The sequence below is a fragment of the Helicobacter mastomyrinus genome (genome assembly GCF_039555295.1).
Taxonomy (GTDB): domain Bacteria; phylum Campylobacterota; class Campylobacteria; order Campylobacterales; family Helicobacteraceae; genus Helicobacter_C; species Helicobacter_C mastomyrinus.
Genome location: NZ_CP145316.1, coordinates 918,859 through 975,119, shown reverse-complemented (window position 1 = coordinate 975,119; position 56,261 = coordinate 918,859). Strand labels below are relative to the sequence as shown.

Here is a 56,261-nt window from a genome sequence, read left to right as displayed (position 1 = left end):
AGTATAATGCCTTGATTGATGAGCGCGATAATGAGCTTGCTCCTATTGAGCACAAGATTAAGGAGACAAATAGCAAGATAGATACGGTTTATAAGAAAGGGCAGAATCTCCTTAAAGAATTGGAGGATATAGCCATAACACTTGGCACATCAAACGATGAGGTGATTAATAGTTTTGTAAAATTAGTCAAGCAAAAGCGGCAAGTTGATAAAGATGATAAAGACAAAAAATGCCAGAATACTTATATCCCAAAGCTTGAGCAAAACAAATGTTCAGCAGGAAGTTCGAATCCAACACAAACGTGTAAAAACCTTGAAAGTGAATTTTATAAATGCCTAGAGGATTTTAACAAGAAAAGAACGCAGGTATATCAAGATTATTTCAAGGCAAAAGATAATTTCATAGCAAAGTATAGCCGCTAGATATGCTTGAGGAGTAAGCAATGGGAGGGATTTTAAAGGGTTTGATTATAGTATGAGTGTTTTAGTCAGTTTAGGCTGTGTGGATGTGCCTTTTCTGCAAGGGTTTTTTGAAACTCCACAGGAGAGGGCAGCTAGGATACAAAAAGATTATGATGAAGCCTTTGCCCAGTATGCATCCATAGCAGAAATGAGCTAAAGGCTGTAGCAGATGCTAAGAGAAAAATGGAGGAGACAAGAAAGGCTTATGAAAGTGCTAAGAGCATATATGACGAAGCTGAAAGGAAAATATTAAGTGAAGGGAACAGGATACGTTCTAATGCTCTTGAAGAATTTCATAATACTTTCAATAGGGCATTGGAGAAATTAAGCTTAAAGGAAATCACTATTTATGAATTTGAGAATATCAGGGATAGAGCATTTTATAGACAGAATCAAATACTTACGGAGAGCTACCATGATGACGCTGGAGAGGTAGGGAACCTAGAATCGAGTGATAAAGGGAGAAAACTCAATCAAACTTCACGTGCTTATAAAGAGGCTCAAAAGAATTATGAGGAAGAAGTGATTGGAGCAGCGATAGCAGATGTCAAGGCAGCACAAGAAGCAAAACAAAATCTTAAAAGAACAGATTATGATATAGATATCAAAGAAGCGCAAGAAACCTATAAGCTGGAGATAATAAAGGCAATGCAGAGCAAAATTCAGGCAAAAAGTAGTTTGTAGCTTTTATGTAAAACCCTTACACTAGATACCAAAAGAAATGCTAAGCATTAATGAGTTTAAAGATGAAACTATTGATACAATAATGGGTGAGATTGCTACTAAAGTTTTGTGTGAGCGCAAATCGCAGAGCTGCATTCAAATGTGATAAAAAAAGGCTAAAGATTGTCCCTACCCCCGCTTCAAAGATATGCCTCTCGCTCCTCTGCAAAAAAAGAATAGGGGGGAATAAAAATATTAGTTTGTTTTTTATATCTTAAAGAGGAAAATCCCGTTGATAACACAGGCATCACACCGCCTTTAGATTTAGCGAAAACTTGGATAAAAGTTGGAACTTTAAAGTTGTCCTACACAGGACAAAGCTTGGTGAGCGTCTCATTAAGAGAATGCTTGATTTTGCTATATCTAACAATATATTTAATCTCTATCTTACTACTTTTTCAAAACACACAGCATTAATCAACCTACTAGGGCAATATGGGTTTAAGCAGTGGGGCAATAAAGGTGATGAACTCGTCCTGATAAAAAACATTGCAACAACTTTAAAAGAGATGCAACAGAATATATGTCTTGATTTCTCCTCAATAAATACTAAAAATGTCAGTAAATATATTTTAGGTATTTACCGCAGTATCATACAGGAATATTTTCGGATTCAATGCTTAAAACAGAGGATTTTAATATACTAAAAGATTTATCAGAATCCAATAGTATTCATAAAGTTTATCTCACAAGTATGAGAAAAATTGAAAATCTCAAAAAGGTGGTTTGATTGTTATCTACCGCAATAAAGATGAGAAAGCTTCCCCAATGCTAATTATTCCTTTGTTGCTAGTTCATTATGCGCAGTAGGAGAGTATAAGGATATGAATAATTTTAGTGAGGAGGAGTTTATCAAATATTGTAAGCCCCACAATATTTTTGCTGAAGTGCAATTAAAAACAATATTATCAAAATAAATAATTCCCAAAAATCATCAAAATGACTTATTGAAATATTCCCATCAATTAGGCAATATTCCACATCTCTTATGTTTGCAATTTTTTCTTCCATATAAATACCCCATTAAATTTTTGATTTGCACAAAACTTTAAGCAATATCCTCATAATTCATCACAACAACCCCCTGTTCCCTTGTTTGTTTCAACATTAAGAGAATACCCACTTCTTTGCTCTCTATGATTCTAAATCCCTTATATAACTCTCTCACTAAGGTGCAATCATTGTAGCGTAGGATAAATTTGCCCAAATGTTTTTAAGCAAAGCACATAGTTTCTTATGCTCCTTTATACTAAAGGTTCTTTGCATTTTATAGTAGTTTCCTGTCCCTACATAAGGCGGGTCGAGGTAAAAAAGAGAATCGGGGCTATCATATTGCCAGTGAGTTAAACAAACGCAGAAGCAACCTTATTGGTAAGCCCATAGTCTTGCAGGGTGAGGATAAGGCATAAGATGAGTTTTTAAAAGAGCTTGTCAATAATCGCAATTTTAGAAAGTTTCTCTATGAGTGTAGCTCTGCCATTGCTTATGGCTTTGCGAGTTTTATTATCAATTATAGACAAGAAAATAGCAGAATCTACCCTCAATTTGAGTTTATCTCACCTCGCTATTTTGAATGCGATAATGCCTTTATGCCCTATGTTTCTCAAGGTGGGAATAAGATATATCTTAAAGATAATGAGGAGCTAATGCGACTTTTTCTTAATAGCGCACTCTTTTGGATAGATTCTACTATTGATAGGGGATAAGATGGCTTCTAAAGCAATGCTTGAATTTGACTTTTCACTTCCGCCAAGTGAGGCTATTGCTTTTTTGCAGAGCAAAAATCCTGAAGTGGTTAATGAGAATTACTGAAGGGTTGTGGATTGGGATTGTGAGGAGGAAGCCACTATGGATTATTAAATCTGCTTAAATTTAATGTTTGAAATCAAAGTAAAACCGCCCACTTTGATTTCACACGAGGGATTACATTATGATAGGCAAGATGGTTATAAAATTAGCTATCTTGCCAATTTACGCTAATAATTTCTAACGTCTCTTTTTTATAAACAATCTTTAACGTATAGGTTTTTACATAAAATGTTCCTTTAGGATATTCATACTCATTCTCTAATATTTCTTTAGCTTGTCTTTTGATACCTCCGCATATACCTGCAAGAGGTTTTAAAAATCGCTCTTTATGTGTATTATAGAGCTGACTAACAATCAACTTACAATCTTTGGAAAAGTTAAAATGCTTAAATAAGTCATCAGGTGAATCAATCTTAGCCATTCACATCATCTTGTGTAGCAGGGATAACATCTTGTAAAAAGACTGATTCTAATGGCATTATCTTTCCTTGCTCTATGGAGTGCCATAGCTCATCGTGTGTCTCTTGAGAGATTTGTGAAGCACTCTTATCAAGTAAGTCTATAATGACCTTATCTAATATGCTTATCTCTTGCGGACTAAAGGCGTCTAAATTTGGCTCTTGCAAACATAAAAAAGATTGTTGTGTGTAGCCATATTTAGATGTTTCAAATGTTTGAATAATCCCTTCTTTTTGCATAGATTTTAAAATTGAATTAATATTTGTAGGCATAGGACCCTGAGGCATTTTTCTATACTCTAAATTTGTAAGTTGCTTAAAGTATTTATGCATAAACTCTCTATCGGCAAACCATAGAATTTTCACAAGCTTCACTTTGCCAAGATTTTTAGGAGAGTTATTGCATTGAAAATAATTAATGATATATGCAATGGTTGCCTCTGTCTTATTCAACTTTGCCACCTTAGTATAATTTGAATGTTTGTATTATATTAAGTTTTAATAATATAAAGATTAAATCGACTTTTTTTGTAAATATACTCTTTAGTAGAATCTCTACACCAACACCCCGCTTATGCTTAACTCCTTTGTATGATAAGTGATATTCCTAGAATTATCCATAAGCCAATCTTTGCTTTTAGAGTGGAATTTATCAATGATGATTTTTCTATTCACACTTGATTCTAAACTTGAGTAAGAAAGTGGCACTCTTTGCTTTATTTTTGCTACAAGCCCATTGAAATGCTCCAAATATTCCACAAAGACTCTCGCCTCAAAGCTTACTCTCTCCTCATTGCCCCCAAGCTTTAAATAGTAGTTTGTGCGTATGCTCTCTACCTTTGTAATGCCAAGATTGAGCTCATAATCAATGCTTTCAATATAAAGATAAACTTATCTATTTTAATAAGCTTTTCATTCTCTTTTGGGCTTATGCTTTGCAAAGGAGAGCTTTGAAATGCCCTTTGTTTCTTAAGATTTTCCTTGTGTTTTAACTCATTTGCTTGAGAGGCTAAAAGATTGCGTATATTTATCATTGGGCTATCCTCTCTCAATCCGCATAGGAATAACTATAAGCATTTATCGCTTCTGCTACTTCATTTGCACTTGCAGTGGTATTGATATAAATAGTCTTATTGTCATTGATAGCTCTATTTTGTGTGTTATTGTAGAAGTTTTGTGCATTTTGGGTTTGGGTGTGAATGGTCTTTTCTACCACACCATTTGTATCAAGACTAGCAGGAGTATCATCTGAATCTGTAATGCCTAAAAAATCAGTTACTGCCCTTGCACCGCTTAAGATTTTATCAATACCTTTGCCTATAAAGTCAAATATATCCATAAACCACTCTGTTATAGGAGAGGTTGCCTCTTTTATCCACTCCCATACCGCAATGAGTTTAGGTGCTATACTCTCCCAATTTTCGCACACGGACGCAATAGCTAATCCTATCCCCACTATTAATGCCCCTATGCCTGTGCTAAGTAACGCTCCTTTGACACTCCACATAGAGACTTTAAAGAGTTTAGAAAATGCACTTGTAGCTATCCCCCACGCTTTTGTGGCAAGAGATGCTCCACCCATAGCAAGGGTATAGGCTTTTGTAGCTATGGTGGAGGCAACTAATCTTATTTTATGTATTGCCAATGCTTTATTAAGTCCAAATATCAATTGAAAAGGATAAAAGAATAATGTCTTTAATGCACCCCAAGAAGCTACAACAATCCCTATTGCTTTACCAAGAGTCATACAAGCTGGAATCATCAATGTAATTCCTGATATAAGTGGGCTTTTCTCTAAAAAAATAGCAATAGAGCTAGATATATCTGCTATAATTTTTAATCCACTAGCCAATGGTGGCAAAAACACGCTTCCTATTGCATTAGCTATTCTCCCAAAGCTATTTTCCATAAGCACCATAGCATTCGCAGTCGTGTTGCTTACTTCATCAAATTCCTTTTGCATAGAGCCTAAATAATTATCTTTATTGGCTACAAGCCCTAGAATCTTATCAAACTCGTCCATATTAGCGGTGATTTGTGCGATTTTAGGTCCTGCTTCTTCTCCAAACATATCTTTCAAAATACCTTTTTTCACTTTGCTCCACACCCTCAATGCTTTTAGCACGCTCCTTATACTTTCTAATGGGTTATTCCCCACCATCTCTTTTAACTCTTCCCCGCTTAAGCCTATCCTGCCTAATGCACTTTTAAATCGTGCCGTGCCTCCATCGGCATTGCCTAACACGCTTAGCATTTTATTGATAGCCGTTCCTGCTTGATCGGCTGGAATCTTCATATTAGCAAATGCTCCTGCAAGTCCTGCTGTTTGCTCCGCACTTAAGCCAATAGTCTTTGCCATACCGCCTATTCTCCCTAGTATTGCTACAACCTCTCTAGGACTTCCTGCACTCTTTGTCCCTATGTAGTTAATAGCATCGCCTAACTCTTTTACAGAATCAATGCCTATGCTCATCTTTTTCATTAATCCTGCGATGGTATCTCCTGCCTCTGCTGTCCCCATATCAAAGGCAGTGCTCATCTTTGCTACTACATCAGTAAAAGGGACAAGGATATTTTTATCTAATCCTAGCTGTCCACCACTAGCTACGATTGCGCTTAGGTCTTTGGCAGCTAGAGGGATAGTTTTGGTTAATCCCCAATCTCTTTTTCAAAGCTTTTAAGCTCATTTTTACTCTCAAACTCTACAACCTTTTTTTACATCAGACATAGAGCTTTCAAACTCCATTGCCACAGATATGGGTTTGCTTACCAATCCTTTAAATGAAGCATAAAGCCCAAGTAATTGATACCGCATAGAATCAATCTTGGCATTTGCCTCTTGCAAGTCTAAATCAAGTTTTACCTTCATTGCCTCTTTTAACTTTTTTTGTATATCATCAAAGGCTTTTGTGGGTAGTTTAGGTCATTGCAATGCCTTGCCGATATTAAGCTCATTTTTGAGCTTATCATTAAGCTTTTTGATAGGCTCTTCTAGGCTTTTACTCAAAGATTGGGTTGTATCTTTAGTTATTTTATCAATAGCCTTGCTTAATTGGCTCAATTCAGGGATAAGCTTTAAAGAAATTTGCGTTTGCATAGATGTCCTTGATTAAAAGATAAATTTGTAATATAATGAATTATAGAGCTTATAGCACACCTAAATACAAGGAATCTCATAAAATGCTAGAAGAAAAATAAGTGAAAGAGTATTTCAATTCCTTGCTATCTTTGGGCTATTTATACATATGCTTTGGATAGTATTTGCTACGATATATGCTTTTTTTACCAATGATATAGATATGATGGGCTATGCTCTTCTCTCTGCTTTTATATTTTTTATTGCATTGCTTGTATTATTTCTTGCCTCTATGTATATTTATTGTTTTGTAATGCTTGTACATACACCGCTATCACTTATTGTAATGCTTATTGCAGAGTATGTAAGAGAGTTCTCAAACGTTATAATGCGTTTGAGAGATAAAAGAAAATATTAATGAGTGGGGACAGATTGGGGACAAAAGAAACCTTAATCCCTATATGAGGGAACTATAAACAATATTTATCGAATCCCTTCCTCTCTGCCACGATTTGCCTTTTCATCTTTTCTATCACAATGGCTTTTACCACGCATTTATCTTAACTTTTCTCTACGTATGCTTGACAAACACTTGGTGTTAGGTATTATAATTGCAATTTTAAAGTTTCCCAAACAAGGAGTTGTTATGTTATTAAAAGATAATCTCACTCAAGCTACAAGCGGTGCGGAGATAGACGCGCTAGGCTATGCTGTGGCGCATAAAGATGATACCTTTAAGCCCTTTAGCTTCAAACGTCATACTATGGGCGAATATGATATTTTCATAGAGATTCTCTATGCTGGAATCTGCCATAGCGATATACATTCCGCACGAAGTGAATGGAGGAAGGGCATTTACCCTATGGTGCCCGGACACGAAATAGCCGGAAAGGTCGTGGCTGTGGGGAGCAAGGTGAGTAAGTTCAAAGTCGGTGATTATGCGGGCGTGGGCTGTATGGTCAATTCTTGCGGGGAATGTGCGGCATGTAAGAAATCCCAAGAGCAGTTTTGTGAGAACGGCAAAGTGGTTTTCACATATGATTGCCTTGATTGCTTTCATAATAACGCCCCCACTTATGGAGGCTATTCCAATAATATCGTGGTGAATGAAAAATTTGCTATTTGCGTCCCAAAAGATGCGTCATTAGAGAAAGTCGCTCCCTTGCTGTGTGCGGGGATTACGACATATTCACCTATTAAATTTAGCAATGTCAAAGGCGGCGATAAGGTCGCAGTAGCTGGGTTTGGCGGACTTGGTGTAATGGCTTTAAAATACGCATTGCAAATGGGTGCGGAGGTGAGCGTATTTGCCCGTAATAAAAATAAGGAAAAAGAAGCCTTAGCACTTGGTGCAAAAGCCCTATACACGACTGATAGGCTAAAAGATGTAAAGGAGAGATTTGATTTTATCATCTCTACTATTCCTACTGCTTATAATGTGAATGATTATGTGGATTTGCTTGCCTTTGGGGGTGAAATGGCGATTGTCGGGTTGCCTCCTGCGGAGCTAAAAACGCATATTGATGTAGCACGTCTTGTATTTTCTGCGGGTAAAAAGGTCTATGGCTCACTCATTGGGGGCATTAAAGAGACGCAAGAAATGCTAGATTTCTCACTCAGACATAGAATCTACCCCGAAACAGAGGTTATTAGCGTTAATGATATTAATGAGGCTTATACAAACCTCACCACAGGCAAGGCAAAATTCCGCTATGTGATTGATATGAGTAGTTTGAAAGCTTAGGAGCAATGCATGAAATATCTGCACCTATGTCATGTTGAACACCTGCAAGGTGCGAAACCTCAACAAGAGATGGGATTCTTGTATCAACCCCCGCTACCTGCAACGACATCTTTATAAGCTGATAATTTGTTTTGCCAGAATCTATAAATATTATCAATATGGGCTTTTTCTATGGATTTGATGAAATCTTCCATAAAATCAAAGGCGATTTGGTTGTTTTGATACACGGGGAGGGAGATTCTTTCATTAGATAATTTATCGGTAGCATTTGCCGAATATTCTATAAATTTAATTTGTAATCTATTAATAGCTACTACGAAAAACAATCTTATATTCCTACTTATATTTTTTTCCTTAAATACTAAAGCTTTCACTCTTGTTCCTATATGAAAGTTTTGATTGTGTGTTGTCGCATAAAAAACACCCCTGTCAGCAAGTGCGATAGTATTTCTATAATTAAAAAGGCATCTATGCTCTAATCTTTTAATATATTTTGCTACTCCATTGTTTGTATTTTGATGGCTAATTAAAGGAATATCTCCACTTTCCATATTTCCTATAATCACATCTCTACCTGTAAAAATCTCAAACAGCTCACCGAGCTGAAATTCCCACCATTTGATGTTTGCAAAATTTTCACGCTCAAGCAGCGGAGAGGATTCTACCCCCCCCCCCCCCCCGAATTGCAGAATCTTCAAGCGTTGCGAAGATTCGCAAAGCTTCTTTTTCTTTTTCTGTAAGCCTTGTATCTTTTAGTCTAGCTACTAAAAGATACGCCTCGAGTTCTTGGATATACTTTTCCATAAAATCAAAGGCGATAGTATAGTTTTTGTCCTCGTTGTCATTGCGAGATTCTGCGGTAGCAGAATCGTGGCAATCCATTTTATTGATTTCTATGGATCGCTTCGTCCTGTCGTCCTCGCAATGACGAGCGGGATTATATACAGGGAGGGAGATTGTCAAATCTTGTATTTTTCTCCAACTTGCCATATTAGAATATTGAAATTTAAAGCGTAGAAATTTCATTGCAGAAATGATAAACAAAGCGATTTTTTCATTTAAATTTCCAGCTATAAATTCAAGGCAAAATACCCTAGCGTGAGTAACCATTTTATAATCAAAATTTCTATAATACACATTTCCAAACATATCGCAAGTTATGGTATTTTTAGGAAAAATTCTAGCTTCTAGATCTGTTTTGCCTATGATACCCATATTTTGTTCGCCTGAACTTACCACATAAAAACCCCTATCGTTTAAATGCGTTTTTTGTATGTCAAAATCGCCATTATAAGAGATAAACAAATCCCCGATTCGAAATTCCTTCCATTCGCCCCCATTTTGCTTGAATGTTTTTTCAAGCTCTGCCAAACGGGGGCTTAGTGAAAATTTGGCTCTTTCTCCTTATTGGTATTTTTCAGCACATTGCTTACTTCCCACGCTAAATATTCGCTCACGCATTTTTTAAAATCCGCTAATGTGGGCTTAGTATCGATTATTTTATGCTGGTCAAAATTCCAATCCGCTCCGCTTTTATCAATATAATCTTCTACATAGATTTCATCTAAATTCCACTTAGCTTGTAGTCTTGCTTTGTAGCCATTTTTATAAATTTCTATGATGTCTTGGTAACGCCATTTTGCGTGGTCTTTGTCTTGTAATTTTCGCTTTGTGCGTTTATAGCCGTCATTTCTAAAATCAATAAATTTTACCACTTGATTAAAATCGTGCGGGATTCCCGCTTCAAAGATATAAATACTTGTTTGCACACTTGCCATAGGTTCAAACAAATCCACAGGCATTTTAATACTCGCTTTTAAAGTGTGCTTTTCTAAAATTTTAGGATTACTCACAAAGCCTTTGCCACTTCCTGCACTATCTTGGATAATAATCGCTCCTAGTCCGCCTTTTTGCATATTATTAAGCCCAAATTTGATAAAAGGCGTACCATTTTCGCTATAAGTAAAGGGAGGATTAAGCAAGATTCTATCTGCGTTAAAATCGCTATAAAGGCTGGGCGGAGTATCAAAGGTATTTGCCTTTTCTATTCTACTTGAGCCATCGCCGCGTAAAATCATATTCGTGGTGGCTAGGACGAACATTTCTGCATTAAGCTCCACGCCTAAGAGCTGATTCTTTTTAATATGTGTGATTTTTGCTTCTGTTTTGCTCGTGTCTTTGCCTGAAATTTTTTCCGCATCTTCTATCATTAGCTCCATAGCCGAGATGAGAAATCCTGCCGAGCCTGTGGCTAGATCCATTACCCTAGAATCTTGATTGATTTTTAGAATCTGGCTCATCATTTTGGTTACATAAGGAGGAGTAAGGACGATTCCCAATTCTTTGCCATCACCTAAAGCATATTTTAAAAACTCGCTATACATTTGTCCCATTATATCTAAATGCCCTTTAAGTCCGTCAATGTCGCTATAAATGTATTCATAAAGATAGGTAAATTTGCTTTGTGATAGAGCTTGGTTCTTTGAGTAATTCGGCGACTTCTTTATGATTTTCTTTTTGTGCTTCGTCTCTGTCGGCGTCTTTTGAAATTTCTTTGAAAGATTCTAGCATTAGCTGCAATTTTCTTTCATCCTTAACCTTTGTCTTTAAAAAATCTTCAATCTGCCTTAAAATATCAAGCCATCTCTGTCGTTGCTGGTTTTTGGTTTGCCTTTTAAATCATCGATTTCCAAGCCCCTATTATCTCCTATACTCTGCATAGTAAGGAGCATACCTGAGGCATAAAGCACTCTTTGATGGGCGGTAATGTTGCGATTGTGCATGAGTTTATTAAGCTTTTTGGAATGCCTTTCAAGTTTAAATTGACCTCTAATAAGAATGTTATGCTTGTCTTCTTCGCTTAAAATCGCTTTTTCATGCATAAAAACTCTCAAAGCTCTTTTTGTTTTCTAAAAAATCTAAATTTTGACTTACAATCTCTTTAAAAGCTAAAGAAGAAGCACCAAAAACATAAGCAACTTTAAAACTAACATTTTCTTCATTGTCTCCTGCTATACCTATAACAATGACTTCTTTGTATTTATTGTTTTTTATCACGCCCATTGCATAATGTAAAGCCCCATTAAAAGCACAACTTGAGATAGCATTATCATCAAATTTAAGCTCATTTTCTTTTCTGCTTTCTAATCTCTTAAGCCCAAGTTTGCTTTCAATTAAAATAGGAATTTGATAGCTTTCTATGGCAAAGTCTGGGATTCCTTTTCCGCTTTTATCCTTTGTCTTAGAAAAGCCCTCAAGTGCATTTTTGAGATACTCACTGCCTGATTTTTCAAAAAAATCTTTATTTTTCTTAAGCCCAAGATTCTTAAAAGTCCCTTTGACATAATCATCTACATCGGCTTCGTTTTTCCACTGCATATTTATCCTTTGTCTTAATCCTAGCCGTGATATTTTATTACGTGTCTTTTAATAGGGCAAACCTACACCAGCTTTGCAATCATAATGCACCGTACCATTTAGGGCGTATTCGCTTATGTTTTTGAAACTGAAATCGCCTTTATCATTGGTGTTTTTGACCTCATCGCCTGTTTTTTGGAATTTTAATTTATCCTTTGTGTCTTAACCTCTCTATCATCACAGGGATTTTTCTCAATTCGCTTGTATGTAAGAAAAGCTTAATATCAGGATAATTCCTCCCGCTGCCTCCACTTTTGCTAGGGTATTTGCGTAAAGCCTGTTCTATTTCGCTATTGATGGCATCTGTTTTTATAAAAATATTGGATATGATGGTGTGCTAGCTCTTGTTTGACTTGGTCGTCTATGGTTTCTTCTATGCTTGGCATACTGCCCTCCCTATAAATTATAATATTATATTGTCATATATTCAAAAAGCGACACATTTAGCCATATAAAGCTACTTTGCTGCTTTTTATGTGAAGTTCTATATTACTCCCGCAGGGCAAGTTGTGTGAAAATTTCTCCTCGCTCTTTATATGAGCTAAATTGGTCTAAACTTGCAGCAGCAGGAGAGAGCAAAACTATATCTTTAGCATTTTTTGTGCGTTTATTCTTAATAGATTCCATTGCTTTATATATATTCCCACAAGGTGTAATGGGAATCTTGTATTCCTTTGCAAATGTAACTAATCGCGCCTCATTTGTCCCAATGCTAAAAATCTCAATATCCTTCCCCTGCATAAATTCAAAAAGTGGCGTGAGATTTGCCCCCTTATCATCACCTCCAAGGATTAGCATAATATGCGTATGTGTGTAACGAGCGATAGCCTGAATAGTCGCATCGACATTTGTCCCCTTGCTATCATCTACCCACAGACGTTTATATTTATCATAAAATTCTGCGATTCTGTGTTTGCCAATGCTAAAGCGATTTAAAAGCGCGATGTTATCTGCCTTAAAGGCATATTTAGCGATACTTAGAGCAATAAGCGCATCGAGCAAAAACGGCTCTTTAAAGACAATATCTTGCAGGGCAATGCCACATTTTTGGCTTAAATCCACGCTCCCCTCATAATCTATCAAAGTTCCGCTAAAATCCTGCACAAAGCGATGGTTTTTAAGCGCAGTGGGGATAATGGCAACACTCTTTGAATCCATACGCGTTAAAGGGCTTAGCTTATCATCAATATAAGCCTCAAAGCTCCCATGCCAGCTGATGTGATCTTCCCTCACGGGCAAGAGGGCGTAGATATGTGGGGTGGCTTTGTGTGTGTAATGCAAAGTAAAGGAGCTTGTCTCTAGCACCCATACTTTGGGTTTTTGCTCATAAAGAGTTGCCAAAGGTGTGCCGATATTCCCTCCGCTTTGTGCGCCAAAAGATTCTAAAAGTAATGTGCTCATCTCTGTGGTTGTGGTTTTGCCATTAGTCCCGCTTATCCATATCATATAGGGCATTTGTATGCTTGCTTGTGAATCCGCCTTTAAAAGCATATCAAAATAATCATATTCGCTAATGGGGTGCTTTGCCTTATGGATAAGAGGGTGGCTGGGCGGAATGCCCGGACTTAGAATCTCCATATCGCTTTGAAGTGGCTCAAAATGCGATGAGGGCAGCAAAACATTGCCTTTATCATCATTTTTTATAGAATTAAACTTATCATCATAAATATGGAGCTTATGCCCCTTTTGGTTGAGAAATGCTACAAGAGGCGTGGTCGTAATGCCATAGCCAAAGATACTTATACGCATTTAGCCTCCTTATGCAATGCTAAATTAACGGATCTTGATACTTAAAAGCGCGATGAGATTTGCCAAAATTGCAATGATCCAAAACCGCACGATAATTTTATTTTCTGCCCAGCCGCGCACTTCAAAATGATGGTGAATAGGTGCCATCGCAAAGATACGCTTTTGTCTGTATTTGTAGCTCCCTACTTGTAAAATCACGGAGAGGGCTTCGATGACAAAAATAATGCCAATGAGTAAGAGTAGAATCTCATTATTAGAAACGATTGCCATAAAGGCTATAAATGCTCCAAGAGCGAGGCTTCCGCTATCTCCCATAAAGACTTGTGCGGGGTGGCAGTTATACCACAAAAAGCCAAAGAGTGCGCCGATGAGTGCCACAGAGAGAATGACTAATTCCCCGCTATCTACGACTTTAGGCCATAACAAATAGCCGGAGAATCCAGCGTGTCCGGCTACATATACAAAAACAGAGAGCGAACAAAGCGCGCAAATACTAGGCACTGTGGCTAATCCATCAAGCCCATCGGTGATATTTACTGCATTACTCGTAGCCAAAAATACGAGAATCCAAAAGCCCAAAGCGATAAAGGGAATATCCATTATCCTTAATGCACTCATATCAAAGATAGGATACTTCATAAAGGGAATGTAGAGATTGGTATTATGCCCTATATATAAAAGCGCGGCAGTAATGATAAGTGAAGCAACAAAAAGCAGAAAAAACTTCATTTTCGCGCTCATTCCGGCATTATTTTTGCGTGAGATTTTCATATAATCATCTCTTGCACCAATAAGGCTAAAACTCACAATGCAAAATAGCCCCAAAATCACATAGGGGTTAAAGAGATTCGCACAGAGCAAAGAGGCTACAACCATACTAGCGATAAAGACGATTCCGCCCATTGTCGGGGTATTTTTCTTGCCCTCGTGTGCAGCTACATAAGTAGAGATGGGCTGATTAGCCTTTTTTGCCTTCGCCCATTTGATAAAATAAGGCATAAGCACGATACTAAATCCAAAAGCTAAGAAAAATGCCACCCCCGCACGGAACGTAATATAAAAAAAGATATTAATACCAAAGTGTTGATAGAGCCAATAAAGCATAGCAATCCTTTATCCTATAAGCTTTAAGCATAAAGCTAGGGATTTTAAAGTGAGTTTAATGAAAGGTTTTTGATTTTAGCTACAATTGGTTAATGCTAAATCTTTCTGTAAAGGAATGCTTATGAAAACAATTCTTGTGATTACTGATGGCATAGGATATAGCCAGCAAACCCAATATAATGCCTTCCATCACGCTAAAAAACCAACCTATGATTATCTTTTTAAAAATGTGCCTTATAGTATGATTGATACCTTTGGCTTGAGTGTGGGGTTACCTCAAGGGCAAATGGGCAATTCGGAAGTGGGACATATGTGTATTGGCTCAGGGCGAGTGTTATACCAAGACCTAGTGAGAATCTCCCGCGCCATTGATGATAAGCAAATCCAAGATAATCCCGCTTTTCTTCATGCCACAGAGCATCAAAATATTGTGCATTTATGTGGATTGCTAAGCGATGGTGGGGTGCATTCGCATATATCACATTTTAAGGCACTTATACAGATTCTATCTGCACAGCATAAAAAAGTATATCTTCATCTTATCACCGATGGGCGCGATGTCCTTCCACAAAGCGCAATAACATTTATCGATGAGATACAGGGACTTTGCAGTGAATCTGTGCGGATAGCGACTCTTTGTGGGCGATTCTATGCGATGGATAGAGATAAGCGATGGGAGAGGGTGCAAAAGGCGTATGAAAGTATGGTAATGGGGACTAATCCCACATCGCTCTCCCCGCAAGAATATGTGCACTCTATGTATGAGGAGGGTATTTTTGATGAATTTATCACTCCTGCGAGTTTTGAGGGCTTTAGCGGTATGAATGATAATGAGGGCTTTATCTTTATTAACTTCCGTTCTGATAGGGCGAGGGAGATTGTCGATGCGCTAGGGAATCCACATTTTACAGGGTTTGAACGTTCAAAAGTAGTGAATCTCCGCATTGCTACAATGACAGAATATGATGCTACTTTCACCTATCCTATACTTTTCCCTAAACAAAAGGTGCAAAACACCCTTGCAGAAGTTATTTCTATACATCATTTGAGGCAGCTTCACACCGCAGAGACAGAGAAATACGCTCACGTAACATTCTTTCTTAATGGCGGACGTGAGGCGGAGTTTGCAGGGGAACATCGTGTGCTAATCCCCTCTCCTAATGTCAAAACCTATGATACAATGCCTGAAATGAGCGCACCACAGGTATGTGATGAAGTGTTAAAGGGCATAGAGGAGAGCTATGATTTTATCGTAGTGAATTTTGCTAATGGCGATATGGTGGGGCATACGGGTAATTTTGAAGCGGCGATAAAGGCGGTAGAGGCGGTAGATACGGCATTGGGGAAAATTATAGAATCTGCTAAGGCTCATCATTATGGGCTTTTTATCACAAGCGATCACGGGAATTGTGAGGAGATGAGAGATGAGGAGGGAAATATCCTCACAAATCACACGGTTGGGCAGGTATGGTGCTTTTGTCTTGCTGATGGTGTGAGTAAGCTTAATAATGGTGGGCTAAACAATATCGCTCCTAGTGTGCTCAAAGTGATGGGATTACCAATCCCGCAAGAAATGGATAAACCCCTCTTTTAAAGGCGAAATAATGGGCGTTGAGATTCTCATCCTTATTGGTTGTGTAAGCGGCGTGGCGGCTGGGTTTTTTGGCATAGGAGGGGGCGTTATCATCGTGCCTTGCCTCCTTTTGCTCGGTATGGAAATGGAATATGCCATTGGTATATCCATTATGCAGATGGTGTTTTCCTCTACCTTTGGCTCTATCATTAATATTTATCAAAAAAAGCTTGATATAAATCACGGGGTGTTTGTGGGTTTAGGGGGGCTTATGGGTGCGGCTTTTAGCGGGATAATCGTTGATAGCCTTTCATCTAGGACACTGCTTTTGCTCTTTTTGTTGCTTTCTTGCGTGAGTTTTTATAAATATGCCTTTGATGTCAAAACAACGGCTAATCCCACACCGCCTATCACTAATCCCTTTAAGCAAAAATGCCTAATGATTGGAGCAGGATTCCTAACCGGTATTTTTGCAATAAGCCTAGGAGTGGGCGGAGGACTGATACTTGCGCCGATTTTGGCATATTATTTAGGATTTGATTCTAAAAAAGTCGTGCCTATTTCGCTTTTTTTCATTATTTTTGCCTCTATTTCAGGCAGCATATCTCTTGCCTCACATAATCTCATTGATTTTCACGCGGGTTTAACCATTGGCATATCTTCAATGCTTGGCGTTTGGCTTGGAATCTATCTCATTAGCAAAGTAACTCTAAGCAACCATCGCTACGCACTCATTGGGATATACGCCCTTTCTGTCATCCTAACAATGTGGAAAGTAATGCAATCTTTTGGACTTGGGTACTAATCTTTGATAAACTTATACAATATGATAGCTTAAGAGCTGTTCGCTGCTGTAAAAAGTTGAAAAAATATCAATAATTAATAATGGTTATTAATTTGTTTTTAAGTTTTCTCGTATTATAATGCTACTCATCAAAATGATGCTAACTAACAAAATCATTTTTGATTTGATTTGGTTGGGTTGGGTGGGTTAGCAAAGCATCTTTTCCTTCCTTATTTGTTGTTTGATTGCACAAATAGGCTATCCTTTAGGGGTAGTCTATGGACGCAACTTCATTTTCCCTTAGGAGTTATCTTATGAATTTTGAAAGTATCCTTAAACATATGAATGAACACCACAATAGTGAGCTTATGGCTCTGTGTAAAAAATATGGCAAAGTCGATGCGCTTATCAATGGTGAAGTGCAAAATGCCACGCTTACAGGTGTAGATTTTGAGGGCTTGGATATTGTGTATAACAATAATGTTTCTTTACGTGTGGAATTTCCGCAAAAAGCCGATATGAGCACGATTAAAGACGCTATCATCTCGCTATGCCAAGGCGCGAAGGCACCCGATAATAAAGCCATAGCCGATGAGGTAGCCGCATTTAAAAAAGAGTTTGGTTCTATCATTATCGCAAGCATCGATAAAAATGGCTATGCTATTGCTTCTTATGCGCCATTAATGCAAGTAGACAACAAGCTTTATATCTATATCAGCGAGGTTGCCGAGCATTTTCAAAGTATTTCTACTAATCCCGATAAAATCGAGATACTTTTCTTAGAAGATGAAAGCAAGGCAAAATCTGTAATTTTACGTAAACGTTTGAGATATAAAGCTAATGCACGTTTTATCGAGCGTGATAGTGAGGAGTTTAATACAGCACTTAATAGTCTAGAATGTGCGATGGATGGAGCAGGTGGCATTAAGACTATTCGTCAAATGCAGGATTTTCATTTGATTGAATTGCAAGTGGGTTTAGGGCGATATGTCAAAGGATTCGGTCAAGCTTATGATATTTTGCCAAATGGTGAAATTAAGCACGTAGGTGGAAGTAGCGGTGGTAATCCTCACAGTACACCACATAAGTCTCATTAAGATTTATCATAGCTACGCTACTGCACTTCGTGCCGCAAAGGCACAATAGAATCTAAACCTTAGAAACTCACTTGATGCAATCCCGCAAGGGCAAAATTAAGCAAAGCGCAATTTTAAGTGCGTCCTTTAGGCGCACACGAGAGGCTTTGCCTTAAGTGTGCAAGACCCTTGCGGTGATTTATCGCAGTAGCAAGGGCATAAGAGCAATAAATACTTTTTGCATTACCCCAAGAAAGCTATAATGTGCCTCATATCTACTCTCATCACACAAAGGCTCATCGTGTCTCTTTATGATAAACTCTCTCCTGCAACGCAATCCCTCACACGAGGCAAACATTTGCTAGGCTTTTCTGGCGGGGTGGATTCTGTGGCATTATTTTTTATACTCCTTAGGCTTAATGTCGTCTTTGATATGGCTATCGTGCATTATCACACACGCAAAGAAGCCGATGATGAGGTGGCTTATGCGAAAGATTTAGCTCAAAAATACAATAAACGCTGTTTTATCGCCCACGCACCACATTTTCATTCACATTTTGAGGCAAATGCTCGTAGCTTCCGCTTTGGCTTTTTTGGTGAGATTATCGCCACTCATCATTATCAATCGCTCATTCTCGCCCATCAGCTGAATGACCGCCTTGAGTGGTTTATGATGCAGCTTGTGCGAGGAGTAGGGCTTAGTAACCTGCTAGGTTTTGAGGATAGTCGCTCTTATCCTATTATCCGTCCTTTAGAATCTATTCCAAAAAATGAGATTTATCAATTTTGTAAAGATGAGGGGTTGGCATACTTTGAAGATAGCAGCAATAATGATATGAGATTTAAGCGCAATTACTTTAGGTATACATTTTGTAATGAGCTTGTAAATAACTTTAGCGAGGGTATTGCGCGAAGTCTTATGTATCTGCAAAAAGATAAGCAAACCTTGCTTGCTGCTCTCACACCCCAAGCATTGTATTTAGAATCTCTAAGTCAAGCCCTACCTTTAGAATCTAAGCAGCAATGCGCTATCTTTGCTTATAACATTATAGAGACACATCTGCTTTTACTCGCCTGTGATAAGATAGCTAAACGTTGCGGCTATGTGCTAAGTGCTAAGCAAAGAAATGAGATTCTAAAAAGTAATTTTCGCTGCAAGATTCATCATCTCATCATTGTAAAAAATGACTTTGCTCTTTTTATCGCACTTGATATTTTAAATATCTATCATTTAGTAACACAAAATCCAATGACAAAAAGATTCAAAACATTATGTGCTAAATATCACATACCACCAAAGCTTAGAAGGCTCTTATGGGGTGAATTTTGTATGTCAAAAAATTTCCACAAAAACAATGATATGAAAATAAAACAAGAAATTCAAGAAGATTATAAGGCATTTGATTTGAAGATAAGGCACTTTTTTAGCTTTTAAAAAAAATTTGTTATTTTTTGATTAACTTTTTAAGGTAGCTATAACTTCAAAGGGATTAGAATCAAGATTGCATTACAAAATAAGACAAAGGAGACTGCATGCAGACAAACACGCTCGAGTATGATTACTCAATTGCTAAGTTATTTGTTTTTTCTGCAATGGCATTTGGTTTCGTGGGATTACTCATTGGTGTAATCATCGCATTTCAAATGGCATTTCCAGACTTAAACTATCTAGCTTCGGAATATGGGACTTTTGGAAGACTTCGACCTCTTCATACTAACGGAATCATCTATGGTTTCACGCTTAGTGGGATTTGGGCTTCGTGGTATTATTTAGGACAAAGAGTGCTTAAAATTACCTACAAAGAACATACTTTCTTACGTGGGGTAGGTTTAGCGCATTTTTGGATTTACATTGTGTTAATGGTACTTGCGGTAATTTCGCTTTTTGCCGGTTTAACACAATCAAAAGAATATTCCGAGCTGATTTGGCCATTGGATATTATCGTGGTTGTTGTATGGGTTTTATGGGGTGTGAGCCTATTTGGTAGTATGGGTGTAAGACGTGAGCAGACTATCTATATCTCATTATGGTATTTCATCGCTACATTTGTTGGTATTTCTGCGCTTTATATCTTTAATAACCTTTCGGTTCCAACTTATTTTGTCGCAGGTGTAGGAAGCATTTTGCATTCAATTTCATTCTATGCTGGCACAAATGATGCAATGGTGCAATGGTGGTGGGGGCATAATGCCGTTGCATTCGTTTTTACTTCAGGTATTATTGGGTTAATCTATTACTTCCTTCCTAAAGAATCTGGACAACCTATTTTTTCATATAAACTTACACTATTCTCATTCTGGGGGCTTATGTTTATTTATATTTGGGCAGGTGGTCATCACTTGATCTACTCAACTACACCTGATTGGATTCAGACATTGGGTTCAGTATTCTCTGTCATTTTGATTTTACCCTCTTGGGGTACAGCTATTAATATGCTTCTCACTATGCGCGGACAATGGCATCAAATCAAAGAATCTCCTATGATTAAGTTTATGATTCTAGCTTCAACTTGGTATATGCTCACTACACTTGAAGGACCCATTCAATCTATTCGTTCAGTCAATGGATTGGCACACTTTACAGATTGGATCATTGGGCACGTACATGATGCAGCTCTTGGTTGGGTAGGATTTATGGTGATTGCTGCGTGCTTCCATATGGTACCTCGTATATTCAAACGTGAGCTTTACTCTAAAAAACTTATGGATGTTCAATTTTGGATTATGACAACAGGGATTATCCTCTACTTCTCAAGTATGTGGATTGCAGGTATTACACAGGGTATGATGTGGAGAGATGTTGATTCAAATGGAAGTCTTGTATATAGCTTTATCCATACTGTTACCGCACTTTTCCCATATTATCTTATTCGTGCGATTGGTGGTTTGATGTATTTAATAGGGTTTATTATATTCCTTTACAATATCCTTATGACAATTTCATCAGGCAGGGTGCTTGAAAAAGAACCACAAAATGCTACACCGATGGCAGCCTAAAGGAGGAATGAGCAATGTTTAGTTTTTTAGAAAAAAATCCATTCTTTTTTACGGTTGCATTCTTGTTGGTGTTTTCTATCGCAGGACTTGTAGAAGTAATTCCGGGCTTTGCCAAAAAAGCTCAACCTATTGAGGGCCTAAAGCCCTATTCTCTACTTGAGACAGCAGGACGTCAGGTCTATATTGCCGAGGGTTGCTATAACTGCCATTCACAGCTTATCCGCCCATTTAAGGCAGAAACTGATAGATATGGTTCATATAGCTTAAGTGGTGAATATGCCTATGATAGACCATTCCTATGGGGTTCAAAACGCACAGGACCAGACTTGCATAGGGTAGGTGATAGCCGCAATGCAGTAGATTGGCACGATGGGCATATGAGAGATCCAGAATCTCGTGTTCCGGGTTCAATTATGCCAGCTTATGAGCATCTCTATACAAAAAATGCTGATTTTGAAACAGCATTTGCTGAAGCCTATACGCAAAAAGTGGTATTTGGTGTACCTTATGATACAGAAGGTGGTGTGCAAATAGGCGCAGAAACTTATCAAAAAGGTAATCCTGCTACACTTAAAGAAGCTCAGGAGATATTTATGAAAGAAGCAGAAACTATCGTTAATGAAATGATAAGCCAAGATGTGAAAGATGCCTTTGCAAGAGGCGAAGTAAAGCAAATTGTAGCACTTATTGCCTATATGAATAGTCTTGGGCAATCTCGCCGCACAGTGACACAAGTATCACAGGCAGCACAATGACAGCAATAGCAGAGTTCTTGGTGCAGTTTATCATCGCCCATCAAAAAGAGATTTATCTCATTGTTACACTTTTGCTTGTAGCATTTTTGTATGGATATGTTTCTCATCTTTATTCTTCACAAGCTAAAGGTGTGAAAGATTATGAAAAGTATGCAAATCTTGCATTAAATGATAATCTTGATGATGAACCCATTGAGCCACGAAAACAAAATCCATTAAAGGGGAATTAGATGAATTGGTCAGATAATATAACAACACTAGGGTTACTAGGTGCTTTTGTTATCTTAATACTCACTATCTTTGTGATGGGCGTGTATCTTAAAAAAATTAGAGATGGCAAGGCTGAAGGAGAAGTTGTAGGTGAGAGTTGGGATGGCATTGGAGAACAAACAAACAACCTCCCTGTAGGTTGGGCTGCGTGCTTTTTGGGCGTGCTTATTTGGGGATTTTGGTATATCTTTTTAGGTTATCCCCTCAATGCCTACTCACAAATTGGCGAATATAATCAAGAAGTCCAAAACTATAAAGATAAATATGAGGCGACTTGGAAAAAACTCAATGGTGAGGAATTAAGCAATATGGGACAAAGCATATTCCTTGTGCAATGTTCTCAATGTCACGGCATTACCGCAGAAGGTATGAATGGCAAAGCATCAGATCTTACTAAATGGGGTAAAGAAGATGGAATTATTGATGTTATTAAAAATGGAAGCAAAGGCTTAGGGTATATCGCTGGTGAAATGACACCTCTTGAAATGAGTGATAGTGAGGCTAAAGCCATTGCGGCTTATGTAATGCAGGATATTTCAAATGTAAAAAACACAAAATACCCACTTGAAGTAAATAAAGGTAAAGAGCTTTTTGCTATGCATTGTGCTGCTTGTCATGGTGATGAGGGTAGAGGCAATGGCAGTGGGGTTGATGGATTTGCACCAGATTTAAGCAAATATGGCACGACAGATTATCTAACAGAAGTGCTCTCCAAGGGTAAAAAAGGTATGATTGGTATTATGCCTTCATTTGAGTATGCAAATTTTCATCCTAATCAAAAAGAAGCGTTGAATGCGTTTATCCGCTCTTTAGAATCTCAAGCAGAATAAGGAGGCTTGTATGAATGGTTTGTTTGGACTTAATGGTTTAACAGGATTTTTCATCGCGGTAGTGCTTTTGCTAAGTGTTGTTGCGGGGCTAGGCACTTGTGCTATCCTCACGCAAAAATCGGTAGCAACTGATTATTACAAAATTATTGATGCAACAGAAATTAAGCAAAAAAACACTGATAATGCAAAATACCGCACAGATGTACAATAAGGAGGCAGTATGAAACTCACATTGATTGAAAAATTACTTGGAGGATTAATTGTCCTCACTATTGTTATGACAATTATCATTCCTTTTATCCCTAACTTCTTCTTACATTTGGTTTAAAATGCTTTTATCGTTAAGGAGGCTAGCATTTGCTAGCCTCTGTCTGTCCCTTTCTTATGCAAATGACGCTAAAACATCTTATGTTATTGATAATCCCCATTGGCTACTTATCCCTAAAAGCGTAGAATTTGTAGAAATCCTTTCAAATGAGCTTTTCTCAAAAACGGGTTATTCTCTCTATGTTGCCGTTATTGATAAAATCCCAGAATCTACACAAGAGGATAATACAGACAAAAACCAACACACAGCAAAAGAGTGGCAAAAGATTCAGCGCGATACCTATAAGCAATCCCTCACACAGAATCTCAAAGCCCCTTATAGCATCATTTTTTTTATGAAAAATGATGAAAAAATGGGGATTATCAGTTCACAGCCCAATACCTACTTTGATGAAGAAAAAGTATATTTTGAATATATGGTGCCACTTTTGCCTAAGCAAAAAGACGAAGCCCTCACGCCCCAACTCATTTCAGCCGTTGTGCTTAATGGTTATGCGTCTGCAGCGGATATGATAGCTTCACATTTTGACGTGGGACTTGAAAATAATATGCCCATTGATGAGAGCGGCGGGCGGGAATTTGTGCGATTCAGTATGTATGCTATGTTGTTTATTATGTTTGGTCTTATTGGCATTATCTATCTCACGCGTAAAAAATAATCAAGGAGTAACAAATGAAAAATAAAAATTACTGGCCCCACGCTATCATAGGTATTTTACTTTTTGGCGTGTTTATAGTGAGTGTTTCTATTGCTATCGCACTTAAAAATCCTATACAAGATGAAGATACTTTCCTAAGCTCAAAACGCGATGTCGATGAACGTATCAATGAGATTATTAAAGAGCAAAATCGCTTCCTTAGCGCATACAAGCCGCATTTCTTTTTTAATAGCCCAAATGAGCAAATCACACTTGCAAACTTTAGCTTTCCTTATATGACAAAGCCATCGCGCCCTAATGATAAAAAAGCCCAAGATTCTAAAACATATCTCCCACATCAAGGGGAATTTTATGTAGAGCTAATCCCGCTTGATAATACACAAGAAAATATCGCTTCTATACGCCTTTTATTAGATTCTTTCCATCAGGCAAATATGCTTAAAGAAATCAGCACCCTCTCACCCAACCCACAAAACCCCTTGCACTACACTTCAGCCCCTTTGCATCTCTCTGCTGGGCGGTGGAAATTCATCGTTGAAATCACCTATGATGTGGATAAAAAGGCATTTTTTGAGCAAGAAATTTTTGTAAAAGAGAGCTAATGAAGCACAATACATCGCGCCCTGCCTTTATGCTGCTTGATGCGGTTATGGGCATTTGTATCACCGCCATTGCCTTTACCCTTGCCTTTGGCTTCCTCTATACGCTCTCCCCAAGTGTGAGAATCTCTACCTATGAAGTGTATAAGGCGCTTTTTTTTACTCCACATAGCGCACAAACCACCATCACCACGCATTCACAACCTACACTCACTTATGATATTTTAGAGCAGAGCTACACTAGCCCAAATACATTTGAAACATTGCGCTTTTATAGCCCTACTGACATTCGCTAATGTCTTTCTCCTCACACTCCACACACAGCGCCTTTTCACTCTTTGAAGCCTTGCTTAGCATTGTTATTCTAGGCGTTATTGGCATTATCTGCAGCTCTATGTTGCTTAGTATCAGTAAGAATCTCGCCTACACAAGAGCCTTAAGCGACACAAGTCCACGTCTTGCCCTGCTAAAGATTGAGAATCTCCTCCAATATGCCATTATTGATTCTATCACCGCAGATAATGGCGCACCCCCGCACTCCCCCACCTCCACGCTTCTTTTTGCTACTTTCTCACAGCCTCTCCTCTTTGGCGGCGGTGTGAAAAATACCACCCAATCCCTAGATGGAGACACACTCCTGCCTAATGCCTCCCTTCTTATAGAATCTCATTATGATGATACATTTACTTTCACGCAACTCAAAGGTTGGCAGAGCGGACAGGAAGTCTATCTCATCACCCAGCCTAAAGAGCCTTTTAAGATATACCATATCGCGCAAGTCTATACTAATGCCCTCCGCCTTGATGATAAGCCTACACACCCCCCACGTCTAATCCTCCCCATACGTTCCCATCGCCTTGCACTACACGATAATACCTTAATGCTTAATAGTGCTCCGCTCATCTTTGATGTTCTCTCTTTTACTGCCACCTCCATTAATCTCCCTCAAGGCACTTTCCTAGAGCTTCATCTTTGTATCAAAGCCCCTGTAAAAGCTCATTGTGAGAGTGGGGGCGTATGGCTTGATGATATGATCGAGGTGCTGCCTTGAATCTTGCTAGCCTACCACCCACTCCATACGAGGACAAATTCCAACAAAGCTCAAAACGTGGAGGATTCTATATCATATATGCTATTTTGCTTATCGTCTCCATAGGACTTGCTTCCACCTTTTATCTCCATCAGTCTTATCATCGCTCATATACACATAGCACACTCCACGCCAAAACCCAGCTACAACTCTATGCCTGTAGCCTTAAAGATATGGTGATTTTATGCCTCAAAAAGCACGATATGCCTACTTGCCAGATTCAGGAATTTACCTTTCCGCAGGGCTATCATTTCCGTGCAAATCTCACACATCTTGATATGCAAACGATTTTACTCGACATACACGGCTCTATCTTACACCCCTCAACCACCAATATCCTCCGCATAAGCAAACGTTACATCGTGCTTATGCCTTGATTGTTCTAGCTTCCTTACAGATGGAATTATAGCGTAATGGATAGTTCCCCTCCATTGGCTGGAGGGTGAGAGATATATCTTTGAGCGGGAGGGGGGATAGCCACCTTTTACATCTATTGAAGCAGTAAGACACATTTTGCCAATACTCCTCTTTTATCGGCATATATACCTCTAATCTCGTGGGCTACTTACCTCATCAACTAAATAGAGCAGATTCTGCCATATAATATTTGTCTTATCATTTAGCCCAATCTCGCAAGTGCTAGAACTCGCAAAACCCCTTTGAAGTTGCCTTGTTTGTGAATCTACCCTTGTGTAATACTCCTGTTGCGTTTTTGCATAAAATGCCTTAAATTCCCGCAACGCACTCTCATTTAGCTCCGGACAAGTAAAGCCCTTATTCCCTGCAAAGCCACAGCACTGCGTCTTATTATGTCCTATCACCTTGCCTTTCACACACGCCTTTGCGATACTTTCTAAGCTTTTATCCCACTTGCCCTTTTTGGTCGCACACATCGCATACAGGGCTATATCCTCATCAATTGGCGTGATATTAAGCCGCTCTAAAAGCACAGAATCTACAAATTGAGGCATATCATAAATATGCAGTTTGTCTTCTCCCTCTCTTCTAGATTCTATCATTTTTACCTGCTGCATAAGCTCATAGCTGCACGCACTATGGTCGCACACCATACTTACATTCCCGCCAAGCTTTGCTATGCTTGTTTTAAGTGCATTATATGCCTCCTGTGCCTTTTCTAGTGCGATATGCGGATAGTCCTTATATGTCTTGCCACAGCAGAGGTTTCCTAAATTATGCGGGTAAATCACTGCAATATCTGCCTTTTTACAAATAGATTCGAAGACTTCTTGCAAGCTCCGCTTATCCCTCGCCCTCTTTGATGGTGCAAACGCACGATTAATACAAGTGCTAAAATACAGCACTTTCATACGTGTATCATTTGTAGAATCTTGAGAATTTGCCTCTAATGACAAAGGTTTATACACAAAGTCATTTGCCTGTGGAAAGCTACGAGGCATATAGGGCGTTTTCAATACCTTATGCGCCTTTTTGCTTACCTCACTTACTATATTCGCACCAAAGGCAGAAAATAGCATATTGCTACATTTCACACCTCCTTTTACCGCACTTACCACGTTCGCAAAATGCCTACTTGTCTGTTGTGCTACAAATGTGCTAAATGTGCCTACCATTTGAGGCTTTAGGTTTAAAGCCACCTTTGCAGTATCAATCTCTAGGGGGCAGAGCATCGCACACATCGAGCAAGTAGCACAAGTTTCAATGCCAAAATACGCATAGCCCTCCTTTAGCTCCCTAAGCGCATTTACCTCCTCCGCACTCTTAGATTCTATACTTTCTAATCGTTTGATTTCTTTCCGCAATGCAATACGTTGTCTTGGCGTGAGTGTAAGCTCCTTGCTCGGGCATATTTTCTCACAGAATCCACATTCCATACATTGATTGATAAAGTCCTCTACCTCCGTGCTACCTTTGAGATTCTTCAAATGGATTGTAGAATCTTTAGAGATAATCACATCAGGATTGATAAGGCTTTTTTCATCAAAAATCGCCTTTATGCGCTCATTTATGCGATATGCCTTTGTTCCCCATTCTTTTTCTACAAATGGCGCGACCATTCGCCCCGTGCCGTGTTCTGCCTTTGTGCTGCCTTTAAGAGCGATGACAGAATCTACCATAGCATCCATAAACGCCCCAAATCGCTCACTCTCCTTTTGCTCCCCTAAATGCGGCGTGATGATGAAATGCACATTGCCAGAGAGCGCGTGTCCAAAGATAATGCCCTCATATTTATATTGTTTAAAAAGCCGCGTAATCTCTTCAATGCCTTTTGCAAAAGATTCAATAGGAAAGCAAATATCCTCAGTAATCACAATACTACCACTTGGTCGTAAGCTTGCCGATAAAGGCAGGAGGGCTTTACGTATTTTCCACCACGAAGCCATTTCTACCTCATCTGTGCTAAAGTGTGTCCCAAAAAGGCTAGGAGCGGGTGCTAAAAGTGTGCTTATAGCCTCTACTTTAGATTCTAAGCCTTTTTGCGTAGTATCCTCTAGCTGCACGAGCAGGGTGCATTGCCCTTCTTTGGCGCTCCTTAGCTCTTTTGGCGCGCCCTCTAAATCTTTTGCAGATTTTAAACACGCATAGTCCATTATCTCTGCCGCACTCACCTTATCATCATTACGTGCGAGAATCTGCACCGCCTTTGCCGCACTATTAAGATTCTCATAAAAGAGCAAGGCACAAGCTTTAAAGGCACTATCAGGCACACATTCATACTCCACCCTTGAGATAAAGCCCAAAGTCCCCTCTGCACCGATAAAAATATGATTAAGAATATCCTTTATCTCTGCAAAATCGAGCAAAGCGTTAATGCTATAACCTGTCGTGTTTTTAATCGCAAATTTGCGTTTAATAAGAGCAGAGAGGGCGCTATCTTGCAAAATCTCATTTCTTAGGGCTAGAAGTCCCTCTGTTATGGCTTTACCCCTTTTTGTGCGTAAGAAAGATTCTAAACTTTCTTTTTCCTCTGCCCTGTGGCTTGTATCAAGCACGAAGCCATTATTGAGAACTACCCGCACAGATTTAATCGTGTTATAGCTATTTTGTTTTACCCCACAGCACATACCGCTTGAATTATTAGAGAAAATCCCGCCAATCATTGCATTATTAATCGTAGCTGGATCGGGTCCTATCTTTTTCCCATAGGGCTTAAGGGCGTCATTTGCCTCACTCCCTATCACGCCGCAATCACAAAAAATACTTTGCGCCTCTTTGCTTATAGATATGTTTTGCCATCTCGCATTTGCTAAGACAAGCACACTATCGCTACAAGCCTGTCCGCTAAGGCTTGTCCCCGCTGCTCGAAAGGTAAGCGCGATATTGTATTTATCGCTTAAATTAAAAAGCCTTTGGATTTCACTCTCATTAAATGCCCTTACCACAGCCTTTGGCACATAGGCATAGCAAGAGGCATCAACGCCATAGGCAAACCGCCGCAAATAATCTGTGTAGATTCTATCTTTGAAAACATCTTGTGCTTCTGTGATGAATCCTCTAAAATCCCTGAATACCTCTGCCTTTGCTTGTGTCTCTGTTTCTGCTTTTGTTTTTGCCTCTGTGGGAGTGGGATTATCTATACTCACCATCTCTTCCTCCTTGTTGTTATCATTGTCATCTAAGGGGCATTATAGCAAAAGCGGCATTAAGCAAAAAGAGGTTAGAATATTTTCATAAGGAACATAAATGAAAAAGACAAAAATGGATTTATTTTTAGAGCTTGCCAAACCAGATAGTATGGGGTTTTCACGATGGGTAAATATTACAGAGTTTATTAAGATAATATAAAAATGGGGGCTTGAAATGACTTATGATGAGGCGATAGAAAAAGTAATGCTAGAAAATGGGGGGGATTTGCCTCGTTGAAATGCTTATATGAATATATTTGGCACTATAAGGACAAAAATGAGATAAGCGGAAAAACGCCTAATAACACCATTCAAGAACGTTGTCAAAGAAATCCAAAGTTTATAAGAATTGCCTATGGCATATATGCGCTTAGAAGCTTTATTAATGATATAGAAAATAAGAATGCAGATATACAAATTATTCTAGATTCTAAGCAGATAAAAACAAGGAATCTTACAGAAAGTCAAAGCCTACAAAATATAAGAATTGGGCAACAAGATTTTAGAAAAGCATTAATACAGACATTAAAAGAATGCCCTATTACACATATACAAGATTTAAAACTTCTTATTGCATCACATATTAAGCCTTGGGTGTTTTGCAGTCATCAAGAAAGGCTTGATGTGTGTAATGGATTGTTGCTATCACCATTGTTTGATAAACTTTTTGATAAAAGTGTAGGCCTTATCACTTTTACGCAAGATAGAGAGATTTTATTTTCAAAGAAAATGGATAGAAGCACTAGAGCATATCTTAATAAATTAAATCTTTTTAATGGAAAAAATATTGAAAATTTGCCAACCAATGGCAGAGAAGCATTTTTAAAATACCATTATCAACATATTTATCAAAAATAAATCTTTAGAAACTGCTGATAGCGTGGCGAATACCGCTTCTGTTTATGGAGCGTTTTTAAAGCATCTTAAAAAAGTGCCACAAGGCAAATGTTTATAACCCCTGCTTATTTTGAATGTAATGAAAATCAACATTTAGTATTTAATGAGGACGCTAATATGCTTATTAAGAGCATTAGTGGTGATATTCTTTACTTAGACCCTCCTTATAATGCTAGAGAGTATGGGGCAAACTATCATCTTTTAAACACCATTGCCCTCTATGATGACTTTATCCCGCAGGGCAAAACAGGCTTAAGAACATATCAAAATCACATTGGTGTAAGAAAGCAAAAGTAGCAAATGAGTTAGAATCGCTTATCAAAAACGCACATTTTGAATGGATTTTTTTAAGCTACAATGATGAGGGATTATTAAGCTTAGAACAGATTAAACAAATCTTTGAAAAATATGGTAAATATGCGCTTAAAAGCCAAAAACACCAGCGTTTTTTAAGGCTGATTCTAAACGTGTGTGCAAACAAGATTCTACAATAGAGTATTTGCATATTTTACATAAATAGCTTGTTTGTAGCATATAATAGTGGCAATTCCCACATAATAAAAGCCTAGTTTAAGCCATAAAAAGAGCATTATTTCCTAAATATTAGGATTCTCAAGATTTAATTAATAAAGCAAAGTTTTATATTAAGGATTACAATGCATTTAACACCCAAAGAAACAGATAAACTTATGCTCCACTATGCTGGAGAGCTTGCAAAAAAACGGAAAGAAAGAGGTATTAAGCTTAATTATGTCGAAGCTTTAGCGCTGCTTAGTATGGAGATTATGGAACTCGCACGAGAAGGAAATAAAAGTGTGGCTGAGCTTATGAGCTATGGTAGAGAAATACTAAAGACTGAAGATGTGCTTGATGGCGTAGCCTATATGCTCCACGAAGTGCAAGTAGAAGCTACCTTCCCCGATGGCACTAAGCTTGTAACAATCCACAATCCTATACAAGACAATGGAAAGCTAAAACCCGGAGAGTATATCTTAAAAGATGAAGATATACTCCTCAATGTCAATAAAGAATGTATATCTCTCAAAGTAAGCAACCAAGGGGATAGACCTATACAAGTAGGCTCACATTTCCATTTTTTTGAAGTAAATAGATATTTAAAATTTGATAGACAAAAAGCCTTTGGGAGACGTCTTAATATAGCTTCGGGAACTTCTGTGCGATTTGAACCCGGAGAGGTTAAAAATGTGGAGCTTATAGAGTTTGGAGGCAAGAAAAAGATAATAGGATTTAACGACCTAACAAATGGGGTTATTAACCAAGAAAATGAGCAAAAAGCTATAAAAATCGCACAAAAGCAAAACTTCGCAGAATAAGTAAAAAGGAAAGATATGAAAAAAATTTCAAGAAAAGAATATGCTTCGATGTATGGTCCTACAACCGGGGATAGAATAAGGTTAGCAGATACACATTTGCTTGCAGAAATTGAGAAAGATTATACCCTCTATGGAGAGGAGATTAAATTTGGCGGGGGCAAGACAATACGTGATGGTATGGCACAATGTGCGAGTGATTATCCAAATATGCTTGATTTAGTGATTACAAATGTAGTTGTTATTGACTATACAGGTATTTATAAAGCTGATATTGGTATAAGAGAAGGCAAAATCGTAGGTATTGGCAAAGCCGGGAATCCAGATACGCAAGATGGTGTAGGGGAAAATATGATTGTTGGGACTAATATTGAAGTTGTGGCAGGAGAAGGGCTTATACTCACTGCTGGAGGCGTTGATACGCATATTCACTTTATCTCTCCTACACAGATTCCAACTGCCCTTTATAGCGGGGTTACTACAATGATAGGAGGAGGGGTAGGACCAGCTGCTGGGACAAATGCTACAACCTGCACAAATGGAGAGGTGAATATAAAAAGTATGCTTAAAGCCGCTGAATCCTATACAATGAATCTTGGCTTTTTGGGTAAAGGAAATAGCTCAAGTGAAAGTGCCCTAAGCAAACAAATACAAGCTGGTGCCATAGGCTTAAAAATACACGAGGATTGGGGTTCCACTCCTGCTGCAATCAATCACGCCTTAAATGTAGCAGAACGTTACGATGTGCAAGTAGCCATACATACAGATACGCTTAATGAAAGCGGCTTTGTTGAAGATACACTTAAAGCCATAGCTGGTAGAACGATTCATACTTTCCACACAGAAGGAGCAGGAGGCGGACACGCTCCAGATATTATTAAGGCCGCAGGAGAGGCAAATGTCCTCCCTGCCTCCACAAACCCAACGCTTCCATTTACTAAAAATACACTTGATGAACATTTAGATATGCTTATGGTATGCCATCATTTAGATAAAAATATCAAAGAAGATGTAGCCTTTGCAGATAGTAGGATTAGACCTGAAAGTATTGCCGCAGAAGATGTGCTACACGATATGGGGGTGTTTTCTATCACAAGTTCGGATTCCCAAGCAATGGGACGGGTAGGAGAGGTTATCATAAGGACATGGCAAGTCGCAGATAAATGCAAAAATGAATTTGGAAGCCTTAAGGAAGAGCAAGGCGAAAATGATAATTTTAGAATCAAAAGATACATTGCAAAATACACCATAAACCCAGCTATTGCATCAGGCATTGCTGATTATGTAGGCTCTGTTGAGGTGGGTAAATTTGCTGATTTGGTGCTTTATAAACCTGCATTTTTTGGTGTAAAGCCTGAAATGATTATCAAAAATGGAATGATTGTAGCGGCAAAAATTGGCGATGCAAATGCTTCTATCCCCACTCCTCAGCCTGTAGTGTATGCAAAGATGTTTGGGGCAGAAGGAAAGGCAAAATATGATACAAGCATCACCTTTGTTTCACAAGCTGCTTATGACTTAAAGATTCAAGAAACATTAGGCTTGCAAAAAAGAATTCTGCCTGTCAAAAACTGCCGTAAAATCGGTAAAAAAGATATGAAGCATAATGATATTATCACGCATATAGAAGTCAATCCTCAAACCTATGAAGTAAAAATCAATAATCAAACAATCACCTCAAAAAGTGTAGATAAAGTCCCTCTAGGACAACTTTATAGCTTATTTTAGGAGAAGTAAATGCTAGCTCTTGTTTTACTCTATGTTGGGGCTGTGCTTATTAATAATGGCATTTGCCGCTTAAGTAATATTGATGCAAAAACCACAGCTATTATGAATCTTTTTGTCGCTTTTTTATCCATCACTACAAGCATTATTCTTGTAATATGCGCGAGCGCAACCTCTGCTGAGATTCAGTCTTTTTATGCAGCGGCGATGAGCTTACTTTTTGGATTTACGTATTTGTTTATCGCTTGTAATTTGCTTTTTAACCTCGATTTAAGGGCGTATGGCTGGTATAGCCTATTTGTAGCGCTAAATACTATCCCCGCGGCTTTACTTAGCTATGGTGAGAGCTTTCAAGAAAAGGCTTTTATGTGCATATGGCTTGCTTGGGGAGTGCTATGGTTCATAGGTTTTGTAGAATGTGTACTTAAAATTACATTGAAATGGACGCCTTATTTGGCAATTTTAGAGGGTATTTTCACAGCTTTAATCCCTGCTTGGCTGTTCTTTTTGGGATATTGGCATTGATAATTGTAGAAAAAATTTGTGGCAATATCAAGCATATAGATTCTACAGCACTTAAAATTGATGAAGTAAAAATAGAATGGTTTGATTCGTATAAGAAAATCGCTCGTCTTACATCTCAAGGCAATAAACTCATAGGATTAAAACTTACTAAAACATCTGGCTTAAATGATGGAGATATACTTGCCCTAGAAAATAGTGAAGCGATAGTTGTCTCTATTATCCCCACTTCTGCCATTTGCGTGGGTTTGCACGACTTGGGAAGTGTGGCTCACTTTTGCTATGAGATTGGGAATCTCCACGCTCCTTTATTCTTTGCACAAAATACGCAAGAGTTTCACACACCCTTTGAACCAGTGGTGCAAAGAATGCTTGAAAGGCTTAAGATAGATTTTCAAAAAAAGCCCTGCATTTTAGAATCTAAAAATAGGCTCCAAAGTCTCTTTATGAAAGAACCACAGATGCTTTATAGTCCAAATTTCGAAATTGCATTTAAAAAGGCTTAAAATGAACTTTTTACTTTTGCAAATCAACGACTCACTTTTCCCCATAGGAGGTTATACGCATTCTTTTGGGTTAGAAAGCTATGTGCAATTAGGCACTATAAAGAATCAAAAAGACGCTAGAGAATATCTCATATCTTATTTACACACACAATTTTTATATACAGATATGCTAGGTATTAAACTTGCTTTAGAATCTAAAAATGTAGAGAAAATCCTTGAGCTAGAATCCTTCTTATACGCAGCAAGTGCCGCAGAGGAATCAAGAAATGCTATGCAAAAAATAGGCATAAGATTCATAAAAACACTGCAAATAACACAAGAAGGGCAAAAGGAGCTTTTTTTAAACTATGCCAAGATGAGTAATTATTTCTTATATCCTATATGCTATGGCGTCTTTTGCAAATCACATCATTTTAAACCCAAAGATTGCATAAAGCACTACATATACACCCAAATATCAAGCACCCTTACAAATTGTGTGAAGCTTATCCCCCTAGCCCAAGGTGAAGGGCAAAAGATTCTTATGAGTTTGCATAAAGAATTTGATATGGCATATACACAGTTAGAAACTTTAGGGGAAGCAGATTTTTGCGCTATAAGCCCTCATCAGGAAATCAAGGCTATGCAGCACGAGAATCTCTACTCAAGATTATATATGTCTTAAGGAGAATAAATGGTAAAAATAGGCGTATGCGGACCAGTAGGAAGTGGCAAAACAGCACTTATAGAAGCACTCACACGAGCAATGAGCGAGGAATACTCTCTCGCAGTGATTACAAATGATATTTACACAAAAGAAGATGCGCAATTTTTGAGCAAAAATTCCATTTTACCACAGGAGAGAATTATAGGTGTAGAGACAGGAGGCTGCCCTCATACAGCTATTAGGGAGGACGCCTCTATGAATCTTGAAGCTTTAGATGAGCTTTTAGAGCGCTTTCCTGAACTTGATATTGTGTTTATAGAAAGTGGGGGAGATAATCTCTCTGCTACCTTTAGCCCAGAACTCGCCGATTTTACGATATTTGTTATTGATGTTTGCGCGGGAGATAAGATCCCAAGAAAGGGGGGACCGGGCATTACACGATCCGATTTATTGCTTATTAATAAAATTGACTTAGCTTCGTATGTAGGAGCAAGTCTAGAAGTGATGAAAAATGATACACAAAAAATGAGAGGGGATAGGGCATTTCTCTTTACAAATATCCGCCAAAAAGAGGGGATTGCAGATGTAATAGAGTGGATAAAAACTTATGCCCTTTTAGAAAAATAATAATGAGTAACTTTCCGCAAAAAAGTGTGCTAGAGCTCATAACAAAGGTAGGAGCAGATAATAAAAATATCATAGATAAAGTATTTTTCACTCCACCTTTTAAAATTATACAGCCCCTAGAGTATGGGGATTTTGCCGAGATTATGCTGCTGTGTGTCTCTGCTGGGTTAATGAAAGATGATACGCAAGAAATACACTTACGCATAGGTGAAAAAAGCAAAATACTCCTTAGCACCCAAAGCTATGAGAAAATACATAATACACAAGATGGCAAAGCCCAAAGAAACACGCAAATAGTCGTAGAAAAAGATGCTTTTTTGCGCTATTCTCCTCTGCCTTGCATTCCTTTTGAAAATTCCTCCTTTGAGGCACATACAAATGTATTTTTACACGAGGATTGTAGATTCTATTATGATGAAATCTTTTGTGCGGGTAGGGTTGCGATAGGTGAGACATTTGCTTTTAAACAATTTGCTTCAAAAATTGCCCTTTATGCTCAAAATAAACTTATATTTTTTGAAAATATGAGGCTTATCCCTGCGCAAATGCCACTTCAAAGCCTTTGTATGTTTTATCATCATACACATCTTTTAAGCTACATTATCTTTGATAAAAGCATAGATAAGGAGGCATTAAAGGCTAAGGTTTTAGATTCAAAGCTTAATGCCGGCATAAGCTCTCACGGAGATGTTATACTTATTAAAGCTCTAGCCAATGAAAGTGAAATCTTGCTTGATTTTAAAGAAAGTCTATTGAAATAGCTTAAGTTTTATCTTAGCATAGATTCTATGCTCTAATCTATTGTGCCTTTGCTATTTGCAAGTGTGGATAAAACACTGCGTGTTGTATGTGGCTAAAGCTGCTACAAAGGTCTTGTAAATGGGAGCTAAGCCCCCATTTCCGCCATGCAACCCCTTAAAAGGGGCAAATCCCGCAGTGGCAAAGCCACGAGGGAAAAAGGTTGCACTTGATGACTTGCCAACGCAATTTACAGGTATGGATTAGCACTTCGTGTGAATCATCAAGTGAGATTCTAAGGTTTAGAATTTCTATTATCAATCCTCCATTATTACATACAAAAGCCTAAATTAAGGCATAAAAAACTCTGTAATATCTACTTCAAGGGATTTAGCGATTTTGTAGCAATGCTCTAGGTTGAAGTGTTTGCCATAGCGATTATTCTCACAATTAGAATAAAAGGCTACGGATTTAATGCCTATATCAAGAGCTAAGTCAAGCTGCGAGACTCCCCGCTCCTCACGTAAAGAGCGAATCTTACGTGATATGCGTGTATGAAAGGCTAGAATCTCTTCTTGCGTGGCGTTACCAAAGCCATTTTGCATAACTCCCCCGATGATACAGAAAGCTTATCCTATGGGATATTGAATAACGCACTTTACAAAGTTAAAATGTGTTTTCATATATCCTATGGGATAAATACATAAGGAGAAAGTCAAATGATCTATTTTGCAATTACGTGTGTTCTAATATTAGCAGTTATTTGTGTTTATAAATTTGTTAGCACACATACAGAAAAAATTAAAATTGAAACAAAATACGAAGAGTTGGAAATAGAAATTGAAAGACTGAGCAAAGAAAAATATGCAATGAAAGAGGTTTGCGATATTGCACAAGAAACAAAAATAAAGCTTGAGGCAGAAAATAAACACAAAAATGAACGTATCGAAGAATTGTTAAGGCAGGCTGAGCAGATGAATAAAGATAAAAACACTATTGAAGAAAATTACAGCACCATACACGAATACAAGATAAAACTTGAAGCAGACAATAAAGATAAAGAAGTGCAAATTTGTAATTTAAATAAAAATATTGGAGAACTAGAAGAACATATAGAACAAATAAGAAAAGAAAATCAAAGCATAAAAGATGATAATGCAAGATTTAAGGCGACAAATGAGGCAAATGAAAAACGTACTAATGAATTAAATAACGATATCGAGAGGGAAAAAGCACAACATAAAGATATGTTTGAAAGTATTCAAAAAGGACTAGAAAAATACATTAAACTACAAGATGATAATGTACTCAAGAAAGTGGAACTGATATTTAATAGGGATTCTAAAAAAGCATTAGATGATGTTTTTATACCTATTAAAAAGACTATCCAAGAATATTCGGTTAATTTGAGAGAAAATGAAGCCAATCTAAAAGGACAGATTAAAAGTGTGTTTGAATATGCTAGAACAACTACAGAATCATTAAGCAAGATTCTTAAAGGAGACAAAAAGGTAAGAGGCAATTTTGGAGAAATACAGCTTAAAAATGTTTTAGAAAATAGTGGGCTTATTGAGGGTGAGCAATATAAACTTCAAACACATTTCAAAGACGGAAACAAAGGATATAAGCCCGATGCTGTAGTATTCTTAGATGGTGGTGCAGAAAATGATAATAAAAGGCGGAATATTATTATTGATTCTAAATTTCCTTTACCCGATGACTTAACGTTAACTTCAGATTCTGATATGGAGCTGGAAAGTCGTATAGCAAAGGAGATAGCTAAAAACCTGAAATATCGTATAGATGAACTTGCTGATAAACCTTATAGAGAGTTTAATGACTACACCTATGATTATGTTTTGCTTTTTTTTACCATACAACAATATCTTAGACCTAGCACTCTCGGCAGACCATAACATTTATCAATATGCGTATAGCAAAAAAATATACTTAGTTACTCCTCATACACTTTTTATGGCATTAAAGACTATTCATATAAGCTGGACATACATTCAACGAGAAAAAAGTGTGCAAAGCGCATTTAAAGAGATTAATGCTTTTTATGAAAAGTTTGCCACTGCAATTGAAAGTTTTCAGGGCATTCAAAAACATTTCAAATCTTTAGGAGACGATATTGACAAGCTAGATAAGCAACTTGTGAGTGGCAGAGGGAACTTGTGTGGCAAATTTGAGTCGCTTAAAAATTTTGGAGCTACACCTAAGAAAAACCTACCCAATGTTGAAGGAGAGTAATATGGACGAAATAAAAGGAGACAGAATGAAAAAGTTAATTTTAGCAGGACTTTTGGCAATAGGAGCTTTTGCAGAGGATTTTAGTGATGTAGAAAATACATTATTTGGAATGGGCTACAAGTCTTGCGCATGCGCAATTAAAAGAGTGGTTAAGGAGGATATAAATAAGAACACTGATAGTACAACATTAATTGGCTTAATGTCAATGCACGAAATGGATTGCAGGAGAGAAGAAGCAGATAAGCTCAGCTCCCACGAAATAGAAAGAATTTATGCCTATCTTGAATCTAAAGATATAGAATTATATGAAAAAGGCTTTGACGCCTGTGCGAATAAATTAGCTAAGCAATTAGGGCAATATGAGGGTAAGAAATGAAGTTTTTATACTATTGCTTTATTTGGATTATTGTGTTAGTTTTAATCATACCAGCGCTCCCCATATTGCTATTACTCTATTATTTAGAAGCAGATGTGAGCGAGTTATGGGAAATGTTAAGTTTTAAAACTTGGCGTGATAGAGAACTCATCACTCAAAAAGGTTTCACTACCTTTGGTGCGATAGTAGATATGCTAGTGAATATTGATAGTATAAAAAATCTCAATACTTATCAAATAGCTTTTTATCAAGGTGAGCATAGCAATCCAAAAGATTGTATGCCCTTAAGAGTATCTAAGAATATGAAGCACTTATCTTATAAGCAAAAAGTTAATAAGACAGAGAGAGGCAAGCTAGAGTTTGAAAAGATAGAGAGCAATATCATTATGCTTAATCCCATAAAGAGCAGCACGAGCTTATTTGAAAAAAACATCAAATACACAGCAGAAAAAGACTATATATACAATATCCTTACTTCATTTAAAGATGAGGTATTGGAGAGGCAGATACAATTCTTTGGTAAGTTTGGTATATTTGATAATGTAGATTTTATTATGCTTAATAAAACCACAGGCTTTAAGTTTATAGGAAAATATAGAACTACCAGCGCAGCAGTTAATAATGGAGATATATTCTATTGTAAATCAATGGTATTTAATGAGGAGTAAATATGAAAAGATTAGTTTTAACTTTAGGTTTAGGTTTGGTAATGGGTTCATCTCTATACGCAAAGGATAGATATGTTTGTAAAGATAAGTCGTGGGAAGAGTATATGAACGGAGGCAAGATTGAATTTAGGGTAACAAACAGGGAATACAATGCCGATGAGAAATCTAAATTTATTTGCCAATATATAGATAATGTATTTGCAGAAACGCGATGTAGCTACGATGTTGTATCCTTTACTCATATAAATGGTAAAAGCTACCATAGAGAGAATGAAGTTTTAATCAAAGTGCAAGAGTTACAAACTGCTATGATAGGTAACCTCACTTCCTATCTAACAAATCTCAGGCAAGAACTCATAGATAAAGGTGAGTGCAAGATTATCGATTTTGATTGAAAAGCTTTACCAAGTGTTGCCAATGCCCCCTTTTTTATTTATGGGCGATTTAATAACCTCAATAACACACTCATTCCCCACGTATCTTGCTAATAATTTTGCAATCCTCGCATTTTTTTGCAGTTAAGCAGTGGGCTAAAGCCCTAATTATTTTGCAAGGAGTGAAATGCGCCTCTTAGCATATTTGCTTTCAAAATTTGTGTTTGTAGCAATCTCAATAAGCGCTAGAGCATAATCTTTGTAACTAATATAGCTTTGATTTTGCGCATTTAGCTTAAATTCCTCGCCTATAATCTCGTATTTGCCACTCTCTGCCCCCTCAAAGTCATATATCGCCGCAGGGGAGATATAAAGCCAATTAAGAGAATCTTGTGTGCGGATAAATGCTAGCACATCAGCCGTAGCCTTTGCCACGCCTAAATATTCAGCTGGAAAATCAGGCGTATCCATAAGCCTTGTAGTGTGCGAACTCTCCATATAGAGACTTCTCGCACCGCCCACGATGATAAATCGCGCCTTATTGCCTTGCAAAATCTGCACTAAATGCTTGATATGCTTTATATGCAGCTCTAAATTGACCCATTCAGCAAAGGCATCGACAATCACATCAAAGCCCTGCAAATCTTGTGAATCTAATGCGAAAATATCCTTTTCTACAAGCTTTACATTTGCGGGGAAATCCGCCTTTGCGCGATTACGGACAAATGCCACAATCTCCAAGTTTGCCCTTAATGCTGCTTCTAATACACATCTGCCACTTTTACCACTCGCACATAAAATCGCTATTTTCATTGATGCTCCTTAATATAATAAAACATTGCAAAATGATTTTTGCACTTAGCATTATAAATACACTTAGTTATTAAAATCAAGTAGGTATAAAATTATAATGTAGTTAGATTTTCTATACCTTTATGTAAAATAGGGAAAATCTGTGATATAATTTTTATAGATTTTTTATAAGGAGTGTAGATGAATGCCTATGTTTCACCCTGTCCTGTGGAGACAAGCCTCAATCTTATTGGTAACAAATGGAAGCTTATCATCATACGCGATTTACTCAGTGGCACAAAGCGATTTGGGGAGCTTAAAAAACTAGCGAGTGAGACAAAAAATCAAAATATATCCCAAAATGTGCTCACACAGAATCTACGAGAACTTGAAGCAGCAAAGCTCATTAAGCGCAAGGTATATCCGCAAGTGCCACCAAAAGTGGAGTATTCTCTCACAGAGCTAGGGCAAAGCCTAGAGAGTGTGCTTGATGCGCTTAAAAGTTGGGGAGAGAAATATCAAGATTCACATTAATACCGCTTAATTTTTATAGAAAACTATAAAAATGCAAAACGCTTTCTCTCTTTGCTTAGAATCTTTAAGATCTTCCTCCCACACACTACCCACGTTTGAATATATCCCCCCCCCCGATTCAACTATATGCTTCACTTAAGGGGAAAGACTTTAAATTCTCCTACTCTCTTTAATTAAATATATTTTTATTCCCATCCCCTAACCCCCCTTCGCTTTGGGAGGGGGGGGAACAAAAGGTGAGAGAAATTCTGCAAGGGAGGATAAAACAATATAAACTCTATAATAGAAGGAGAACAAAAAAGCCCCTTCCCTTGTGGGAGGGGGAATAGAGAAAGGAATCTCTCTTAAGGAGTGGAGAAAAGAAAGGCAAGGCAAGGTAATCTCCAAAAGGAGGGGGATAATATATCCGCACAGCAAAAGAAACAAAATGTGAAGCTATATTTGCAAACGCTATGATAGTAAAGCATTAGCTTTAGCTAAAGTCTGCTTTTTAGGCATTTGTAAGTTTTGCTCTACAAGATGAAGTGCTCTAAAAAATAGGGCTATATGATAAAGCTATGCAGACACAAAAGCTAAAGCATTGTCTCATTATCCGCGCACATCAAGCAGGGCTTCTTTATACTCATAGAATGGGCTAAGGTGGGTATTAATGCTGATTTTGCCAATCTTAAAGCCCTTAAGTTTATTCAAATTCTGCTCAAGGAGCGTTTTTGTGCTTTGATAAAGCACTTTCATATCAAGCGTATTGCCCTCTTTATGCACACCAATTTCCCCCTCCACAATCCCCAAAAGCGGCATTATTGAGCTAAATCGCACTTTGTTCGTGCCATATCTTTTCATTTGTAACACTTCATTTTTCTCATCAATCACAAGGCTTAGCACACCATGTTTTAGTCCAAGCAAAAGATGGCTTAAAAAAATGAACTCCTCCCTGCTTTTTGCTTCTGCGAGTTTATAGCTCAAAAAATCTCTAAATCCTTCAAAAATATCACTCTTTTCTCCCATTTCCTGCAGATTCTGTAATGAAAATTTAAGTGGTGCGTCAAAAAACATTTCCATAATTTTAGGCTGCGCGATGAGGTTTTTTAATGCAATATGCCCTAGGGAGCTTCGCCCCATTTCACCCCAATATCGCTCCCCAATATGCAGGGGCTTATAGCTTTTTGTCTCAATCTTTTGTGTGCCAATTTGCAAAAGATACATATCGCCCTTTAGCTTTGCTAATACCTTAATCAAAATAGGCAATGAGGCATTATAGGTAGTGGGCGTTTGTGTGCTTTTGAGCGCGGTGGAAATCTTTTGCAATGCGCCTATCATTTGTCAATCCTGTCACTTAAGGAGGGATTCTAAACTTACAGCAATCCCTAAAGCCACTTTAAACTTTGAGCCTTTAAGCGTTTCTACGCCCTTATGTGTGATGAGCTGTATGCTGTTATTATCATTCCCAAAGGGATTTTCCTCGCTAATCACATTTAAACACACCATTTGAGCGGACTTTGCTTGTAACATATCTTGTGCGTAGTTTTGTGCCTCTAAGTCATCAATCTCCGCCTTAAAGCCCACTTTATAGGCAATATCAGGTGGAATAGAGGCAAGAATATCTTTTGTCTTATGGCAGGTAAGCTGTAGAATCTCACCTATTTGTGCTTTTTTGAGTTTGCCCTTTTGAGATGGTGGGGCATAGTCTGCGAGAGCTGCTGCCATAAACACAATAGGCTTTTTCTTGGAATCTATAGTGTGGAGGGCGTTATTTATAGCATTATCAAAGGATTGCACATCTTGGACATTCACACATTTGATAGCCAGAGGGAGTTTTAACGGAAAGGCACTTGAGATAAGCGTTACCCTCGCACCCAATGTAAAAAGCGCTAAGGCCAATGCACTTGCCTGTTTGCCGCTGCTGTGATTAGAGATATAGCGCACCTCATCAATGTTCTCCTTTGAGCCACCACCGCTAATAATCACCTCTCTCTTATCCCAAAATGTGCTCCTTGTAGTGAGGGCTTGAGCTAGGGTAAAAATAATCTCATCAATATCCGCAAGTGCGCCATCTCCCTCATCGCCACAGGCAAGCACACCCGAGCGTGAAGGGATAATGTGATAATCCATTTGTGCTAATGTAGCGAGATTGCGTTGTGTTTGAGGGGCATAGAGCATAGCTGTATTCATCGCGGGAGCTAGAATCTTTGGCGCGGGAGCGGCTAGAAGTGTGCTAAGCAAGACAGAATCTGCTATACCACAGGCGATTTTTGCAATGGTATTAGCCGTTGCCGGAGCGATAAGCACAATATCCGCCCATTTAGCATAAGCGATATGATTAATGCCCTCTGTATCTGCATTTGCCCAGCTTTGATTAGATTCAACAAGGACGATGTGATGGCTTAGGGTTTCAAAACTAAGAGGATTCACAAACTTACAGGCTTCATCGCTCATAACAACTTTTATCTCTGCGCCGTATTTATAAAGCTGTGAAATACAATCAAGCATTTTATATACAGCAATGCTGCCGCTAATGCAAATAAGGATTTTTTTGTTTGTGAAAATATGCTGCATATATTCTCCTATCAAGCCCTAAAATTTAGGGCTTTGTATGAGAGAATCTAGCAAAGAAAAGCTTATTTTGAGATTACTTCGCAAGATCTTTGATGAATCTATCTGCAAGATAGGGACCATCATCTTTAGAACCAATAAGCTTAATTTTATCTACGATACCGCGGAAAAGTGCTTCCTCTTCGTGCTGTTCGCTGACATACCATTGCAAGAAATTAAATGTAGAATAATCTTTGTTTTTGAGTGTAAAATCTACCAAATCATTAATAGATTGAGTGATTTTTTGCTCGTGGGCGTAAGTTTTTTCAAACACATCAAGTAAGCCATTAAAGTTAGATTCTGGAGCGGCTACTTGCCCAATGCTTACTTTTGAATCTGTTTCATTCAAATAAGTGATAAGACGTTTAGCGTGTCTGCTTTCCTCATCGGCGTGTTGGAATAAAAACAACCCTGCACCATCAAAGCTATTTTCATAGCACCAAGAGCTCATACTCAAATAGAGATTAGCCGCATACATTTCTTTTGCGATTTGCTCATTGAGCAATTTTACAATTTCATTTGAAATCATTTTGTATCCTTTAATGAGAATTTGGAAACGCGGAATTGTAGAATCTATTTTCTAAATTTTTACTTAAATTTTTATCATTTTTGAATAATTTTGAGAATATCATCAGCTTCAAGCCACCACGAATTGCTCTCACTACTATACTCAAATCCAGAGGCTACACTCATGCCACACTCGCCTTTAAACGTTTTATGATAATTGATTGGTGTTTGGAAATTAATCGTTGGCATAATGATGAAAAATCTATCAAATTCTACGCACAAATGAGAATCATCACGAGGCACCATCACTTCGTGTAGTTTTTCTCCCGGACGGATACCAATAATTTTATGAGGCAAATGCGGGGCGAGAGTTTTAGCAAGTTGAGTAATCTTTATGCTTGGAATCTTGGGGATAAAAATTTCTCCTCCGTGCATTCGCTCTAAACTCTCTAGCACAAAATTTACCCCAGATTCTAAAGTGATAAAGAATCGGCTCATACGTTCATCAGTGATAGGCAGTTCTGTGGCGCCATCTTTAATTAGCTTTTGAAAAAATGGAATAACAGAACCGCGTGAGCCTACGACATTGCCATAGCGCACCACGCTAAATTTTGAATCCTTGCTCCCCTTGATATTATTTGCTGTGATAAAAAGTTTATCCGAACACAGCTTAGTAGCGCCATAGAGATTGATGGGATTTGCCGCTTTATCTGTGCTTAGGGCGATGATATGCTTGACATTATTGCTTAAACACGCGCTAATAACATTACTCGCGCCATCAATATTAGTTTTAATGCACTCCATAGGATTGTATTCTGCAATCGGCACGTGCTTTAGGGCTGCTGCGTGGATACAAATATCTACACCACTAAGGGCTACCTCAAGACGTGATAAATCCCGCACATCACCGATAAAATAGCGCATTCTCTTATCATTAAACATCTGTGCCATTTCATATTGCTTTAGCTCATCGCGGCTATAAACGATAATTTTTTTAGGATTATGCTGTTTTAAGAGTATCTCTACGCACTTTTTGCCAAAGCTCCCTGTGCCGCCTGTAATCAAAATCGTTTTAGAATCTACTATATGCTTCATCTGTGCTCCTTATTTGACATAGCCTAGCTCTTTAAGCTTATTTGCGATTTTCACAAGCACAGGTGCGCCACTCCCACCACTCCCACCGTGTTCTATTAGAATGGTTACTGCATATTGTGGATTTTCATAGGGTAAAAATGCAGTAATCCAAGCGTGAGAGCGATGGAAATATTCCATTTCGGATTCTTTAATACGTTTTTGCACATCTTGAGGGATACCCACTACTTGAGCTGTCCCTGTCTTACATGCAAGCTTTACTTGTGAGCCTTGTGCGCGGGAGTATGCTGTCCCACCCGGCATAGAGCAAACCTGATACATACCTTTGCGCAAAACATTAAGTTTTGATTTTTGCACATCGTTGAGCACATCTTTAGTCGCAAATACGGCTTGCTCTCCATTGAAATCTTTAGCAAAATGCGGTGTTACAAGCTTACCAGAAGCTATAAGGGCGGTATAGCGCGCAATCTGTATAGGTGTGGAGAGAAAATAGCCCTGTCCTATTGATGTAGTAATTGTATCGCCTGTATACCATTGCTCTCCATATCGCCTTAGTTTCCATTCAGGTGTGGGCAGAATCCCACTTACCTCATTGGGAATATCCACTCCCGTAAGCCTACCAATACCCATTTGTTTAAGCACATTTGCCATATTTTCAATCCCCGTATATTGAGAGAGGATATAAAAATATACATCTACAGATTCTCTAATTGCCTTGATTGCATCAGCACTGCCGTGTCCTCCTGCTTTCCAATCGCGGAACTTTCGATTTCCAAATTCAACAAAAGCTGGAGTTTGAATCACGGAGTTTTCATTAATATTTGCAAATTCTAAAAAGCTAAGCAACATACCCATTTTAATAACCGAGCCGGGTGGATAGCGACCATATACGAGCTTATTAATCAGGGGCTTATGCACATTTTCTATTAATTCCTGCCAATTTTTATGGCTAATACCATCAACAAAATAATTAATATTATATTCTGGGTAACTACCTGCAGCGAGAATCTCCCCATTGTGTACATTCATTACTATAACTGCTCCAGAACGTTGTGCAAATTCTGCATCAATACTTTCTTGCAGTTTCAAATCAAGTGAAAGCCGCAAATCATTGCGTTTAAGCACATTATCTTCTTGTAATAGTTTCACTTCTTTATACAAAGAGTTAATTTGTGATTTTCTATATCCAGCCTCACCTTGTAAGTAGGTATTATATGTTTTTTCTATACCTTCTTTACCTATAATCTTACTATATGCTGATAATGGATTATTTTGAATATCTTTATTGCTTGCCTTAGCCACATAGCCGATTACGTGGGAGGCGGTGCTTTCATTAGGATAGAATCTTTTGCTATTTGCCGCCACAATCACATAAGAGGAACGTTTAAGATGGGCGTAGATTCCTAGCATTTGTGCATAAGGCACAAAATGCACTAATTCCACAGGATTGTGATTATAGGCGTGATTGTTCTTTTCGTAGAGTTTTAAAAGATTATCTTTATCCAAATGTGGCAGAAATGACACGATATGTTGTATTTCTCGCTCAAGAATACTTTTATCTCGAATCTTAGGGACTAATGATACAGAAAATCCTAGTTCATTAATGGCTAAAGGCTCATTGTTCCTATCGACAATCAAGCCACGCATAGGGAGCAAAACTTCTGTCCTGATGGCATTTTTTTCGGCAAATTTTTCATAATACTCGTGATTAATCACATTAATAACAAACAAACGTATGCTGATGATAAGCCACACTATCACCATACAAATAACAAGAATTGCATAACGTGTATTCATACAAACATCACTACAATAATCTCAATAAACATATAATAAAGCACAATCCACATATTTGGCGCGATACTACTTCCCATTAAGCCATCTATCATAAGAGCCAGAAAGTAAAATCCCACATAAGCTAAAACCACATAAATAGCCCGAGCAATACGAGGTGTATCGAGCACAGCCTGTATGCGCGGAATCACCAAAAATGATAAAAATAAAAACAAGCCTAAAAGCATACCCATAGGGAGATTATTCTCTGCTTCTATGAGTATCACACCTAAAACAACAGCTAAAAATCCATAAAAATTATCTTGTTTGTCAAAGCGCATAAACAGGCTTAAACACACGCCAATAAATGGTGGTAGCCACATCTGCATACTCGCTACACTCTCATAGACATAAAATCCTACAAAGAGTAGGATACTTATGAGAGTTTGTTTATAAGTGCTATTTCGTCGCATATTGGAAAATGTTTGCATTTGATACAATCCGCCCATATTTTGTGATTTGGCAAAAGTGATTTGTCTATTATAACAAAACCTAGCCTTTGAAACAAATGCGCTCGATAGGTAAGAGTGAGAATCTCCTTTATCCCTAACGCCCTGCCTTCATCGATAGCCTTTTGTATGAGCTTACTCCCTAAGCCCTGTCCGCGCAAAGTATCTTTTACAACCAAAGAGCGTACCTCTGCTAAATCCTTGGAATAAATATACAAAGCGCAAAATCCCGCTATCTCCCCACTCTCATCATCTTTTATTATATGATAGGAGCGGATAGCATTTGCCATTTCATCTTCGCTCCGCTCTAAAATATTGCCATTTTTCACTTCAATATTGACAATTTCTCGCATAGCAGGTATGTCTGCAAGTGTGGGTTTGATAATGTTATACGCCATTTGAGTATCCTAATGTGTGGGTAATGATAGATTCACGCATATTAGCAATAGAGGTCATTTTGCGATGATTTTTTGCAGTGGCACTAAAAAGAAAGTGATATATCTGCTGTGAATCTGTCTCATTATGCGATAGATTCTCTATCTTACTTTTAAGGGTATTGAGAGCAGATTGCGTGAGTTTATCAGCTTTAGTGTAGATTCTCATAATGCGACTATCGCCACGACATATACTTTTAAGCACTTCATTCATCATTATATCCGCCTCCATATCTGTATGTCTTGAATCTACTAAATGTAAAAAGAGTTTAATTGATGGGCGATTGCTTAGAAATGGCAATAAATGCTTTTGCCATTCATTTTTGAGACTTTTGCTTACCTTTGCATACCCAAATCCGGGCAAATCAATCAAAGTCAATGGAATGCGCTCATTTCTCATCGCCCATAAAGAGTAAAAAAAATTAATAAGCTGTGTTTTGCCCGGTGTGGCGGAGCTTTTTGCTAAAGGCTTATTTAAAAGCGCGTTGATAAAGGTGCTTTTGCCCACATTGCTACGTCCTAAGCATACAATCTCCGTAGTACTGGGTGATGGGGCGTTATCGATACTGCTTGCACTGCTTAAAAAACGAGATTCCAACACTTGCACCATATTTCACTCTTTTTTATCATCTTCCATAATAAAGGTAAGCACACTAGGTTTTTGATTTGAGCCTTTCACGGAAGCCTCTTGTGTTGTGGGATTAAGCGTGATGATATTACCTCTAATGGTGTTACTTTTCCCCACCTCCTCAATCATCGCATTATCAAAAAGTTGATATTCATCTTTTTGCACATCATACACTGCCCTTTTTGCCCTCCCTTTGATTTTCTTATCAGGCATTTTGGTATAGAATCTCACATTGCCAATAGCCGTGTATGTAAGAGGTTGATTCTTTTTATCAGTTTGTATCACCACTTCATCAGCCCATAGTTTATCCTCACCCTTTATTATCATCACTTCGCCACTTAGTATCGTCTGCCCCTTTTTTAAATCGCTTTGTATTGTTTTTGCACTCACTTCTAGATGTGACGAGGTAGCAGCAGCACACATACACACACACATTATTATAGGGCAAATCTTATACATTATTTGCCCTCCATAGCGATATTTGCTCGTATAGAATCTGCTTTAATGGTATGTTGCAGTATATTATAGTAGATATTCTGCCCTATGGCTTGTGTCGTGGAATTGTGCAAAATGAAATCGCCCCTGCCTCTAAAAATACGCGTGGCGTAATGATAAGTCGCCCATTTGCTCCAAAAATACAATCCATCTAAACGTAGATAATCTACACCTTGCGAAAAGGTGTAGATATGATTTTTACTATATACAAAAGGGGCATATATATATTCATTAAAATTATTATTAAGTTGATTCATAAAAAGCTCATAAATCTCCTCGTGTTCTTCAAAGCGCAATGCCCTTGTCCCCCACGAAATAGCTTGTGTGTATTGGGGATTTATCAAATAGAGTGTGAAGTTATTGATTTCAATATTAGGAATCTCCTTGCCAATGGCTTTATGTAGCTCATTATCCTGTGTGAAAAACACTATACTTCCTAAGCTAAAGCATAATAAAGCAATAAAAAATGTATAGATTCTATAAGAAATATTTTTCAAGTTTTTTATCCTTATTGAGCCTTAAGACATCTTCTATCATTTCTCGTACCGCTCCATCGCCACCAAGTGATGAAAGCACCTTGTAGGCATATTTTTTTAACGCCTTTGCACCGTTTTTTGGCATATAGGCAAAGCGACATTGTCTAAACATACTTAAATCATTCAAATCATCGCCAATACAGGCTACTTCATTCTCTTGCAAATGTAGCTCTTCAAGCAATGCCCTAAGCACCTTACCCTTATCCTCTACGCCCATATAAATACGCGCTATACCTAGCTCCTGCGCACGTTTGCGCACCATTGCAGATTCTCTTCCTGTGATAATCGCACTAGCACGTTTAAGATGGCGATTCCATACATTGATAGCTAATCCATCGCGTATATCAAAGCTCTTTATCTCCTCGCCACTTTGGGAATAATACACCTTGCCATCGCTCAATGTCCCATCGACATCAAAGACAAGGAGTTTTATCATAGGATACCTTTTGTAGAGGGAATGCAGATTCTAGGATTTTCACTCAATGCACGGCGGAATGCCACGCCAAAGGATTTAAACATCGCCTCAATGATATGATGGAGATTCTTGCCACGTTTAAGCACGATATGTGCACTTAAATGTGCATTAAAGCAAAGTGCACGGAAAAACTCCTCCACAAGTTCTACATCAAGTTCCCCTACCATACCTTTAAATGGGAGCGTGTAGTTATGCGTGTCAAAGACTAAAAATGGGCGATTGCTCACATCAATATCGCATTCTACGCAAGCTTCGTCCATCACCACACTTGCATTGCCAAATCGCTCAATGCCTTGTGCGGGGTAAATAGCTTCGTTTAATGCCGCCCCTAGCACGATACCGCAATCTTCTATGCTATGATGCCCATCGACAAATACATCGCCCTTGCATTGCAAAGTAATATCCATCAATGAATGCTTTGTGAGGGCTTCAAGCATATGGTTGAAAAAGCCAATTTGGGTTTGTATATTTGCCTTGCCACTGCCATATAGCAGCACACTTAAGGCAATATCTGTCTCTTTTGTCTTGCGACCCTTTTGTATGATATTATCTTGTTTCATTGCCTTACTCCTTGCAATTAGCTCAATTGCGGATAAAGAATCCTCCCTGAATCTGCGGATTTTTCTTTAAAAAATCCCTTGCTTCCTGCTCACTTTGGAATCCTCTCAAAAATACCCGATAGATAGGCGCACCATCAAGCTCAAATTCCTTAATCACGCTTTGATAAGGTGGTGTGTGAGAGAATCGCTCCTGTGTGATTTGCGCCCCCTCATATCGTCTAAATGCTCCCACCTGAATGGCGAAATCCCCGCCACTGACAGATTTTGGTGTGCTTGATACTTGAAATTCACTTTTTAATATATCATCACTCTGCACATTTTGCACGGCTTGTTTTACATCTTTATTTATCACCCCACCAAAACCAATGACTTCTAAACGCACTTTTGCTGTGCCAACTTTGACCATATCAATATCGTGAGCTGCCACAGAGCTTAAATCTATAATGCGCCCCTCTACAAATGGTCCTCTATCATTAATGCGCACAATCGTGCTTTTGCCATTTTCTACATTTAACACCTTTACCACCGTATTCATAGGGAAGGTTTTGTGTGCGGCAGTGTGAGCGTGCATATTATAAGTTTCACCATTAGAGGTTTTCTTGGTATGAAAGTCTTCCCCATACCAGCTCGCATAGCCATCAAAGCTGTCGCCTAAACTTACCTTTTCAGGGTAATACCACTTCCCTGCGACTTGATAGGGGCGCATTGTGGCTTCTTGAATGGCTGGAGATTCCCTCATAGAATTGCCCCCGATATTAGGCGTAATGCCTTGATTAAAGGCATCTAAATCATCAAAGCTATCATTAAAGCCCTTTGTGCTTTTAGCATTATCATTCCAATCTGCACTTTTCTCCAAACAGCCTAAGAATCCTATGCAACACACCACCATAAACAAAGGATATAAAAATATTCTCATCATATTTACCTTTTTCATATTTACCTCCTTATCGTCCATCTGCGATTGTAGCTTTCTTTCCCTTTAAGACGGGAATAGTTAGCTTTTGGTCAATGCGTATATGCGAGCCCTTAATGCCATTAATATCTTGCAATTCTTTGATGGATACTTTATAGTTTTGCGCGATTACGCTAAGGCTCTCACCCTTTTGCACAATATGTGTTACAAACACAGATTCTGGATAATCCTCTTTGAAATTTTGCTTAAAGATGCGAAGTTTATCATAAGGCAAATAGACATTATAGTATCGATTGCCCGGCGGGAGGATAGAACGTGTAAAATGGCGATTATATTTTTGTAGTTCATTTAATGGAATCTTAGCACTTTTAGCAATAGCACTTAGCGAGATACCACCCTTAACGCTTACACTTGCAATACTATCAGTTACCCCACGATTAAGTAAATAATCTACATTTTGTGCCCTTAAAAAATCTACATCATTAAAAAGCAAACTCATAGCTAAAATCGTGCGGATATAATTGCGCGTTTCTGCTGGAATGTATTGTGCCTCTTCATCAAGCAATGTCCCTATAGAGCTATCACCACCAGCTTCTTCTATACCTTTTTTCAATCGCCCTAATCCACAATTATATGCCATAGCGGCTAAATACCACTCGCCTGTGGCATCATAGAGATACTTAAGATACTTTATTGCTGCTTCTGTGCTTTTAATCGGGTCTTTTCGCTCATCAATATAGCTATTAATCTCTAAGCCCAAGCCCTTAGCCGTTCCGGGCATAATCTGCCACATACCCATAGCTTTTTTAGGACTTTTTGCTGTGAGAGTAAATTCGGATTCTGCCATAGCGAGAAATAAAAACTCTTGTGGCACTCCCTCTTTTGCCATCATATTTTTCAGCACAGGGATAAATTCATAGCTTTTGGTAAATTTCTGCACGAAATATTGCCATTTTTCCTCGATTTTCTGCACCCTCTGTGTATCCGCCATACTGATGATAAATCCTGTATGCACACCAAAGGAGTTAAGAACACTATTTGTTCTTTTATTATAAGTAAGAGCATAAATATCCCCTTCATCACTTAAAGCAGTGCAAAAAATAAATATCCACGCACAAGCTACGCGCAATAATATAGACATTAAAGCTCCTTGTTTTTGCTTAATCATTAAGTTCCTTAAAGAGTCTTAAAGCATTTGCTGTGCTAGATTCTATCACTTCTTTTTCGCTCATTTGTAGCACATTAGCAATCTGTGCCATAATCAGCGGAATGTGATAGGGCTCATTACGTGTGCCTCTGTGTGGGTGAGGCGTGAGATAGGGCGCGTCTGTTTCAAGCACGATACGTTCCTTTGGAAGTAGGGGCAGCACCTCTAAAAGTCGGCTTGCGTTTTTAAACGTGCAAACCCCGCCAATACCATAATAAAACCGCTCCTGTAAATCAAGCAAGATTCTATCCGCATTATAGCAATGCAACACCCCATAAGCTAAAGGATAGTTTTGTAAAATCTCAAAGCTATCATTGCTTGCCTCACGTATATGCACGATAAGGGGCTTTTGATAGGATAAAGAGAGTTCAATTTGTGCGATAAAACATTCCTTTTGTCTCTGCTTAATGGCTTCTCTTTGCTGCATTATAGATTCTGCAGAATCCTCTACTATCTTTGGCAAATAATAATAGTCTAATCCACACTCCCCAATAGCGATACATTTGTTATCTTTGAGCGCGTCTTTTAGTACCAATTCATCAAAGAGCTCAATGTCCGTGGGATGCACCCCTGTGGCATAATACACATTCTCATATTTGTGTGCTATGGCTTGTGCTTGGGGTAAAGTGCGTATATCCGCGCCCGGAATGATGATTTTGCGCACTTTATGGCTTAGGGCGCGTTCAATCACTTGCTCTAAGTCATTTTCAAATTGTTTGGAATCTAAATGACAATGCGTGTCTATCATATAATCAAATGGTATAGGTTCTCTCGCACTCATCGCGGGTAAAATCCTTTTAATTGGTATTGATATGTTAGAATAAAAGGCGAAATTCTAGCACAATTAAGCTATGTTAAAATTAAATATCAAAGAAACTCTATAAGGAAAGATGATGTTTAGTGGATTGGTTCGGTATATCGCACAAGTGAAGTCTTTTAGAAATAACACACTTGAAATTCTCACATCGTATAATCAAGCGCACATAGGAGATTCTATTGCGATTAATGGGGCTTGTCTCACGGCTATAAGGGTTTTTCAAGGTGGTATGGTAATGGAGTTAAGCACACACACACAAAACCACATCGCCACAGAAAACTACGCACAAGGAGCATTCGTGCATTTAGAGCCAGCTTTGCAAGTGGGAGATAGATTTGATGGGCATATCGTGCAGGGGCATATCGATGGTATAGGGCGTATTACAGACATTAAGCACCATAGGGATTCAAGCGATTTTTGGATAGAATCTTCTAAAGAAGTGCTTTCATACATTATCTCTAAGGGCTCTATATGCATAGAGGGGATTAGTCTAACGATTGTAGAATCTACAAAAGACGCCTTTAAGCTTACTCTTATCCCTCATACCTTGCAAAATACGCTTTTTGGGAAGTTTCACATTGGTAGGAGAGTGAATCTTGAGACAGATATTATCACGCGTAGCGTTGTTAGCACACTTCGCACGATAATGCAAAACAAGCCCGATTCTTTCTCGTGGAGTGAGATAGATATGGCTTCATTGAGCTATTAAGCACATTGTAAGGAAAGATACGTGAGAGATAAAAAAGCAGTTGCCCTTAGCTACAATGCAGTAAATGACAATGCCCCACGTGTAGTAGCTAAGGGCAGAAATGAACTTGCTATGCGTATTATCGCTAAGGCAAAGGCTTTTGATGTGCCACTTTTTACTAATCATTTGCTTGTAGAATCTCTTTTTGATGTGCCACTAGATTCCCATATCCCGCCTGAAATGTATAATGCCGTGGTAGAGGTATTTATATGGCTACTCCAATGTGAGAGAGAGGCGCAGCTTAGCAAGGATATTATGTGAAAAATAGCAAGCAAAAGCTAAAAATGGCGATAAAAGCGCATTTCTTGGAGTTTTTATCATTTTTTAGACGCGAATTTAATGGCTTTATTCATGATAGATTCTCTGTGTTTCTTTGCACTCTCGCACCGCTTTTGCTTGGGCTTTTTGTATGGGCGGTATTTTCACAAAGCTTTGTGAGGGCTGCGCCTATTGGCGTAGTGGATTTAGACAAAAGCCCATTAAGCAGAGAGCTTATAAGCAACCTTGATAGCATTCCCACAATGTATGTCGCGCAGAAGTTTAGCAGCCTTGAAGAGGCAAAAGCTGATATAAGCAATGTCAAAATCTATGCTTTGGTTATTTTTCCTTATGGGCTTGAAGCGCGGAGCAAAAAGGGGGTGCTTAGCCATATTCCTATTTATTATAACGCGCAGCTAGTGCTTATCGCTAAATCTATTGAGGGGGCGTTTAAGCAGCTTATTGCGACAAGTAATGTCAAGGCAAAGCTAGGCACTCATCTCATCGAGACACATAATCTCAATGCTGCATTAGCGCAAAGCTCCCCTATTCTTATGCAAATCACTCCCCTTTATAATATCAATAACAGCTATTCGCAGTTTTTGCTCACAGGGATTCTGCCTTGCTCGTGGATTATGCTCGTAATTTTATGTGTGATTAATGCTCTCGCACGTGATGAAAGCGATGTGGGCTTTGTGAAGGGTAAGCAAAGTCAAATGCCTCAAGGCATTAGCGCGGGGGTGTATATCCTCACAAAAGTATGTGCCTATGCGGGAATATTCTCATTTTGGTGGGTGATAATGATGCTATTTTTTACCGCACTTGGCTTTAGCTTCCGTGGGAGCTATTTGGTCTTGTATGGCGGAGCGTTGCTTACGATTTTAGGCTACTCGGGGGTTGGGGTATTTGCCTATGCGCTCTTTCGCGACCATACTCGCGCCCTTGCCATAGCGGCGATTTATTGCGCTCCAAGCTTTGCATTTACAGGGCTTACCTTTCCTTTAAACTCTATGGGAGAGTTTGCAAGTTTTTGGCATACGATCTTGCCTATCAGCCATTATTTGAAGCTCTATGTGCAGGTCGCAAACTATGGCGTAGATTTCGCCACCGCTTTAAAAACGATGTGTGAGCTGCTGCCTTTTGTCCTCTTTGTGCCCTTTGGGATTATGATTTATAAAAAGCGTGAAGCTAGAGTAGAGTAGCCCTTATTTTAAGCCTAGAGAAAGACTTGCTTGTTTGTCCTTAAAGTTTAGAGAATTTTTATTATAATACCTGCCTTAGATTCTAAACAAGGGAGTGGCAAATGGCAGCAATTAAAAAAGTCGTTTTAGCATATAGCGGTGGGCTAGATACGAGTGTAATCCTCAAATGGCTAGGAGATAATTATCATTGCGAGGTGGTAACTTTTACCGCAGACATCGGGCAGGGTGAAGAGGTAGAACCCGCACGAGAGAAGGCATTAAAACTTGGTATAAAGAAAGAAAATATCTTTATTGAGGACTTGAGAGAGGAATTTATCAGGGATTTTGTTTTCCCTATGTTTCGCGCTAATACGATATATGAGGGTGAATATCTGCTAGGCACAAGCATCGCGCGTCCTTTGATTGCTAAGAGATTGGTAGAAA

General features: G+C 38.3%; 67 protein-coding genes and 2 pseudogenes (2 of these 69 only partly in view). 38 read left to right on the top strand and 31 right to left on the bottom strand.

What is annotated here, in order from left to right:
- The 3 genes in view from V3I05_RS04905 to V3I05_RS04895 are tightly spaced (at most 52 nt apart) and all read left to right on the top strand, a layout consistent with a single transcriptional unit that may run on beyond the window.
- Window positions 1–422 carry the 3' portion of a hypothetical protein gene (locus V3I05_RS04905; protein WP_343354216.1) on the top strand. 55 nt of this gene lie to the left of the window's left edge, so 422 of the gene's 477 nt are visible here — the last part of the coding sequence; its start codon lies beyond the left edge, outside the window; the stop codon is at window positions 420–422.
- Window positions 423–474: 52 nt separating this feature from the next.
- Window positions 475–618, top strand: a complete 144-nt coding sequence (locus V3I05_RS04900; RefSeq protein ID WP_295700994.1) for a hypothetical protein — start codon at window positions 475–477, stop codon at window positions 616–618.
- A 26-nt stretch (window positions 619–644) separates the two neighbouring features.
- On the top strand, window positions 645–1,145 hold the full coding sequence (locus V3I05_RS04895; RefSeq protein WP_343354215.1) for a hypothetical protein: 501 nt from the start codon (window positions 645–647) through the stop codon (window positions 1,143–1,145).
- Between the two features lie 891 nt (window positions 1,146–2,036).
- Here V3I05_RS04895 and V3I05_RS04890 read toward each other — a convergent pair.
- The 8 genes from V3I05_RS04890 to V3I05_RS04850 form a co-directional block, all read right to left on the bottom strand.
- Complete coding sequence (locus tag V3I05_RS04890) at window positions 2,037–2,195, bottom strand: hypothetical protein (RefSeq protein ID WP_300446473.1); 159 nt, start codon at window positions 2,193–2,195, stop codon at window positions 2,037–2,039.
- A 943-nt stretch (window positions 2,196–3,138) separates the two neighbouring features.
- Window positions 3,139–3,414, bottom strand: a complete 276-nt coding sequence (locus V3I05_RS04880; RefSeq protein ID WP_343354214.1) for a hypothetical protein — start codon at window positions 3,412–3,414, stop codon at window positions 3,139–3,141.
- The gene (locus V3I05_RS04875; protein WP_295700986.1) at window positions 3,407–3,904 is read right to left on the bottom strand and encodes a Panacea domain-containing protein; all 498 of its coding nucleotides are present in this window, start codon (window positions 3,902–3,904) and stop codon (window positions 3,407–3,409) included. The genes V3I05_RS04880 and V3I05_RS04875 overlap by 8 nt, the downstream gene beginning before the upstream one ends.
- Before the next feature lie 102 nt (window positions 3,905–4,006).
- Entirely contained in the window at window positions 4,007–4,210 is a 204-nt protein-coding gene (locus V3I05_RS04870) for a hypothetical protein (RefSeq protein WP_343354213.1), read from the bottom strand.
- 74 nt (window positions 4,211–4,284) lie between these two features.
- Window positions 4,285–4,485 (bottom strand): hypothetical protein, encoded by a 201-nt coding sequence (locus V3I05_RS04865; RefSeq protein ID WP_343354212.1) that lies wholly within the window; start codon window positions 4,483–4,485, stop codon window positions 4,285–4,287.
- A 14-nt stretch (window positions 4,486–4,499) separates the two neighbouring features.
- The gene (locus V3I05_RS04860; RefSeq protein ID WP_425531748.1) at window positions 4,500–6,092 is read right to left on the bottom strand and encodes a phage tail tape measure protein; all 1,593 of its coding nucleotides are present in this window, start codon (window positions 6,090–6,092) and stop codon (window positions 4,500–4,502) included.
- A gap of 54 nt (window positions 6,093–6,146) precedes the next feature.
- Window positions 6,147–6,320, bottom strand: coding sequence for a hypothetical protein (locus V3I05_RS04855; RefSeq protein ID WP_343354211.1), 174 nt, complete (start codon window positions 6,318–6,320; stop codon window positions 6,147–6,149).
- 54 nt (window positions 6,321–6,374) lie between these two features.
- On the bottom strand, window positions 6,375–6,548 hold the full coding sequence (locus V3I05_RS04850) for a hypothetical protein (protein WP_343354210.1): 174 nt from the start codon (window positions 6,546–6,548) through the stop codon (window positions 6,375–6,377).
- Between the two features lie 625 nt (window positions 6,549–7,173).
- Between V3I05_RS04850 and V3I05_RS04845 the strand changes: the two genes are divergently transcribed.
- Window positions 7,174–8,271, top strand: coding sequence for an NAD(P)-dependent alcohol dehydrogenase (locus tag V3I05_RS04845; RefSeq protein ID WP_343354209.1), 1,098 nt, complete (start codon window positions 7,174–7,176; stop codon window positions 8,269–8,271).
- An 83-nt stretch (window positions 8,272–8,354) separates the two neighbouring features.
- Here V3I05_RS04845 and V3I05_RS04840 read toward each other — a convergent pair whose 3' ends face one another.
- From V3I05_RS04840 to mraY, 5 genes and pseudogenes are all read right to left on the bottom strand, one after another.
- Window positions 8,355–8,969, bottom strand: coding sequence for a restriction endonuclease subunit S (locus tag V3I05_RS04840; protein WP_300906516.1), 615 nt, complete (start codon window positions 8,967–8,969; stop codon window positions 8,355–8,357).
- Entirely contained in the window at window positions 8,914–9,642 is a 729-nt protein-coding gene (locus V3I05_RS04835; protein ID WP_300906517.1) for a restriction endonuclease subunit S, read from the bottom strand. The genes V3I05_RS04840 and V3I05_RS04835 overlap by 56 nt, the downstream gene beginning before the upstream one ends.
- An 8-nt stretch (window positions 9,643–9,650) precedes the next feature.
- Window positions 9,651–11,649 (bottom strand): annotated as a pseudogene (locus V3I05_RS04830) (HsdM family class I SAM-dependent methyltransferase).
- 528 nt (window positions 11,650–12,177) lie between these two features.
- On the bottom strand, window positions 12,178–13,437 hold the full coding sequence (gene murD / locus V3I05_RS04825; protein ID WP_343354208.1) for a UDP-N-acetylmuramoyl-L-alanine--D-glutamate ligase: 1,260 nt from the start codon (window positions 13,435–13,437) through the stop codon (window positions 12,178–12,180).
- 24 nt (window positions 13,438–13,461) lie between these two features.
- Window positions 13,462–14,541, bottom strand: a complete 1,080-nt coding sequence (mraY, locus tag V3I05_RS04820) for a phospho-N-acetylmuramoyl-pentapeptide-transferase (protein WP_300446462.1) — start codon at window positions 14,539–14,541, stop codon at window positions 13,462–13,464.
- Window positions 14,542–14,656: 115 nt separating this feature from the next.
- Between mraY and gpmI the strand changes: the two genes are divergently transcribed.
- The 14 genes from gpmI to V3I05_RS04750 all read left to right on the top strand — a co-directional run bounded on the left by gpmI (window position 14,657) and on the right by V3I05_RS04750 (window position 25,878).
- Entirely contained in the window at window positions 14,657–16,135 is a 1,479-nt protein-coding gene (gene gpmI, locus V3I05_RS04815) for a 2,3-bisphosphoglycerate-independent phosphoglycerate mutase (protein WP_343354207.1), read from the top strand.
- A 10-nt stretch (window positions 16,136–16,145) separates the two neighbouring features.
- Window positions 16,146–16,919, top strand: a complete 774-nt coding sequence (locus tag V3I05_RS04810) for a sulfite exporter TauE/SafE family protein (protein ID WP_295698129.1) — start codon at window positions 16,146–16,148, stop codon at window positions 16,917–16,919.
- A gap of 293 nt (window positions 16,920–17,212) precedes the next feature.
- On the top strand, window positions 17,213–17,995 hold the full coding sequence (locus V3I05_RS04805; RefSeq protein ID WP_300446458.1) for a HugZ family heme oxygenase: 783 nt from the start codon (window positions 17,213–17,215) through the stop codon (window positions 17,993–17,995).
- A gap of 241 nt (window positions 17,996–18,236) precedes the next feature.
- Complete coding sequence (tilS, locus tag V3I05_RS04800; protein WP_300446456.1) at window positions 18,237–19,409, top strand: tRNA lysidine(34) synthetase TilS; 1,173 nt, start codon at window positions 18,237–18,239, stop codon at window positions 19,407–19,409.
- A gap of 98 nt (window positions 19,410–19,507) precedes the next feature.
- Window positions 19,508–20,971: a cytochrome-c oxidase, cbb3-type subunit I gene (ccoN, locus tag V3I05_RS04795; protein ID WP_300446454.1), complete on the top strand. Its 1,464-nt coding sequence runs from the start codon at window positions 19,508–19,510 to the stop codon at window positions 20,969–20,971.
- Between the two features lie 14 nt (window positions 20,972–20,985).
- Window positions 20,986–21,726, top strand: coding sequence for a cytochrome-c oxidase, cbb3-type subunit II (gene ccoO, locus V3I05_RS04790; RefSeq protein ID WP_343354206.1), 741 nt, complete (start codon window positions 20,986–20,988; stop codon window positions 21,724–21,726).
- Complete coding sequence (locus tag V3I05_RS04785; protein ID WP_343354205.1) at window positions 21,723–21,956, top strand: cytochrome c oxidase, cbb3-type, CcoQ subunit; 234 nt, start codon at window positions 21,723–21,725, stop codon at window positions 21,954–21,956. The genes ccoO and V3I05_RS04785 overlap by 4 nt, the downstream gene beginning before the upstream one ends.
- Window positions 21,957–22,826 (top strand): c-type cytochrome, encoded by an 870-nt coding sequence (locus V3I05_RS04780; protein WP_300446450.1) that lies wholly within the window; start codon window positions 21,957–21,959, stop codon window positions 22,824–22,826. It abuts the gene before it with no gap.
- 10 nt (window positions 22,827–22,836) lie between these two features.
- On the top strand, window positions 22,837–23,037 hold the full coding sequence (locus V3I05_RS04775; RefSeq protein ID WP_295698115.1) for a DUF4006 family protein: 201 nt from the start codon (window positions 22,837–22,839) through the stop codon (window positions 23,035–23,037).
- Between the two features lie 118 nt (window positions 23,038–23,155).
- Window positions 23,156–23,812, top strand: a complete 657-nt coding sequence (locus V3I05_RS04770; protein WP_343354204.1) for a hypothetical protein — start codon at window positions 23,156–23,158, stop codon at window positions 23,810–23,812.
- A gap of 14 nt (window positions 23,813–23,826) precedes the next feature.
- Window positions 23,827–24,414 (top strand): hypothetical protein, encoded by a 588-nt coding sequence (locus tag V3I05_RS04765; RefSeq protein ID WP_343354203.1) that lies wholly within the window; start codon window positions 23,827–23,829, stop codon window positions 24,412–24,414.
- The gene (locus V3I05_RS04760; protein WP_300446444.1) at window positions 24,414–24,707 is read left to right on the top strand and encodes a hypothetical protein; all 294 of its coding nucleotides are present in this window, start codon (window positions 24,414–24,416) and stop codon (window positions 24,705–24,707) included. The genes V3I05_RS04765 and V3I05_RS04760 overlap by 1 nt, the downstream gene beginning before the upstream one ends.
- Complete coding sequence (locus V3I05_RS04755; RefSeq protein ID WP_300446442.1) at window positions 24,707–25,462, top strand: hypothetical protein; 756 nt, start codon at window positions 24,707–24,709, stop codon at window positions 25,460–25,462. The genes V3I05_RS04760 and V3I05_RS04755 overlap by 1 nt, the downstream gene beginning before the upstream one ends.
- Window positions 25,459–25,878: a hypothetical protein gene (locus tag V3I05_RS04750; RefSeq protein ID WP_300450083.1), complete on the top strand. Its 420-nt coding sequence runs from the start codon at window positions 25,459–25,461 to the stop codon at window positions 25,876–25,878. The genes V3I05_RS04755 and V3I05_RS04750 overlap by 4 nt, the downstream gene beginning before the upstream one ends.
- A gap of 171 nt (window positions 25,879–26,049) precedes the next feature.
- Here the strand turns inward: V3I05_RS04750 and V3I05_RS04745 are convergent, their stop codons facing one another.
- The gene (locus V3I05_RS04745; RefSeq protein WP_343354202.1) at window positions 26,050–29,067 is read right to left on the bottom strand and encodes an FAD-binding and (Fe-S)-binding domain-containing protein; all 3,018 of its coding nucleotides are present in this window, start codon (window positions 29,065–29,067) and stop codon (window positions 26,050–26,052) included.
- Window positions 29,068–29,164: 97 nt separating this feature from the next.
- Between V3I05_RS04745 and V3I05_RS10650 the strand changes: the two genes are divergently transcribed.
- The 10 genes and pseudogenes from V3I05_RS10650 (at window position 29,165) to V3I05_RS04700 (ending at window position 36,121) form a co-directional block, all read left to right on the top strand.
- Window positions 29,165–29,266 (top strand): hypothetical protein, encoded by a 102-nt coding sequence (locus tag V3I05_RS10650; protein WP_295698098.1) that lies wholly within the window; start codon window positions 29,165–29,167, stop codon window positions 29,264–29,266.
- A 74-nt stretch (window positions 29,267–29,340) separates the two neighbouring features.
- Entirely contained in the window at window positions 29,341–29,964 is a 624-nt protein-coding gene (locus tag V3I05_RS04740; RefSeq protein WP_343354201.1) for an HNH endonuclease signature motif containing protein, read from the top strand.
- A gap of 4 nt (window positions 29,965–29,968) precedes the next feature.
- A pseudogene (locus tag V3I05_RS04735) lies at window positions 29,969–30,523 on the top strand (DNA adenine methylase); the annotation flags it as partial.
- Between the two features lie 136 nt (window positions 30,524–30,659).
- On the top strand, window positions 30,660–31,337 hold the full coding sequence (ureA, locus tag V3I05_RS04730) for an urease subunit alpha (protein ID WP_300446433.1): 678 nt from the start codon (window positions 30,660–30,662) through the stop codon (window positions 31,335–31,337).
- A 15-nt stretch (window positions 31,338–31,352) separates the two neighbouring features.
- Window positions 31,353–33,062, top strand: a complete 1,710-nt coding sequence (ureB, locus tag V3I05_RS04725; RefSeq protein ID WP_300450088.1) for an urease subunit beta — start codon at window positions 31,353–31,355, stop codon at window positions 33,060–33,062.
- Between the two features lie 9 nt (window positions 33,063–33,071).
- Complete coding sequence (locus V3I05_RS04720) at window positions 33,072–33,584, top strand: AmiS/UreI family transporter (RefSeq protein WP_295698091.1); 513 nt, start codon at window positions 33,072–33,074, stop codon at window positions 33,582–33,584.
- Window positions 33,581–34,087: an urease accessory protein UreE gene (locus V3I05_RS04715; protein ID WP_295698088.1), complete on the top strand. Its 507-nt coding sequence runs from the start codon at window positions 33,581–33,583 to the stop codon at window positions 34,085–34,087. The genes V3I05_RS04720 and V3I05_RS04715 overlap by 4 nt, the downstream gene beginning before the upstream one ends.
- 1 nt (window position 34,088) lies before the next feature.
- A complete protein-coding gene (locus tag V3I05_RS04710; RefSeq protein ID WP_295698086.1) occupies window positions 34,089–34,751 on the top strand; it encodes an urease accessory protein UreF in 663 nt (220 codons plus the stop codon).
- 9 nt (window positions 34,752–34,760) lie between these two features.
- Complete coding sequence (gene ureG, locus V3I05_RS04705; protein ID WP_300446428.1) at window positions 34,761–35,360, top strand: urease accessory protein UreG; 600 nt, start codon at window positions 34,761–34,763, stop codon at window positions 35,358–35,360.
- 2 nt (window positions 35,361–35,362) lie between these two features.
- The gene (locus V3I05_RS04700) at window positions 35,363–36,121 is read left to right on the top strand and encodes an urease accessory protein UreD (RefSeq protein WP_295698081.1); all 759 of its coding nucleotides are present in this window, start codon (window positions 35,363–35,365) and stop codon (window positions 36,119–36,121) included.
- 327 nt (window positions 36,122–36,448) lie between these two features.
- On the opposite strand, the gene V3I05_RS04695 is transcribed toward V3I05_RS04700, so the two are convergent.
- Window positions 36,449–36,703, bottom strand: coding sequence for a helix-turn-helix domain-containing protein (locus V3I05_RS04695; RefSeq protein ID WP_300446424.1), 255 nt, complete (start codon window positions 36,701–36,703; stop codon window positions 36,449–36,451).
- 114 nt (window positions 36,704–36,817) lie between these two features.
- Here V3I05_RS04695 and rmuC (V3I05_RS04690) point away from each other — a divergent pair, with 114 nt between their 5' ends.
- The 5 genes from rmuC (V3I05_RS04690) to V3I05_RS04670 are packed head-to-tail and all read left to right on the top strand — an operon-like array spanning window position 36,818 to window position 39,790.
- A complete protein-coding gene (rmuC, locus tag V3I05_RS04690; RefSeq protein ID WP_343354200.1) occupies window positions 36,818–38,014 on the top strand; it encodes a DNA recombination protein RmuC in 1,197 nt (398 codons plus the stop codon).
- Window positions 37,902–38,351: a DNA recombination protein RmuC gene (rmuC, locus tag V3I05_RS04685; RefSeq protein ID WP_343354199.1), complete on the top strand. Its 450-nt coding sequence runs from the start codon at window positions 37,902–37,904 to the stop codon at window positions 38,349–38,351. The genes rmuC (V3I05_RS04690) and rmuC (V3I05_RS04685) overlap by 113 nt, the downstream gene beginning before the upstream one ends.
- 1 nt (window position 38,352) lies before the next feature.
- Window positions 38,353–38,727: a hypothetical protein gene (locus tag V3I05_RS04680; RefSeq protein ID WP_343354198.1), complete on the top strand. Its 375-nt coding sequence runs from the start codon at window positions 38,353–38,355 to the stop codon at window positions 38,725–38,727.
- Window positions 38,724–39,395 carry a hypothetical protein gene (locus V3I05_RS04675; protein ID WP_343354197.1) on the top strand — a complete coding sequence of 224 codons (672 nt, stop codon included), beginning with the start codon at window positions 38,724–38,726 and terminating at the stop codon, window positions 39,393–39,395. Before V3I05_RS04680 ends, V3I05_RS04675 begins: the two co-directional genes overlap by 4 nt.
- 2 nt (window positions 39,396–39,397) lie before the next feature.
- Window positions 39,398–39,790, top strand: a complete 393-nt coding sequence (locus tag V3I05_RS04670; protein ID WP_343354196.1) for a hypothetical protein — start codon at window positions 39,398–39,400, stop codon at window positions 39,788–39,790.
- Between the two features lie 147 nt (window positions 39,791–39,937).
- On the opposite strand, the gene V3I05_RS04665 is transcribed toward V3I05_RS04670, so the two are convergent.
- On the bottom strand, window positions 39,938–40,582 hold the full coding sequence (locus tag V3I05_RS04665; protein WP_343354195.1) for an NAD(P)-dependent oxidoreductase: 645 nt from the start codon (window positions 40,580–40,582) through the stop codon (window positions 39,938–39,940).
- Between the two features lie 180 nt (window positions 40,583–40,762).
- Between V3I05_RS04665 and rrpB the strand changes: the two genes are divergently transcribed.
- Window positions 40,763–41,095, top strand: a complete 333-nt coding sequence (rrpB, locus tag V3I05_RS04660; RefSeq protein WP_295698064.1) for a MarR family transcription factor RrpB — start codon at window positions 40,763–40,765, stop codon at window positions 41,093–41,095.
- Between the two features lie 588 nt (window positions 41,096–41,683).
- Here rrpB and V3I05_RS04655 read toward each other — a convergent pair.
- The 15 genes from V3I05_RS04655 to V3I05_RS04585 form a co-directional block, all read right to left on the bottom strand.
- Window positions 41,684–42,412, bottom strand: a complete 729-nt coding sequence (locus V3I05_RS04655; RefSeq protein WP_343354194.1) for a hypothetical protein — start codon at window positions 42,410–42,412, stop codon at window positions 41,684–41,686.
- A 12-nt stretch (window positions 42,413–42,424) separates the two neighbouring features.
- Complete coding sequence (coaBC, locus tag V3I05_RS04650) at window positions 42,425–43,648, bottom strand: bifunctional phosphopantothenoylcysteine decarboxylase/phosphopantothenate--cysteine ligase CoaBC (protein ID WP_343354193.1); 1,224 nt, start codon at window positions 43,646–43,648, stop codon at window positions 42,425–42,427.
- Window positions 43,649–43,721: 73 nt separating this feature from the next.
- Window positions 43,722–44,213, bottom strand: coding sequence for a ferritin (locus V3I05_RS04645; protein WP_300446410.1), 492 nt, complete (start codon window positions 44,211–44,213; stop codon window positions 43,722–43,724).
- Window positions 44,214–44,287: 74 nt separating this feature from the next.
- Entirely contained in the window at window positions 44,288–45,277 is a 990-nt protein-coding gene (gene pseB / locus V3I05_RS04640; RefSeq protein WP_343354249.1) for a UDP-N-acetylglucosamine 4,6-dehydratase (inverting), read from the bottom strand.
- 18 nt (window positions 45,278–45,295) lie between these two features.
- Entirely contained in the window at window positions 45,296–47,080 is a 1,785-nt protein-coding gene (gene mrdA, locus V3I05_RS04635) for a penicillin-binding protein 2 (protein ID WP_300446407.1), read from the bottom strand.
- Window positions 47,077–47,529: a hypothetical protein gene (locus V3I05_RS04630; protein WP_295698052.1), complete on the bottom strand. Its 453-nt coding sequence runs from the start codon at window positions 47,527–47,529 to the stop codon at window positions 47,077–47,079. The genes mrdA and V3I05_RS04630 overlap by 4 nt, the downstream gene beginning before the upstream one ends.
- Window positions 47,493–47,963 carry an N-acetyltransferase gene (locus V3I05_RS04625; protein ID WP_295698051.1) on the bottom strand — a complete coding sequence of 157 codons (471 nt, stop codon included), beginning with the start codon at window positions 47,961–47,963 and terminating at the stop codon, window positions 47,493–47,495. The genes V3I05_RS04630 and V3I05_RS04625 overlap by 37 nt, the downstream gene beginning before the upstream one ends.
- Window positions 47,953–48,609 carry a ribosome biogenesis GTP-binding protein YihA/YsxC gene (gene yihA, locus V3I05_RS04620; protein WP_295698048.1) on the bottom strand — a complete coding sequence of 219 codons (657 nt, stop codon included), beginning with the start codon at window positions 48,607–48,609 and terminating at the stop codon, window positions 47,953–47,955. Before yihA ends, V3I05_RS04625 begins: the two co-directional genes overlap by 11 nt.
- 3 nt (window positions 48,610–48,612) lie before the next feature.
- Window positions 48,613–49,086, bottom strand: coding sequence for a lipopolysaccharide transport periplasmic protein LptA (gene lptA / locus V3I05_RS04615; RefSeq protein WP_300450101.1), 474 nt, complete (start codon window positions 49,084–49,086; stop codon window positions 48,613–48,615).
- Window positions 49,086–49,619: a hypothetical protein gene (locus V3I05_RS04610; RefSeq protein ID WP_300446399.1), complete on the bottom strand. Its 534-nt coding sequence runs from the start codon at window positions 49,617–49,619 to the stop codon at window positions 49,086–49,088. The genes lptA and V3I05_RS04610 overlap by 1 nt, the downstream gene beginning before the upstream one ends.
- Window positions 49,600–50,094 (bottom strand): KdsC family phosphatase, encoded by a 495-nt coding sequence (locus V3I05_RS04605; RefSeq protein WP_343354192.1) that lies wholly within the window; start codon window positions 50,092–50,094, stop codon window positions 49,600–49,602. The genes V3I05_RS04610 and V3I05_RS04605 overlap by 20 nt, the downstream gene beginning before the upstream one ends.
- Window positions 50,091–50,693, bottom strand: a complete 603-nt coding sequence (gene hisB, locus V3I05_RS04600; RefSeq protein WP_343354191.1) for an imidazoleglycerol-phosphate dehydratase HisB — start codon at window positions 50,691–50,693, stop codon at window positions 50,091–50,093. Before hisB ends, V3I05_RS04605 begins: the two co-directional genes overlap by 4 nt.
- A gap of 22 nt (window positions 50,694–50,715) precedes the next feature.
- Window positions 50,716–51,612, bottom strand: a complete 897-nt coding sequence (locus V3I05_RS04595) for a septal ring lytic transglycosylase RlpA family protein (protein ID WP_369808787.1) — start codon at window positions 51,610–51,612, stop codon at window positions 50,716–50,718.
- Between the two features lie 25 nt (window positions 51,613–51,637).
- Window positions 51,638–52,747: a lytic transglycosylase domain-containing protein gene (locus V3I05_RS04590; RefSeq protein WP_343354190.1), complete on the bottom strand. Its 1,110-nt coding sequence runs from the start codon at window positions 52,745–52,747 to the stop codon at window positions 51,638–51,640.
- A 19-nt stretch (window positions 52,748–52,766) separates the two neighbouring features.
- Entirely contained in the window at window positions 52,767–53,561 is a 795-nt protein-coding gene (locus tag V3I05_RS04585; RefSeq protein WP_295698152.1) for a TatD family hydrolase, read from the bottom strand.
- Window positions 53,562–53,706: 145 nt separating this feature from the next.
- On the opposite strand from V3I05_RS04585, the gene ribE reads away from it, so the two are divergent.
- From ribE to V3I05_RS04565, 4 genes are all read left to right on the top strand, one after another.
- A complete protein-coding gene (gene ribE, locus V3I05_RS04580; protein WP_300446393.1) occupies window positions 53,707–54,339 on the top strand; it encodes a riboflavin synthase in 633 nt (210 codons plus the stop codon).
- A 21-nt stretch (window positions 54,340–54,360) separates the two neighbouring features.
- Complete coding sequence (locus tag V3I05_RS04575) at window positions 54,361–54,639, top strand: EscU/YscU/HrcU family type III secretion system export apparatus switch protein (protein ID WP_295698026.1); 279 nt, start codon at window positions 54,361–54,363, stop codon at window positions 54,637–54,639.
- Window positions 54,636–55,838 carry an ABC transporter permease gene (locus tag V3I05_RS04570; RefSeq protein WP_295698023.1) on the top strand — a complete coding sequence of 401 codons (1,203 nt, stop codon included), beginning with the start codon at window positions 54,636–54,638 and terminating at the stop codon, window positions 55,836–55,838. Before V3I05_RS04575 ends, V3I05_RS04570 begins: the two co-directional genes overlap by 4 nt.
- Window positions 55,839–55,939: 101 nt before the next feature.
- Window positions 55,940–56,261 carry the start of an argininosuccinate synthase gene (locus V3I05_RS04565; protein ID WP_343354189.1) on the top strand. It continues 887 nt past the right edge of the window, so 322 of the gene's 1,209 nt are visible here — the first part of the coding sequence; the start codon lies at window positions 55,940–55,942; its stop codon lies beyond the right edge, outside the window.

Bases quoted from the DNA above. Each gene is read 5' to 3' on its own strand.
- V3I05_RS04755 (WP_300446442.1), top strand. From the start codon at position 24,707: ATGTCTTTCTCCTCACACTCCACACACAGCGCCTTTTCACTCTTTGAA.
- V3I05_RS04775 (WP_295698115.1), top strand. From the start codon at position 22,837: ATGAATGGTTTGTTTGGACTTAATGGTTTAACAGGATTTTTCATCGCG.
- ccoN (WP_300446454.1), top strand. From the start codon at position 19,508: ATGCAGACAAACACGCTCGAGTATGATTACTCAATTGCTAAGTTATTT.
- V3I05_RS04605 (WP_343354192.1), bottom strand. From the start codon at position 50,094: ATGATAAAACTCCTTGTCTTTGATGTCGATGGGACATTGAGCGATGGC.
- rrpB (WP_295698064.1), top strand. From the start codon at position 40,763: ATGAATGCCTATGTTTCACCCTGTCCTGTGGAGACAAGCCTCAATCTT.
- lptA (WP_300450101.1), bottom strand. From the start codon at position 49,086: ATGTATAAGATTTGCCCTATAATAATGTGTGTGTGTATGTGTGCTGCT.
- murD (WP_343354208.1), bottom strand. From the start codon at position 13,437: ATGCGTATAAGTATCTTTGGCTATGGCATTACGACCACGCCTCTTGTA.
- V3I05_RS04805 (WP_300446458.1), top strand. From the start codon at position 17,213: ATGAATTTTGAAAGTATCCTTAAACATATGAATGAACACCACAATAGT.
- V3I05_RS04895 (WP_343354215.1), top strand. From the start codon at position 645: ATGGAGGAGACAAGAAAGGCTTATGAAAGTGCTAAGAGCATATATGAC.
- V3I05_RS04630 (WP_295698052.1), bottom strand. From the start codon at position 47,529: ATGCGACGAAATAGCACTTATAAACAAACTCTCATAAGTATCCTACTC.
- V3I05_RS04710 (WP_295698086.1), top strand. From the start codon at position 34,089: ATGAACTTTTTACTTTTGCAAATCAACGACTCACTTTTCCCCATAGGA.
- V3I05_RS04785 (WP_343354205.1), top strand. From the start codon at position 21,723: ATGACAGCAATAGCAGAGTTCTTGGTGCAGTTTATCATCGCCCATCAA.
- V3I05_RS04595 (WP_369808787.1), bottom strand. From the start codon at position 51,612: ATGATGAGAATATTTTTATATCCTTTGTTTATGGTGGTGTGTTGCATA.
- V3I05_RS04670 (WP_343354196.1), top strand. From the start codon at position 39,398: ATGAAAAGATTAGTTTTAACTTTAGGTTTAGGTTTGGTAATGGGTTCA.
- V3I05_RS04810 (WP_295698129.1), top strand. From the start codon at position 16,146: ATGGGCGTTGAGATTCTCATCCTTATTGGTTGTGTAAGCGGCGTGGCG.
- V3I05_RS10650 (WP_295698098.1), top strand. From the start codon at position 29,165: ATGAAAAAGACAAAAATGGATTTATTTTTAGAGCTTGCCAAACCAGAT.
- V3I05_RS04890 (WP_300446473.1), bottom strand. From the start codon at position 2,195: ATGGAAGAAAAAATTGCAAACATAAGAGATGTGGAATATTGCCTAATT.
- V3I05_RS04760 (WP_300446444.1), top strand. From the start codon at position 24,414: ATGAAGCACAATACATCGCGCCCTGCCTTTATGCTGCTTGATGCGGTT.
- V3I05_RS04585 (WP_295698152.1), bottom strand. From the start codon at position 53,561: ATGATAGACACGCATTGTCATTTAGATTCCAAACAATTTGAAAATGAC.
- V3I05_RS04850 (WP_343354210.1), bottom strand. From the start codon at position 6,548: ATGCAAACGCAAATTTCTTTAAAGCTTATCCCTGAATTGAGCCAATTA.
- V3I05_RS04855 (WP_343354211.1), bottom strand. From the start codon at position 6,320: ATGAAGGTAAAACTTGATTTAGACTTGCAAGAGGCAAATGCCAAGATT.
- ribE (WP_300446393.1), top strand. From the start codon at position 53,707: ATGTTTAGTGGATTGGTTCGGTATATCGCACAAGTGAAGTCTTTTAGA.
- coaBC (WP_343354193.1), bottom strand. From the start codon at position 43,648: ATGCAGCATATTTTCACAAACAAAAAAATCCTTATTTGCATTAGCGGC.
- V3I05_RS04675 (WP_343354197.1), top strand. From the start codon at position 38,724: ATGAAGTTTTTATACTATTGCTTTATTTGGATTATTGTGTTAGTTTTA.
- V3I05_RS04625 (WP_295698051.1), bottom strand. From the start codon at position 47,963: ATGGCGTATAACATTATCAAACCCACACTTGCAGACATACCTGCTATG.
- V3I05_RS04645 (WP_300446410.1), bottom strand. From the start codon at position 44,213: ATGATTTCAAATGAAATTGTAAAATTGCTCAATGAGCAAATCGCAAAA.
- V3I05_RS04680 (WP_343354198.1), top strand. From the start codon at position 38,353: ATGGACGAAATAAAAGGAGACAGAATGAAAAAGTTAATTTTAGCAGGA.
- V3I05_RS04900 (WP_295700994.1), top strand. From the start codon at position 475: ATGAGTGTTTTAGTCAGTTTAGGCTGTGTGGATGTGCCTTTTCTGCAA.
- ureA (WP_300446433.1), top strand. From the start codon at position 30,660: ATGCATTTAACACCCAAAGAAACAGATAAACTTATGCTCCACTATGCT.
- yihA (WP_295698048.1), bottom strand. From the start codon at position 48,609: ATGGTGCAAGTGTTGGAATCTCGTTTTTTAAGCAGTGCAAGCAGTATC.
- V3I05_RS04590 (WP_343354190.1), bottom strand. From the start codon at position 52,747: ATGTCTATATTATTGCGCGTAGCTTGTGCGTGGATATTTATTTTTTGC.
- V3I05_RS04780 (WP_300446450.1), top strand. From the start codon at position 21,957: ATGAATTGGTCAGATAATATAACAACACTAGGGTTACTAGGTGCTTTT.
- tilS (WP_300446456.1), top strand. From the start codon at position 18,237: ATGTGCCTCATATCTACTCTCATCACACAAAGGCTCATCGTGTCTCTT.
- V3I05_RS04695 (WP_300446424.1), bottom strand. From the start codon at position 36,703: ATGCAAAATGGCTTTGGTAACGCCACGCAAGAAGAGATTCTAGCCTTT.
- ccoO (WP_343354206.1), top strand. From the start codon at position 20,986: ATGTTTAGTTTTTTAGAAAAAAATCCATTCTTTTTTACGGTTGCATTC.
- V3I05_RS04765 (WP_343354203.1), top strand. From the start codon at position 23,827: ATGAAAAATAAAAATTACTGGCCCCACGCTATCATAGGTATTTTACTT.
- mraY (WP_300446462.1), bottom strand. From the start codon at position 14,541: ATGCTTTATTGGCTCTATCAACACTTTGGTATTAATATCTTTTTTTAT.
- mrdA (WP_300446407.1), bottom strand. From the start codon at position 47,080: ATGAATACACGTTATGCAATTCTTGTTATTTGTATGGTGATAGTGTGG.
- gpmI (WP_343354207.1), top strand. From the start codon at position 14,657: ATGCTTATGAAAACAATTCTTGTGATTACTGATGGCATAGGATATAGC.
- V3I05_RS04700 (WP_295698081.1), top strand. From the start codon at position 35,363: ATGAGTAACTTTCCGCAAAAAAGTGTGCTAGAGCTCATAACAAAGGTA.
- V3I05_RS04770 (WP_343354204.1), top strand. From the start codon at position 23,156: ATGCTTTTATCGTTAAGGAGGCTAGCATTTGCTAGCCTCTGTCTGTCC.
- V3I05_RS04865 (WP_343354212.1), bottom strand. From the start codon at position 4,485: ATGATAAATATACGCAATCTTTTAGCCTCTCAAGCAAATGAGTTAAAA.
- V3I05_RS04665 (WP_343354195.1), bottom strand. From the start codon at position 40,582: ATGAAAATAGCGATTTTATGTGCGAGTGGTAAAAGTGGCAGATGTGTA.
- ureB (WP_300450088.1), top strand. From the start codon at position 31,353: ATGAAAAAAATTTCAAGAAAAGAATATGCTTCGATGTATGGTCCTACA.
- V3I05_RS04880 (WP_343354214.1), bottom strand. From the start codon at position 3,414: ATGGCTAAGATTGATTCACCTGATGACTTATTTAAGCATTTTAACTTT.
- V3I05_RS04845 (WP_343354209.1), top strand. From the start codon at position 7,174: ATGTTATTAAAAGATAATCTCACTCAAGCTACAAGCGGTGCGGAGATA.
- V3I05_RS04745 (WP_343354202.1), bottom strand. From the start codon at position 29,067: ATGGTGAGTATAGATAATCCCACTCCCACAGAGGCAAAAACAAAAGCA.
- rmuC (WP_343354199.1), top strand. From the start codon at position 37,902: ATGAACTTGCTGATAAACCTTATAGAGAGTTTAATGACTACACCTATG.
- V3I05_RS04720 (WP_295698091.1), top strand. From the start codon at position 33,072: ATGCTAGCTCTTGTTTTACTCTATGTTGGGGCTGTGCTTATTAATAAT.
- ureG (WP_300446428.1), top strand. From the start codon at position 34,761: ATGGTAAAAATAGGCGTATGCGGACCAGTAGGAAGTGGCAAAACAGCA.
- rmuC (WP_343354200.1), top strand. From the start codon at position 36,818: ATGATCTATTTTGCAATTACGTGTGTTCTAATATTAGCAGTTATTTGT.
- V3I05_RS04655 (WP_343354194.1), bottom strand. From the start codon at position 42,412: ATGATAGGCGCATTGCAAAAGATTTCCACCGCGCTCAAAAGCACACAA.
- hisB (WP_343354191.1), bottom strand. From the start codon at position 50,693: ATGAAACAAGATAATATCATACAAAAGGGTCGCAAGACAAAAGAGACA.